This window comes from Streptomyces sp. NPDC041205, from assembly GCF_055591765.1.
Genome location: NZ_JBVIZH010000009.1, coordinates 57,672 through 115,342 on the forward strand (window position 1 = coordinate 57,672; position 57,671 = coordinate 115,342).

44 protein-coding genes (2 of these 44 cut by a window edge) are annotated in these 57,671 nt (G+C 72.8%); 22 read left to right on the forward strand and 22 right to left on the reverse strand.

Features of this window, described 5'->3' with window-relative positions:
• From ACZ6BG_RS31830 to ACZ6BG_RS31850, 5 genes are all read right to left on the reverse strand, one after another.
• A protein-coding gene (locus ACZ6BG_RS31830) for a metal ABC transporter permease (RefSeq protein WP_469008165.1) crosses the window boundary here: on the reverse strand, positions 1–792 show its 5' portion. Its footprint begins 93 nt before the window's first position; only the first 792 of its 885 coding nucleotides appear in the window; the start codon lies at positions 790–792; its stop codon lies off the left edge, out of view.
• 451 nt (positions 793–1,243) lie between these two features.
• Positions 1,244–1,882, reverse strand: a complete 639-nt coding sequence (locus tag ACZ6BG_RS31835) for a metal ABC transporter ATP-binding protein (RefSeq protein WP_469007716.1) — start codon at positions 1,880–1,882, stop codon at positions 1,244–1,246.
• A gap of 147 nt (positions 1,883–2,029) precedes the next feature.
• Positions 2,030–2,599 (reverse strand): copper chaperone PCu(A)C, encoded by a 570-nt coding sequence (locus ACZ6BG_RS31840; protein WP_469007717.1) that lies wholly within the window; start codon positions 2,597–2,599, stop codon positions 2,030–2,032.
• Positions 2,596–4,935: a heavy metal translocating P-type ATPase gene (locus ACZ6BG_RS31845; protein WP_469008167.1), complete on the reverse strand. Its 2,340-nt coding sequence runs from the start codon at positions 4,933–4,935 to the stop codon at positions 2,596–2,598. The genes ACZ6BG_RS31840 and ACZ6BG_RS31845 overlap by 4 nt, the downstream gene beginning before the upstream one ends.
• A gap of 98 nt (positions 4,936–5,033) precedes the next feature.
• Positions 5,034–5,318, reverse strand: coding sequence for a hypothetical protein (locus tag ACZ6BG_RS31850; RefSeq protein WP_469007718.1), 285 nt, complete (start codon positions 5,316–5,318; stop codon positions 5,034–5,036).
• A gap of 196 nt (positions 5,319–5,514) precedes the next feature.
• On the opposite strand from ACZ6BG_RS31850, the gene ACZ6BG_RS31855 reads away from it, so the two are divergent.
• The 4 genes from ACZ6BG_RS31855 (at position 5,515) to ACZ6BG_RS31870 (ending at position 8,497) form a co-directional block, all read left to right on the forward strand.
• On the forward strand, positions 5,515–5,898 hold the full coding sequence (locus ACZ6BG_RS31855) for a cell division protein SepF (protein WP_468456088.1): 384 nt from the start codon (positions 5,515–5,517) through the stop codon (positions 5,896–5,898).
• Between the two features lie 212 nt (positions 5,899–6,110).
• Entirely contained in the window at positions 6,111–7,382 is a 1,272-nt protein-coding gene (locus ACZ6BG_RS31860; RefSeq protein ID WP_469007719.1) for an AAA family ATPase, read from the forward strand.
• A gap of 12 nt (positions 7,383–7,394) precedes the next feature.
• Entirely contained in the window at positions 7,395–7,718 is a 324-nt protein-coding gene (locus ACZ6BG_RS31865) for a nucleotide pyrophosphohydrolase (protein ID WP_468456084.1), read from the forward strand.
• Between the two features lie 257 nt (positions 7,719–7,975).
• Positions 7,976–8,497 (forward strand): DUF6099 family protein, encoded by a 522-nt coding sequence (locus tag ACZ6BG_RS31870; RefSeq protein ID WP_469007720.1) that lies wholly within the window; start codon positions 7,976–7,978, stop codon positions 8,495–8,497.
• 276 nt (positions 8,498–8,773) lie between these two features.
• On the opposite strand, the gene ACZ6BG_RS31875 is transcribed toward ACZ6BG_RS31870, so the two are convergent.
• Positions 8,774–9,022 (reverse strand): hypothetical protein, encoded by a 249-nt coding sequence (locus ACZ6BG_RS31875; protein ID WP_469007721.1) that lies wholly within the window; start codon positions 9,020–9,022, stop codon positions 8,774–8,776.
• Positions 9,023–9,288: 266 nt separating this feature from the next.
• Here ACZ6BG_RS31875 and ACZ6BG_RS31880 point away from each other — a divergent pair, with 266 nt between their 5' ends.
• Positions 9,289–10,212, forward strand: a complete 924-nt coding sequence (locus ACZ6BG_RS31880; RefSeq protein WP_469007722.1) for an LLM class F420-dependent oxidoreductase — start codon at positions 9,289–9,291, stop codon at positions 10,210–10,212.
• Between the two features lie 68 nt (positions 10,213–10,280).
• Here the strand turns inward: ACZ6BG_RS31880 and ACZ6BG_RS31885 are convergent, their stop codons facing one another.
• The gene (locus ACZ6BG_RS31885) at positions 10,281–10,586 is read right to left on the reverse strand and encodes a hypothetical protein (protein WP_469007723.1); all 306 of its coding nucleotides are present in this window, start codon (positions 10,584–10,586) and stop codon (positions 10,281–10,283) included.
• A gap of 161 nt (positions 10,587–10,747) precedes the next feature.
• Here ACZ6BG_RS31885 and ACZ6BG_RS31890 point away from each other — a divergent pair, with 161 nt between their 5' ends.
• A complete protein-coding gene (locus ACZ6BG_RS31890) occupies positions 10,748–11,422 on the forward strand; it encodes a response regulator (RefSeq protein WP_469007724.1) in 675 nt (224 codons plus the stop codon).
• Positions 11,423–11,433: 11 nt separating this feature from the next.
• Here the strand turns inward: ACZ6BG_RS31890 and ACZ6BG_RS31895 are convergent, their stop codons facing one another.
• Positions 11,434–12,666 (reverse strand): sensor histidine kinase, encoded by a 1,233-nt coding sequence (locus tag ACZ6BG_RS31895; protein ID WP_469007725.1) that lies wholly within the window; start codon positions 12,664–12,666, stop codon positions 11,434–11,436.
• Positions 12,667–12,982: 316 nt separating this feature from the next.
• On the opposite strand from ACZ6BG_RS31895, the gene ACZ6BG_RS31900 reads away from it, so the two are divergent.
• From ACZ6BG_RS31900 to argF, 6 genes are all read left to right on the forward strand, one after another.
• Positions 12,983–15,298, forward strand: a complete 2,316-nt coding sequence (locus tag ACZ6BG_RS31900; RefSeq protein WP_469008170.1) for an MMPL family transporter — start codon at positions 12,983–12,985, stop codon at positions 15,296–15,298.
• A 261-nt stretch (positions 15,299–15,559) separates the two neighbouring features.
• The gene (locus ACZ6BG_RS31905) at positions 15,560–16,564 is read left to right on the forward strand and encodes a 2-dehydropantoate 2-reductase (protein WP_469007726.1); all 1,005 of its coding nucleotides are present in this window, start codon (positions 15,560–15,562) and stop codon (positions 16,562–16,564) included.
• Between the two features lie 370 nt (positions 16,565–16,934).
• A complete protein-coding gene (locus ACZ6BG_RS31910; protein WP_469007727.1) occupies positions 16,935–18,467 on the forward strand; it encodes a 3' terminal RNA ribose 2'-O-methyltransferase Hen1 in 1,533 nt (510 codons plus the stop codon).
• A complete protein-coding gene (locus ACZ6BG_RS31915) occupies positions 18,464–21,094 on the forward strand; it encodes a polynucleotide kinase-phosphatase (protein WP_469007728.1) in 2,631 nt (876 codons plus the stop codon). The genes ACZ6BG_RS31910 and ACZ6BG_RS31915 overlap by 4 nt, the downstream gene beginning before the upstream one ends.
• 102 nt (positions 21,095–21,196) lie before the next feature.
• The gene (locus tag ACZ6BG_RS31920; protein WP_469007729.1) at positions 21,197–22,423 is read left to right on the forward strand and encodes an arginine deiminase; all 1,227 of its coding nucleotides are present in this window, start codon (positions 21,197–21,199) and stop codon (positions 22,421–22,423) included.
• A gap of 121 nt (positions 22,424–22,544) precedes the next feature.
• Positions 22,545–23,555 carry an ornithine carbamoyltransferase gene (gene argF / locus ACZ6BG_RS31925; RefSeq protein ID WP_469007730.1) on the forward strand — a complete coding sequence of 337 codons (1,011 nt, stop codon included), beginning with the start codon at positions 22,545–22,547 and terminating at the stop codon, positions 23,553–23,555.
• Between the two features lie 19 nt (positions 23,556–23,574).
• Here argF and ACZ6BG_RS31930 read toward each other — a convergent pair whose 3' ends face one another.
• Positions 23,575–24,003 (reverse strand): ATP-binding protein, encoded by a 429-nt coding sequence (locus tag ACZ6BG_RS31930; RefSeq protein WP_469007731.1) that lies wholly within the window; start codon positions 24,001–24,003, stop codon positions 23,575–23,577.
• Between the two features lie 435 nt (positions 24,004–24,438).
• Between ACZ6BG_RS31930 and ACZ6BG_RS31935 the strand changes: the two genes are divergently transcribed.
• Positions 24,439–25,266 (forward strand): enoyl-CoA hydratase family protein, encoded by an 828-nt coding sequence (locus tag ACZ6BG_RS31935; protein ID WP_469007732.1) that lies wholly within the window; start codon positions 24,439–24,441, stop codon positions 25,264–25,266.
• Entirely contained in the window at positions 25,263–27,758 is a 2,496-nt protein-coding gene (locus ACZ6BG_RS31940) for a bifunctional salicylyl-CoA 5-hydroxylase/oxidoreductase (RefSeq protein ID WP_469008172.1), read from the forward strand. Before ACZ6BG_RS31935 ends, ACZ6BG_RS31940 begins: the two co-directional genes overlap by 4 nt.
• Before the next feature lie 233 nt (positions 27,759–27,991).
• On the opposite strand, the gene ACZ6BG_RS31945 is transcribed toward ACZ6BG_RS31940, so the two are convergent.
• Positions 27,992–28,810, reverse strand: coding sequence for a PaaX family transcriptional regulator (locus ACZ6BG_RS31945; protein ID WP_469007733.1), 819 nt, complete (start codon positions 28,808–28,810; stop codon positions 27,992–27,994).
• A 9-nt stretch (positions 28,811–28,819) separates the two neighbouring features.
• Complete coding sequence (locus tag ACZ6BG_RS31950) at positions 28,820–30,511, reverse strand: AMP-binding protein (RefSeq protein ID WP_469007734.1); 1,692 nt, start codon at positions 30,509–30,511, stop codon at positions 28,820–28,822.
• A 126-nt stretch (positions 30,512–30,637) separates the two neighbouring features.
• Here ACZ6BG_RS31950 and ACZ6BG_RS31955 point away from each other — a divergent pair, with 126 nt between their 5' ends.
• Positions 30,638–31,864: an acyl-CoA dehydrogenase family protein gene (locus tag ACZ6BG_RS31955; RefSeq protein ID WP_469007735.1), complete on the forward strand. Its 1,227-nt coding sequence runs from the start codon at positions 30,638–30,640 to the stop codon at positions 31,862–31,864.
• Complete coding sequence (locus ACZ6BG_RS31960; protein ID WP_469007736.1) at positions 31,861–32,259, forward strand: RidA family protein; 399 nt, start codon at positions 31,861–31,863, stop codon at positions 32,257–32,259. The genes ACZ6BG_RS31955 and ACZ6BG_RS31960 overlap by 4 nt, the downstream gene beginning before the upstream one ends.
• 100 nt (positions 32,260–32,359) lie before the next feature.
• Here the strand turns inward: ACZ6BG_RS31960 and ACZ6BG_RS31965 are convergent, their stop codons facing one another.
• The 3 genes from ACZ6BG_RS31965 to ACZ6BG_RS31975 form a co-directional block, all read right to left on the reverse strand.
• Positions 32,360–33,820 carry a hypothetical protein gene (locus ACZ6BG_RS31965; RefSeq protein WP_469007737.1) on the reverse strand — a complete coding sequence of 487 codons (1,461 nt, stop codon included), beginning with the start codon at positions 33,818–33,820 and terminating at the stop codon, positions 32,360–32,362.
• 68 nt (positions 33,821–33,888) lie between these two features.
• Complete coding sequence (locus ACZ6BG_RS31970; protein ID WP_469007738.1) at positions 33,889–35,418, reverse strand: UDP-N-acetylglucosamine 1-carboxyvinyltransferase; 1,530 nt, start codon at positions 35,416–35,418, stop codon at positions 33,889–33,891.
• 226 nt (positions 35,419–35,644) lie between these two features.
• The gene (locus ACZ6BG_RS31975; protein ID WP_469007739.1) at positions 35,645–37,573 is read right to left on the reverse strand and encodes an amidohydrolase; all 1,929 of its coding nucleotides are present in this window, start codon (positions 37,571–37,573) and stop codon (positions 35,645–35,647) included.
• A 156-nt stretch (positions 37,574–37,729) separates the two neighbouring features.
• On the opposite strand from ACZ6BG_RS31975, the gene ACZ6BG_RS31980 reads away from it, so the two are divergent.
• Positions 37,730–38,782, forward strand: coding sequence for a LacI family DNA-binding transcriptional regulator (locus ACZ6BG_RS31980; RefSeq protein ID WP_469007740.1), 1,053 nt, complete (start codon positions 37,730–37,732; stop codon positions 38,780–38,782).
• 162 nt (positions 38,783–38,944) lie between these two features.
• Positions 38,945–41,659, forward strand: a complete 2,715-nt coding sequence (gene acnA / locus ACZ6BG_RS31985; protein ID WP_469007741.1) for an aconitate hydratase AcnA — start codon at positions 38,945–38,947, stop codon at positions 41,657–41,659.
• A 74-nt stretch (positions 41,660–41,733) separates the two neighbouring features.
• On the opposite strand, the gene ACZ6BG_RS31990 is transcribed toward acnA, so the two are convergent.
• On the reverse strand, positions 41,734–41,880 hold the full coding sequence (locus ACZ6BG_RS31990) for a hypothetical protein (RefSeq protein ID WP_469007742.1): 147 nt from the start codon (positions 41,878–41,880) through the stop codon (positions 41,734–41,736).
• 91 nt (positions 41,881–41,971) lie between these two features.
• Between ACZ6BG_RS31990 and ACZ6BG_RS31995 the strand changes: the two genes are divergently transcribed.
• Positions 41,972–42,586, forward strand: coding sequence for a MerR family transcriptional regulator (locus ACZ6BG_RS31995; RefSeq protein WP_469007743.1), 615 nt, complete (start codon positions 41,972–41,974; stop codon positions 42,584–42,586).
• Between the two features lie 62 nt (positions 42,587–42,648).
• Here the strand turns inward: ACZ6BG_RS31995 and ACZ6BG_RS32000 are convergent, their stop codons facing one another.
• Both ACZ6BG_RS32000 and ACZ6BG_RS32005 read right to left on the reverse strand, forming a co-directional pair.
• On the reverse strand, positions 42,649–43,041 hold the full coding sequence (locus ACZ6BG_RS32000) for a VOC family protein (RefSeq protein WP_469007744.1): 393 nt from the start codon (positions 43,039–43,041) through the stop codon (positions 42,649–42,651).
• Between the two features lie 114 nt (positions 43,042–43,155).
• Positions 43,156–43,494 carry an ArsR/SmtB family transcription factor gene (locus ACZ6BG_RS32005; protein ID WP_469007745.1) on the reverse strand — a complete coding sequence of 113 codons (339 nt, stop codon included), beginning with the start codon at positions 43,492–43,494 and terminating at the stop codon, positions 43,156–43,158.
• A 131-nt stretch (positions 43,495–43,625) separates the two neighbouring features.
• Here ACZ6BG_RS32005 and ACZ6BG_RS32010 point away from each other — a divergent pair, with 131 nt between their 5' ends.
• Positions 43,626–45,131: an MFS transporter gene (locus ACZ6BG_RS32010; protein WP_469007746.1), complete on the forward strand. Its 1,506-nt coding sequence runs from the start codon at positions 43,626–43,628 to the stop codon at positions 45,129–45,131.
• A 38-nt stretch (positions 45,132–45,169) separates the two neighbouring features.
• Here ACZ6BG_RS32010 and ACZ6BG_RS32015 read toward each other — a convergent pair whose 3' ends face one another.
• The 5 genes from ACZ6BG_RS32015 to ACZ6BG_RS32035 form a co-directional block, all read right to left on the reverse strand.
• Positions 45,170–47,224, reverse strand: coding sequence for a HEAT repeat domain-containing protein (locus ACZ6BG_RS32015; RefSeq protein WP_469007747.1), 2,055 nt, complete (start codon positions 47,222–47,224; stop codon positions 45,170–45,172).
• Positions 47,225–47,944, reverse strand: a complete 720-nt coding sequence (locus ACZ6BG_RS32020) for a DUF7019 family protein (RefSeq protein WP_469007748.1) — start codon at positions 47,942–47,944, stop codon at positions 47,225–47,227. It abuts the gene before it with no gap.
• 119 nt (positions 47,945–48,063) lie between these two features.
• On the reverse strand, positions 48,064–51,960 hold the full coding sequence (locus tag ACZ6BG_RS32025) for a GH92 family glycosyl hydrolase (protein WP_469007749.1): 3,897 nt from the start codon (positions 51,958–51,960) through the stop codon (positions 48,064–48,066).
• Positions 51,961–52,085: 125 nt separating this feature from the next.
• Positions 52,086–53,897 carry an Hsp70 family protein gene (locus ACZ6BG_RS32030; protein ID WP_469007750.1) on the reverse strand — a complete coding sequence of 604 codons (1,812 nt, stop codon included), beginning with the start codon at positions 53,895–53,897 and terminating at the stop codon, positions 52,086–52,088.
• Positions 53,887–55,224, reverse strand: coding sequence for a KAP family P-loop NTPase fold protein (locus ACZ6BG_RS32035; protein ID WP_469007751.1), 1,338 nt, complete (start codon positions 55,222–55,224; stop codon positions 53,887–53,889). Before ACZ6BG_RS32035 ends, ACZ6BG_RS32030 begins: the two co-directional genes overlap by 11 nt.
• 551 nt (positions 55,225–55,775) lie before the next feature.
• Between ACZ6BG_RS32035 and ngcE the strand changes: the two genes are divergently transcribed.
• Positions 55,776–57,224 carry an N-acetylglucosamine/diacetylchitobiose ABC transporter substrate-binding protein gene (ngcE, locus tag ACZ6BG_RS32040; RefSeq protein ID WP_469007752.1) on the forward strand — a complete coding sequence of 483 codons (1,449 nt, stop codon included), beginning with the start codon at positions 55,776–55,778 and terminating at the stop codon, positions 57,222–57,224.
• A gap of 118 nt (positions 57,225–57,342) precedes the next feature.
• Positions 57,343–57,671 carry the start of a carbohydrate ABC transporter permease gene (locus ACZ6BG_RS32045; RefSeq protein WP_468456020.1) on the forward strand. The gene runs 601 nt beyond the window's last position, so the window shows 329 of its 930 coding nt (coding positions 1–329); the start codon lies at positions 57,343–57,345; its stop codon lies beyond the right edge, outside the window.

Sequence of the window (57,671 nt, forward strand, 5' to 3'; positions counted from 1 at the left end):
GAGGACGACGGCCCCCGCGGTCAGGACGAGGACGGGCCCTGGCGGCCAGTCCAGCCAGAGGGCGATGAGGAAGCCCGTGACGTTGACGGCGAGGCCGATGGCCACGGCCCACAGCGCGATGGTGGTGAGCCGCTTGCCGAGACGGCGTGCGGCGAGGGCGGGCAGCAGGGTGAGGGCGTCCACGAGCAGCGCCCCGGTCAGCTTGATCGCGCCCGCCACGGCGACGGCGACGAGGACGAGCAGGACGACGGTGAGGGGGCCGACGCGTACGCCCGAGCACTGGGCGAGCTCGCGGTCGTACAGGAGCAGCGCCAGGTCGCGGCGCCGCCACCAGAACAGCGCCGGTACGACGACGGCGAGCACCCCGACCACGACGATGTCCGCGCTGCCGACGGACAGGATCGACCCCCACAGCAGCGCGAACGCGCCGGAGGCGTTGACCCCGGACACGGAGAGCACGAGGAGCGCCGCCGCGATGGCCATGCTCATCAGGAGCCCCATCGCCCCGGAAAGACCGGCCGGCGTCCGGGCCAGCGGCGCGACTCCCGCACCCGCGAGCGCACACGCCACCAGGGCACACAGCATCGGGTCGAGCCCCGTGAGCAGCCCGACGGCAATACCGAGCAGCGCGACATGCATCATCGCGAACCGCACCGGCATGATGTCGAGCCCGACGATCACAACCCCGACGATCGGCAGCCCCACAGCGGCAAGCAGCAACGCGAACCCGGCCCGCTGCACGGGCACGAGTTCGAGCATCAGCCCAAGGTCGGCGGTGGCGAGCCCGATCATCGCCACACCCCCGACACCCCGAACCGGCTCTGCCTGTCCCACCCGGATCTGTCCCGCCCAGCTCCGTCCCACCCGGCACTGTCCCGCCCACCGGCGACGCGCACCCCGCCCGGGGCTCCCGCTCTGCCGGGTCGCGCCCCCCAGCCGGTCCGGCGTTCGAGAACGAGCCCCCAAGCGGCGGTCGACGAGCCCTTGTCCCGCCCAAGCCCGTCCTGCCCACCGGGGGCGCGCACTCCGCCCGGTCGAACCCCCCAGCCGGTCCGGCGCTTGAGGACGAGCCGCGGAGCGGCGATCAGCGGGGGTCTGTCCCACCCGCCCGGGACCCCCACCCCACCCCGTCGCACTTCAGCCCGTCCGGCGTTTGAGGACGAGGCGCGGAGCGCCGATACGGGGTCCGGGGCGGAGCCCCGGGTTCGGGAAGGGGCGGGATGGGGGAGCCCCCGGCAAGGCCTCACCGCCCCACCTCCCGCAGCCGCCCGGCCGCCATGTCCAACACGCGATCGCAACGCTCGGCGAGCGCACGGTCGTGGGTGACGACGACGAGCGTGACCGGCAGAGCCATGAGCGCCTCGGCAGCCTCCTCCTGCCCCGCGAAGTCCAGCGCGGCGGTGGGCTCATCGGCCAGCAGCACCCCGGCCCCGGCGGCCACACACCCGATGGCCCGCGCCAGATACATCCGCTGCAACTGCCCCCCGGACAAGGTGTCCAGAGGCTGCCGCCGCAACGTCCCCACGCCCAGCGCACGAGCTGCATCAGCCGCCTCGCAGGGCGCCCCACCGGAGTCCAGCAACTCCCCCGCGAGCAGCGGAAACCGTCCGGCCGCGGGCTTCTGCGGCACCCACGCGCAGGCCTGCCGCCGCCACGCCCGATCCGCCGCGGAAGCGGCACCGCGGCCACCGACGAGGATGCTGCCCGCAGCAGGCCGGTGCAGGCCGAGGACGGCCCGCAGCAGCGTGGACTTGCCGGAGCCGTTCGTCCCGGTGAGCGCCACCCGCTCCCCTGCTGCGACCTCCAGATGCACGTCGTCGACGGCGACCACGCGCCCATGCCCGCAGGTCACACCCCGCATACGTATGTCCAGACCACCCATCGGTCGCCCGCGCCCCTCTCCCGGCCCTGCTCCAGGGCCTGTTCTGTCCCGCGTCGGCCTGTCTCGGCACGTCCCGGCCGCCATCCCGGGGCAGTAGTCGGACGGAGGGGTCGGGGAGTTCCCGTACGCGGCCGACGGATCCGCGGCTCAACTGCCGGGCCTGACCACCACGGCCCGCACGGTCACCTCCCCGCTGTGCCGGAAGCGCAGCACGAAGGGCACCCGGTCACCGAGCCGCAGCGCCTTGGCGGGCCGCAGCATCACGTCCAGGCCCTCGGGCGTCATCCGCACCACGGACCGCCCGGGCACGGCCGCCGAGTCCACCATCCGCATCGACTCCACGTTCCCGGGCCGCTCCACGGTCCGGCTGAGCATGACGTCGTCGGCCGCGGGCGAACGGACGGACAGCAACGCGTCCCCGGACTCCCCGCTGTTGGTGATCCGGAAGAACGCGGCGGTCTCCTCCTTGCCGCCGTACGGCAGGAACACCCGCCCGTCGTCGACCGTCACGCGCGCGGGGCTGCCCGCGGCCCCGACGGCGACCCACGCGGAGAGCCCGCACAGCGCGAGCGCGCAGGCGAGGACGGGGGCGAGGACACCGGGAAGGGCGGACCGCAGACGGGCGTACGCCTCGCCGGAGGCACCGGGGTTGTCGGCGGCGCTAGTGGCGCCGGGCGCGCCGGTGGCCCACCGTCGGGCATGCGTACGGCCCTTCACCGAAGGCTCCTTCCCCGTGCGACCCGCTGCCGCCGCGCCTGCTGTGGCCGCGCCCGCTCCCGCCCCGCGCCCGCTCGCCCCGCGGACTCCCGCCCGGCACTCCGCGGCACCGGCTCCCACGTACGCAGCCGCAGGCTGTTCGCGACCACGAGCAGAGAGCTGGCCGACATCGCGAGGGCGGCTGTCATCGGGCCGAGGCGGCCGACGGCGGCGAGCGGTACGGCGAGGGCGTTGTAGCCGAACGCCCAGACCAGGTTGGCGCGGATGGTGGCGAGGGTGCGGCGGGCGAGGCGCACCGCGACGGCCGCCGCGCCGATGTCACCGGCGGCCAGCGTCACGTCGGCCGCGCCGATCGCCGCGTCGCTGCCGCACCCCATGGCGATGCCGAGGTCGGCGCGGGCGAGCGCCGCCGCGTCGTTCACGCCGTCGCCGAGCACCGCGACCCGGCGCCCGGCCGCCCGCAGCCGACCGACCAGTTCCGCCTTGTCCTCGGGCGTGCAGCGCGCGTGCACTTCGCCGATCCCCAGCTCGGCGGCCACGGCCTGCGCGGTCGCCGCCCGGTCCCCGGTGGCGAGGACCGGCTCCACGCCGAGCCGCCGCAGCCGGTCCACCGCGCGGTAACTCCCGGCCCGCAGCACGTCTCCCACGGCCACGACCGCCTCGACGACACCGTCCACCCGCACCAGGACCACGGTCCGCGCGGCGGCCTCGGCGTCGGCGAGAGCACGGGCGAGGACCTCGGGGAGGGCGTGGACGCCGTCGCCGGGCGCCCCTTCCGGCCCCGCCTCCGCCCCCGGTGAGCACACCTCCACGACCCGCTCCTCCACGACCCCGCGCACACCCCAACCGGGCCGCGCCCGGAACCCCGTGACCTCGGGCAGCTCCCGCTCGGCCGACTCCTGTCGGGCGTACGACGTGATCGCCCGCCCCAGCGGATGCTCCGAGCCCCGCTCCACCGCCCCGGCGAGCCGCAGCGCCGCGTCCCGGCCCAGGCCGTCCGGCGCGGCGGTGACCTGGGTGACGGTCATGTGGCCCGTCGTCAGCGTGCCGGTCTTGTCGAGCACGATCGTGTCGACGTGGCGCAGCGTCTCCAGGGCGCGCGGTCCGCTGACGAGGACGCCGAGTTGGGCGCCGCGCCCGGTGGCGGCGAGCAGCGCGGTGGGCGTGGCGAGGCCGAGGGCGCACGGGCAGGCGACGACGAGGACGGCCACGGACGCGGTGACGGCGGCCTGCGGGTCGGCCCCGGCGCCGAGCCAGAACCCGAGGACGGTGACGGCGAGCGTCAGGACGACGGGGACGAACACGCCCGCCGCGGCGTCCGCGAGGCGCTGGGCGCGCGCCTTCCCGGCCTGTGCCTCCGTCACCATCCGTGTGATGCGCGCGAGTTGGGTGTCGGCGCCCACGGCCGTGGCCCGCACCACGAGCAGTCCGCTCTCGTTGACGGCGGCCCCGACGACGTCCTGCCCGGGGGCGACCTCCACCGGCTCACTCTCGCCGGTCACCAGCGACAGGTCGAGCGCGGAGTGCCCGGACACCACCACACCGTCGGTGGCCACCCGTTCCCCGGGCCGGACCACGAACTCCTGCCCCACCCGCAACTCCCCGGCGGGCACCCGCCGTTCCCGGCCGCCCGGGTCCCGTACCGCGACGTCCTTGACGGCGAGCGAGGCCAGCGACCGCAGCGCCGCCCCGGTGCCGTGCCGGGCCCGCGCCTCCAGGAAGCGCCCCGCGAGCACCGAGAGCGGCACGCCGACCGCCGCCTCCAGATAGACGTGCGCGCCACCGCCCGCCGACGGAAGCACCTCGAACGGCATCCGCATCCCCGGCTCGCCCGCCCCGCCGAGGAACAGCGCGTACGCCGACCAGGAGAAGGAGGCGGCGACACCGAGCGACACCAGCGTGTCCATGGTCGCGGCGGCGTGCCGCAGGCCGCGTACCGCCCGCAGGTGGAAGGGCCACGCGCCCCACACCGCGACCGGCGCGGTGAGCATGAAGCACAGCCACTGCCAGTTGCGGAACTGCCAGGCGGGCACCATCGACAGGACGAGCACGGGCAGTGAGAGCAGCGCGGTGACCAGCAGCCGCTGCCGCTCGGCCCGCGCCTCGTCGTCGCCCGCCGCCGCGGGTTCCGTCTCCGACGGCGCGGGCGGTGCGGGCGGCGGGGGCGGTTCGGCGGTGTATCCGGCGCGTACGACGACGGCGACGAGCTCGTCCGTGCCCGTGCCGACCGGGTGGCGCACCCGGGCCCGGCCGGTGGCGAGGTTGACGGTCGCGCTGACGCCCGCCAGCTTGCCGAGCTTCTTCTCGACGCGGTTCACGCAGGCGGCACAGGTCATCCCGCCGACGATCAGGTCGGTGGTGACGGTGGCCTCGCAGGTCCCGGTGGCCTCGGAGGTCCCGAGGGCTTCGGGGGCGGCAGCCGTGGGCTCGGGAGTCACTGGCCGTGGCCCCCGTGCCCGCCGCCGTGGCCCCCGCCCGAGCCGCCGTCCTTGTCGTCGCCCGCACCGCCGCCCGGCGTCGAGGACCGCATCCCCGGCGCCACCGGCCCCACGGACGAGCCGACTTGATACGCGACGGCGAACACGACGACGAGCAGGACGAGGAACCCCAGCAGCGCGGGTGGCGGCCGCCACACCCCGGACGCTCCCGGCGTACGTGCACTGCTTGACGTACGCGAACTCGGCGACGTACCCGAAAGGGACGAACGCTCGTCTGCCATCGACGCTCCCGTGGCTGATCCGGCGGCGCGGGCAGCGGACGCCCGGCACCGGACAGGTGGTCGCGCGCCGCCGCCGGTGGGTTCCCGGAAGGTGTGACACGTGCCATGCGGACGTGTCGCAGTTGGGCCGAACGGGTGAGTTGCGCAAGAATTGCCTGGTGCAGACGTTGAGGACGAGCCAGGACGGGGTTGCTCTGTGACCAGCCACGAAGCCACCGACGAACAGTGGGAAGGGCTCGCCCAGGTCGTACCGCTGCGCGGCCGCAACGAATGGCCGTCGTGGCCGGGGCACCGGGCGCTGCCCGACGCGGAGACGGAGGCGCGCCGACGCTTCGTCGTGACACGTGTGAACATCTTCGCGGACGCCCGCGAGGTCGCCGAGAACCTGATGTCGCAGACGCCGGTCCTGCTCGACCTGTCCGGCGCCGAGACCGAAGTCGCCAAGCGGGTCCTCGACTTCAGCAGCGGCGTGGTCTTCGGCCTCGGCTGCGGGATGCACCGCGTGGAGAAGAACGTCTTCCTGCTGTCCCCGGCGGACACGGAGGTGCAGGGCCTGGTGGAGGCGGCGACCGGCATATAGCCGGAAGGGGGAGCGAGGGCCGGGTCCCGGTGGTGATCCGGTCCCGGTGCTGACCCGTTTCGGGTGCGGATCCGGTCCCGATGGTGACCTGTCCCAGGTGATCTAGCCCAACTCGCCGTCCCCCGTGGGGCTTCGGCCGCCGATCCCTCGATCGTGCGAAGGTCGCTTGGGCAAAACGGTTCGGCTTGTCCCCCGGCCCGTAGCTTCCGTTCATGACTGTGCACTCCCGCCGGGCGCTCGCGCAGGATCCGTCGGCCCGGGCCAAGCCACGCGTCACCGAACTGCGGCTCTCCGCCTTCGCGGGCCACCGCGGCGCCGCGTTCCCGCTCGGTCCGCTCACGCTCTTCGCGGGCCCGAGCGGCAGCGGCAAGACGAGCGCGCTGCGGGCGTACGAGGCGCTCGCGCTGCTCGGCGCCGGAGTCGAGCTGATCGACGTCTTCCCCGAGCCCACCCGCTGCGTGCCCGAGCGCGCGCGAGCCGACGGCCAGGCCCGCCGCGGCTTCCGCATCGGCTGTACGGTCGACGGCCCCGCCGGACCCGTCCGGCTCGACGTCGCCGTCCAGGCCGAGCCGGAACTGCGCATCGCGGGCGAGCGGTTGACGCGCGACGGGCTCACGCTCCTGGAGACCGCGCTGCGCGACCCCGGCCGCCGCGCCGTCCAGGCCGCCTGGCACACCGCGGGCGCCGCGCCCGTGACCCGCGCGCCGCTGCCCGACGACCGGCTCGGCACGGCCCTGCTGCCGCTGCGCGTCGCGGGCAAGACCGACGGCCAGCGCCTGGTGCTCGCCGCGGCCGAACAGGTCGTCGTGGCGCTGCGCTCGGTGTTCACCTGCGATCCGCGGCCCGGCCGGATGCGGGAGCCCGTGCCGCCCGGACTCGTCGGCGCGGGCCGGCTGCTCGGCGGCTGCGACAACCTCGCGGAGGTCCTGTGGCGCACCCGCTCCGAGTGCGGCAACCGGCACGCCCAACTCGTGGCGGCGCTGCGCTCCGGCTGCGCGGGGCCGGTCGCCGACGTCCTCGCCGAGGAGACCCGCGACGGCGCGCTGCGGGCCCTGCTCGACCGCGGCGACGGCGTCCGCACCTGCGTGGGACGGCTCGGCGACGGCGAACTGCGCTATCTCGCCCTCGCCCTGGTGCTGCTCACCGGCCCGCGCGTCCTTGAGGTCGACCCGGTGGCGGAGGTCCCGGAGGCCTACCAGAGCCTCACCGTCCTCGCCGACGGCTTCGACCGCTGCCTGGACCAGCGCCAGAAGCGGGCCCTCGCGGACCTCGCGGCCCGCATGTGCGGCCGCGGGCACCTGCGCCTGATCGGCGCCGTGGCCGACGCGACATGGGCCGCGACGGCGGACGGGGTGACGGTGGTGGACCTGGGGCGGGCCGGGGACGGGGGCGGTGCGCGGGCCGGGAGCGGTGCTGCCGGAGCGGAAAGCGTGCCGGTCGCACGCCGCGCGCGGGTGCCGAGATCGCGGACGCCCGGGATGTAGTTGACTTGAGCCGTGACAGACCAAGACGTAGCGGGATTGCAGCGCAGACTGGCCGAGTTCGCGGCCGCGCGGCACTGGGAGCCCTACCACACGCCCAAGAACCTGGCCGCCGCGCTCAGCGTGGAGGCCTCCGAACTCGTGGAGATCTTCCAGTGGCTGACGCCGGAGGAGTCGGCGCGGGTGATGGCCGACCCGGAATCGGCGCACCGCGTCACGGACGAGGTCGCCGACGTCCTCGCCTATCTCCTCCAGTTCTGCGAAGTGCTCGGCATCGACCCGCTGCGGGCGCTCGCGGCGAAGATCGAGCGGAACGAGCACCGCTTCCCGGCGCCGTAGCGCCCGCGTACGCCGGGGGTCTTGGCCCATCCGCCCCTTGATCCCCGGCCGTCACCGCCCCTCGGACATGCCGAAAGCCCCCCAAAGACACCTCGTCGTCACTCTCCGGAGTGGATGCATTGTCCACAGTCGATTTTTTGTCCACAGATTTCAGGCTTCCTCTGGCTTTTCGTCCTGAAGGCGCTCACTGTGGGTAGTGGATAGGGGAGTTCGGATGTACGTGCTGTGAGTGGGCGCGCGATGAATGGGGACGGCGCATGGATGCGATGCGGCTCATCGAGGCGAGCAGGTGCGCCCTGGCGCGGAGTCAGGAGTCCGCAGCCATCGTGGCGGAGGTGTGGCAGTCCCAGGCCCTGGCCCAGGCGATCGGCAGCCGCCTTGCGGTCGCGGGCCCGCCGGAGTTACGGGGCGAGGCGCTGGGCCTGAGCGAGCTCAGCGGCAGAGGCTGCGCGGTCCTGGACCTACGCCAGTCCGGGACACAGGAGATACGCGCGGCGGGCCTGACGGAGATAGGGGACGCCCACGACACCCTCCTCGTCCTCGGCGCCCTCCTGGGCGAAGTGGGCATCGCCCTGGTCACGGTGGCCATGGGCGCCGAGGACGAGGGGGTCTACTGGCAGTGCATGGAAGCCATCGACGCCGCCGACGAGTCCCGCGACCGGGTCCTCGAAATGCTCCGCAGACTCGCGGCCCGCGAGCGCAACGCGGTGGCTGGCGGGGGCGCCTTGGGCCGGGGGAGGGGAGACAGGGTGGCGGAGGGAAAGTCGCCCTTGTGCTGAGGGCGTGAGGGCGGGAAATGGGTCGGCCGGCGGGTGGAAGCCCGTCCGGCGATTGAGGGCGAGCGCGCAGCGCGATCGGGGGCGGCGCGGGGAGGGGTGAGATGAACGCGCCGTCGTGAGGACGAGCGGGGGAGTGGGTGTTGGCCGGGGCACCGGGCGGGCCGTGGCCCCGCGGCCGACGGGCGGGCCTCGGCACCGGTGGACCCGGCTGACGGTGGGCCCGGCCGCCGGGTGGGTTGCGGCGGCCGGGGGTGCCCGTTGCGGCGACGGCGCCCGTCAGACGCGGTCCTGCTCCTCCCCGGCAGGGGGGCGAGCGGTCGTGGACTGCTGGAGGTCGGCGTCCAGTTGGGTCAGATCCGCGTTGAGCGCGGCCATGAGCTCCTCCATCTGCTGCAGCAGGCCCTTGGGCGCACCCTGCTGCCCGGCCGGTGCCTGCGCGCGAGCCTGCTCCGGCACCACCTCGTCGCGGGGCTGCTCCGGCGCGAACGGGTCGTGCGCCTGCTCGGGCACGGCTTCCTGGGACATGACGGCCTCCTCGGCCCGCGCCCCGCCGGGTGCCGGGGGCGCGCCCCGGCCGGGCAAGGCAGTTGGTGCGGGGGACGCGTCGGCAGCGACCGCCGGCGCGGGTGCCGGGCGGTCCGGCTCCGCCGAGCCAACGATCACCCGTGCGGCGCGGTCACTGCGGCGGACCCGCCCCGGTCGCCGGGTTGACGGATTTCACCCGACCGGGGCGGCGGTGGACCGGTGGGACAGGAGAGGTTGACGGGCGTTCGACCGTGCAGGATGGAGGTATGGATCTTCGCATCTTCACCGAGCCCCAGCAGGGGGCCACCTACGACACGCTGCTCGCCGTCGCCAAGGCGACCGAGGACCTGGGCTTCGACGCGTTCTTCCGCTCCGACCACTATCTGCGCATGGGTGCGGTCGACGGCCTGCCCGGACCCACGGACGCGTGGATCACGCTGGCGGGGCTCGCCCGTGAGACCAAGCGCATCCGGCTCGGCACGCTGATGACGGCGGGCACGTTCCGGCTGCCGGGTGTGCTCGCGATCCAGGTGGCGCAGGTCGACCAGATGTCGGGCGGCCGGGTCGAGCTGGGGCTGGGCGCGGGCTGGTTCGAGGAGGAGCACAAGGCGTACGGCATCCCGTTCCCGAAGGAGAAGTTCGCGCGCCTCGAGGAGCAGCTCGCGATCGTCACCGGGCTGTGGGGGACGGCGCCGGGAGACAAGTTCTCGTACGAGGGCACGCACTACCGGCTGACGGACTCGCCCGCGCTGCCCAAGCCCGCGCAGGCCAAGGTGCCGGTCCTGATCGGCGGTCACGGCGCGAAGCGCACGCCGCGCCTGGCCGCGCGGTACGCGGACGAGTTCAACATCCCGTTCGCCTCGGTGGAGGACAGCGAGCGGCAGTTCGGCCGGGTGCGGGCCGCCGCCGAGGAGGCCGGTCGCGAGGCCGACGACCTGGTGTACTCGAACGCCCTGGTGGCGTGCGTGGGCAAGGACGACGCCGAGGTGGCCCGGCGCGCGGCCGTCATCGGGCGTGAGGTGGAGGAGCTGAAGGCCAACGGGCTCGCGGGTTCCCCCGCCGAGGTCGTCGACAAGATCGGCCGGTACGCGGAGATCGGCGCGAGCCGTGTCTACCTCCAGTGCCTCGACCTGTCCGACCTGGACCACCTGGAGCTGATCTCGGCACAGGTGCAGTCGCAACTGTCGTAGCGAGCGACGAGGGCCCGCCGACGGGTCGGCGGGCCCTCGTGTCAGCTGCCGCCGAGCACTGCTCGGTGCTAGCCGCGGCCCTGGGTGGTGTGGGCGACGATGAAGTACCTGCCGCAGTCGCCGCCGAACCGCCACTGGCCGCGGCCCACCCACTTGCCGTAGATGGTCTTGCCGTTGCTGCAGTCGGTGACCGCGCGGGCCTGGCCGCTCTTCACGGTGCAGGAGGCGGTCCAGGTGTTGACCTTCATCTTCCAGTTGCCGCAGCTGTAGTTGCCGCCGGCGGCGGAGGCGGGCGCGGCGGTGGCGAGGCCGCCGACGAGGAACGCGGCCGCGATGGACGTGGTCACGGCACGGCGCGACACAGTGAGCTTCAAGGAAGTCTCCCCCAGAGATGCCCTGTCGGGCGAACGGTACGTTTGCGAACACGGCGAGGCGTGCTCATGATCATTCTAAGGGTGGGGGCCGGGCCCCTCCGAGGCCGGGGCGGGGGCGTGCGGCGGGCTGAGGCCATGGATCGCTGTGGTAGGAACGGACGGTGGCCGAGACACGGATCGATGTGGTGATCGCCGACGATCAGGAGCTGGTGCGGACCGGATTCAGCCTGATTCTCGGGGCGCGGCCGGGCATCACCGTGGTCGGTGCGGCGGCCGACGGGGTGGAGTGCATCGACATGGCGCGTCGGCTGCGCCCGGATGTCGTGCTCGCCGACATCCGCATGCCGCGCCTCGACGGCCTTGAGGTGGTGCGGCAGTTGGCCGGGCCGGGCGTGGCCGATCCGCTGAACGTCGTGCTGATCACCACGTTCGACCAGGACGACTACGTGCGGACCGGGCTGCGGAACGGGGCGTGCGGGTTCCTGCTGAAGGACGCGTCGCCGGGGCTGCTCGTGGAGGCGGTGCAGGCCGCGTCCCGTGGGGATGCCCTGGTGTCACCGGCGGTGACGGTGCGCCTGCTGCGGCGACTTGAGGAGTCGGAGCGGGGCCCGGCGGCCGGCAACGCGGGGGCCGCCGGACTCAGTGAGCGGGAGCTGGACATCGTGCGGCTGGTCGCGGTGGGGCGTACGAATCAGGAGATCTGCGGCGAGCTGTTCCTGTCGTTGTCGACGGTGAAGACGTATCTGGCGCGGATCCAGGCCAAGCTCGCGGCCCGCAACCGGGTGGAGGTCGCGGCGTGGGCCTGGGAACACGGTGTCGCGCACCCGGCGCGTTGACTCCCGGCCCGTCAGCGTCCCGGCCCGTGGTCCTGGAGGACGTCGGCGGCGGACGTCGCCAGCGGGAAGGCGGCCTCGACCTGCCAGCCGCCCTGGGGGAGCGAGCCGGTGCGCAGCGTCCCGTCCAAGGCCTCGACGCGTTCGCGCAGCCCGAGCAGGCCGAAGCCGCCGCGCCCGCCCGCCGGCGCGGTGGCCCGGTGCGGGGCCGCGGTGTTGGTGACCGTCACCCGTAGCCAGGCCGGGTCCGCGTCCAGGCGGACCGTGGCGCGGGCGCCGGGGGCGTGCCTGCGGACGTTGGTGAGGGCCTCCTGCACCAGCCGCTGCACGGAGATCTCGACTTCGGGGCTGAGGCGGGCGGTGCGGGCGGCCGCCGTGACGTCGAGGCGGGCGGGTGTGTCGTCGTCGGCGGTGGCGTGGGCGCAGTGGGCGGAGACGAGGTCGGCCAGTTCGGTGAGCAGGTCGCCGGGGCGCAGCGCGGCGTGGTTGTCCTCCCGCAGGACGCCCACCAGGCGGCGCATCGACTCCAGCGTCTCGGTGCCGGACCGGGCGATGTTGCGCAGCAGGGGGTCCACCTGGTCGGGCGCGGTGCCCTGGATGGTCACGGCGGCGTTGGCCTGGACGATGATGCCCGTCATGTGGTGGGCGATCAGGTCGTGCAGGTCCCGGGCGAGGGCGAGGCGTTCCGCCTGGCGCACGTCGTGCACGGCCCGTTGCCTGCGGAGTTCCATCGCGCGCAGGGCGCAGCCGGTGGCGACGCAGATCGCCAGGGCCACGGTCAGGATGTAGCCGCCCGCGACGAAGACGGACCAGGAGCCGCTGCGCAGCGGCAGCATCAGGACGGCGACGCACAGGGCGACGGTGGCCGCGGTCGCGCGCGCCGGACGCCAGGCGTGGGCCGTGGTGCGGATGGTGAGGAACAGCAGGCCGCAGGTCTCCAGGGCTCCCCACCACTGGAGGCCGGCGGAGTCGACCAGGGTCCACACGGTCAGGGCGAGGGAGACCGTCACGGCGCCGATGACGCGTCGCCCCAGGGCGAACGAGCGCGGCAGACCGAGGACGGCGAGGCCGACCAGCGGGCCGGTGACGACCACGGGCAGCCATGCCGTCGGCGCCTGGAACGGATCGGGGTCGGCGATGCGCACGGCGGCGAAGTCCCCGACCAGGATCAGTGTGAACGCGGTCAGGGTGCTGATCCTGAGGAGCCTGCCGTCGGCGGCCGGGTTGAGGGGGAGTTTCCAGTCCACGCCGATCAGCGTAGGAGCGGAAGCGGAGGCCCGTGTCGGCCGAATGGCCGACAGGCCGGTGCGCGAAGGGTACGCACGGCCGACGGAACGGGCCCCCGCCGGGCGGAACCCTGGTGCCACGGCGGCCGGTGACCTTCCCCCGGGGCCCGGCCGCCGCCCGCACGTCCCGGGACCGGGGGCACCGCGCGGCCCGATGTGACCCAGCAGCCGGGCCAAGCCCGACCGCACCCGTGGCCGGGTCCAGCCCGGCAGCATCCGCACCCGTGGCCGGGCCCCTCCTGCTCGCACCGACAGACAGAGAGTGATCGCACCCCCCATGGCCACCTTCCTGCACCGCATCGGCCGGACCGCCTTCAGGCGACGCTGGCTGGTCGTCCTCCTCTGGGCGCTCGTCCTGGGTGCCGTGGGCGTCGGCGCCGCCAACGGCTCGGGCCCGCAGACGTCCAACGTCACGCTCCCCGGCACGGAGGCACAGCGCGCCAACGACCTGCTGGAGAAGCAGTTCCCCGCCGCCAACGCGGACGGCGCCAACGCCCGCGTCGTCCTGCGGGCCCCCGGCGGGGAGAAGATCGGCAGCGCCGACAACCGAGCGGCTCTCAAGGCGACCCTGGCCGAGGTGAAGAAGTCCTCCGCGCACATCGCCGAGGTCAGCGACCCCTTCGCGGCGAAGGCGGTCAGCGCGAACGGCACCACCGCCTACTCCCAGGTGACGTACAGCGTGCCGGACACGGACCTGACGGACCGTGACCACACCGGTCTCGACAAGGCCCTGGAGTCGGGCCGCGACCGGGGGCTGACGGTGGAGGCGTCCGGGAACGCGCTGCAGCCTCCCGAGGAGGGCCACATGGCGGAGGCCATCGGCTTCGCCCTGGCCGCCGTGATCCTCCTCATCACCTTCGGCTCCCTGGTCACCGCGGGTCTGCCGCTGGTGACCGCGCTGGTCGGGGTGGCCGTGAGCATGACCGCCATCACGGCTCTCAGCGGGCCGTTCGAGCTCAACAGCAACGCCTCGGTCCTCGCCACGATGCTGGGGATCGCCGTCGGCATCGACTACGCCCTGTTCATCGTGTCCCGCTACCGCTCCGAACGCGCCGCCGGGCACGACGCCGAGGAAGCCGCCGCCCGCGCCAACGGCACCGCCGGATCGGCCGTCGTCTTCGCCGGACTGACGGTCGTGATCGCCCTCGCGGGCCTCGCCGTGGTGAACCTGTCCATCCTGACCGCGATGGGCCTGGCCGCCGCCGGGGCGGTCGCCGTCGCCGTGCTCGTCGCCGTCACGCTGATGCCCGCGCTGCTCGGCTTCGCCGGTGAACGGGTGGTCGGCAGGGGCGGCGGGCGTGTCGTCCGCCGACTTCTCCCGGGCCGCGCGGCAGCGTCCGGCACCAGTGCCGCCGAGACGTCCGCCACCAGTCCCTCCGAGACGTCCGCCACCGGCCCCGCCCCGGCTGCGCCCGCCAGGACCGGCCTGGCCCAGCGCTGGATCGCGTACGTCCTCCGCAAGCCCGCGAAGGTCCTGGTCCTGGCCGTGCTCGCCCTCGGCGTGATCGCCCTGCCCGCCACCCGGCTCGAACTCGGGCTGCCGGACGACGGCTCCAAGGCCGCCTCCTCCACACAGCGCAAGGCGTACGACATGCTGTCGCAGTCGTTCGGCCCCGGCTTCAACGGACCGCTCACGGTGACCATCGACAACGAGGACCCGGCCGTCGCCCGTACCGGAGCCGTGACGTTGGGCAAGTCCCTCGAGGACCTGCGCGACGTGGCCGCCGTGACTCCGGCCGTCTTCAACAAGGCGGGCGACACCGCCCTGATCACGGTCGTCCCCAAGAGCGCGCCGGGCAGTGACGCCACGAAGGAACTCGTCGGCGACATCCGCTCTTTGGCCGACCGCACCGGGGCGGACTCGGGCGCCCGCGCCCTGGTGACCGGCACGACGGCTCTCAACATCGACGTCTCCGACAAGTTCAGCAAGGCGATCGTGCCCTATCTGGCGCTCGTCGTCGGTCTCGCGGTCCTCGTACTGATCCTGGTGTTCCGTTCGATCCTGGTGCCCGTCAAGGCCGCCCTCGGGTTCCTGCTCTCCGTGCTGGCCTCGCTCGGCGCGATCGTCGCGGTCTTCCAGTGGGGCTGGCTGAAGGACCTGATCGGCCTGGAGCAGACCGGTCCCCTCATGAGCCTGATGCCCATCCTGATGGTCGGCATCGTCTTCGGCCTGGCCATGGACTACCAGGTGTTCCTGGTGACCCGCATGCGGGAGGCGTACGTCCATGGCGCCGACGCGCGGACGGCGGTGGAGGCGGGGTTCCGGCACAGCGCGACCGTCGTCACCGTCGCGGCCCTCATCATGATCACGGTCTTCGCCGGGTTCATCGGCTCCGAGGACGCCATGATCAAGGCACTCGGCTTCGGGCTCGCGGTCGCCGTCGCCTTCGACGCGTTCGTCGTCCGCATGACGATCGTGCCCGCCGCCCTCGCCCTCCTCGGCAAGCGGGCCTGGTCCCTGCCCGGTTGGCTCGACCGGATCCTGCCCCACGTCGACATCGAGGGGGAGAAACTGGCGCGCGCCGAGCCCGCGCCGCCGCTGCCGGAGCAGCCGGGCCGCCGGCCCGACCACGACTACAGCGGACGGAGCTGAGCGGCAGGGGGTGGTGCCCGCTCCGGTACCACCCCCGGGCCGGGGCGGGTGAGGCGAGTGGTGTCCGGCTCGGTACCACCCCGGGCCGGGGCGGGCGAGGCGACTGGCTCGGAACCACCCCCGCGCCGGGGCGACGCATGCGTGAACGGCAGGATCCCGGGGCTGGTCACCCCGTACGTCCCTGGTCCAGGCTGTCCCTGCCCGACCCGATGCCCGCCCGCCGCGCCGCCGCCGCGTCTCACCCCGCCCCAGGAGCCGCCCATGCCCAGGCCCCGCTTCGCCGTCCTCGGTGCCGGCAGCATCGGCTGTCACCTCGGTGGCCACCTCGCCGCCGCCGGGCACGACGTGACCTTCATCGGCCGGTCCGCGGCCATGGAAACCCTGGCCGAGCGGGGACTCGTCCTCACCAGCTCCACCCGCCCGCCCGTGCGCCTCGCGCCGGACCGGCTGACGCTGGCCACCGGGCCCGAGGCGGCGGCGGGAGCCGACCAGGTGCTGGTCACCGTGAAGAGCGCCGACACCGAGGCCGCCGCCGTGGGCCTGGCCGCCCATCTCGCCCCGGACGCCGTCGTGGTGAGCTTCCAGAACGGGCTGCGCAACCCCGCCGTCCTGCGCGCCGCTCTCCCCGGCCACACCGTGCTCGCCGGGATGGTGCCGTACAACGTGATGCGGTCCGAGCCGGGCACCGTGCACCAGGGCATGCCGGGCCGCCTCATGGCCGAGCCCGACGACGTGCTCCTGGCCGCCTGCCAGGAGGCGGGCCTGGACATCGAGGCCCGCACCGACATGTCCGAAGTGCTGCACTCCAAGCTCCTGATGAACCTCAACAACGCGGTCAACGCCCTGTCGGGCCTTCCGCTGCGCGACCAGCTCGGCCTGCGGGCCTACCGCGGCTGCCTCGCCCTGTGCCAGCGCGAGGCACTCGCCGCCTACCGCGCCGCCGGGGTCGCGCCCGCCCGCCTCGGCCCCATCGCCCCCGGCGCCATCCCGTTCGTCCTGGGGCTCCCCGACGCCGTCTTCCGGCGGGTGGCGGCCGCGTCCCTGCGGACCGACGCCCACGCGCGTTCCTCGATGTGGGAGGACCTGCGCTGCGGCCGCCCCACGGAGGTCGACTCCCTGCAGGGCGAGATCGTCGACCTCGCCGCCGCGCACGGCCTGCGCGCCCCCGTGAACGCGCGCCTGGTCGCCCTCGTGCACGAGGCGGAGTCCGCGCCGCGCACCTGGACGGGCCCTGAGCTGTACGCCGAGCTGCGCGCGGCACGCTGAACCGCGGGACGTCGAACCAGGGGCGGCGGAGCGGAAATTCACGCGTGCGTCCGGGGGCTTCGCTGTACGTTTGTGCAGGTGCGCCGGGAAGAGGGCGGTGCGCGGCGAGAGGTCCGCGCCGCGGCGCACACGACAGATACGGGGGGTTGAGGAGCAGGCCGGGGCGGCGCCGCGAGACGCGCGCCCGGCCCGCAGGGGCATGATCTGCCACCCCTCCGCGCCCGCGCGGTCGGCCGACGCGACGACGGTCGGGCCGACGCGCCGTGCGCCAGACAGCCCAGCACGTCACCACGGCTCGGACGGCCCGTCGAGTTCCACGGCTCGCACGGCCCGTCGGGTCCACGGCCCAGATTGCTATCGAGGCATACCCATGTTCTTGACGATCAGCACCACCGGCACTCCGGAACGCCCCGCGACCGACCTCGGGTTCCTGCTGCACAAGCATCCCGGCAAGTCGCAGGCGTTCTCCACGTCCTACGGGCAGGCGCATGTCTTCTACCCCGAGGCGACGGCGGAGCGCTGCACGGCCGCGCTCCTCCTTGAAGTGGACCCGGTGGCGCTCGCGCGGCGCGTCAGGGGCGCCACGAAGGGCCGGGGCGGCGCCGCGGACGCGGCCCTCGCGCAGTACGTGAACGACCGCCCGTACGCCGCCTCCTCGCTGTTCGCCGTCGCCCTGAGCACGGTGTTCTCCAGCGCCGTACGCGGCGCCTGCAAGTCCCTGCCCGAGCGGGCGGCAGCGCCCCTGCCGCTGCGCGCCGAGGTGCCCGCGCTGCCCGCGCGCGGCGGGGCACGCCTGGTCCGGGCGCTGTTCGAGCCGCTGGGCTGGACGGTGAGCGCCGAGCCGGTGCCGCTGGACGAGCGATTCCCGGAGTGGGGCGACTCTCGGTACGTACGCCTCGTACTGGAAGTGCCGGACGGCAGGCTGACCCTCAGTGAGGCGCTGCGCCACCTGTACGTCCTGCTTCCGGTGCTCGACGACGCCAAGCACTACTGGGTCTCGGCCGACGAGGTCGACAAGCTGCTGCGCGCGGGGGAGGGCTGGCTCGCCGGCCACCCCGAGCAGAAGCTGATCACCAACCGCTATCTGGCGCGGCGCTGGTCGCTGACGCGCGCGGCCATGGAGCGGCTCGAACTGGCGCGGCTCGCCGACGCCGACGACACGGCCGTCGAGGAGATCGACAACGCCGTCGCGGCGGACGAGGGGCCGGACGCGGAGGACAGGCCCGCGCCGCTCGCCGAGCAGCGCAGGGACGCGATCCTCGCCGCACTCGGCGCGGCGGGCGCCGCCCGCGTCCTCGACCTCGGCTGCGGCCAGGGCGAGTTGATCAAGGCGCTGCTCAAGGACACTCGGTACACGGAGATCGTGGGCGTCGACGTGTCGATGCGCGCGCTGACCGTCGCGTCGCGGCGGCTGAAGCTGGACCGCATGGGCGAGCGCCAGGCGGAGCGCGTGACGCTCCTCCAGGGCTCGCTCGCGTACACCGACAAGCGCCTCAAGGGATACGACGCGGCGGTGCTCTGCGAGGTCGTGGAGCACGTCGACCCGGAGCGGCTTTCCGCCCTCGAGTACGCGGTGTTCGGCTCGGCGCGGCCCCGCACCGTGCTCGTGACCACGCCGAACGTCGAGTACAACGTCCGCTGGGAGTCCCTCCCCGCCGGTCACTTCCGGCACGGCGACCACCGCTTCGAGTGGACCCGCGCGGAGTTCCGGGCCTGGGCCGAGAGAGTCGCCCACCAGCACGGGTACACCGTCGAGTTCGTGCCCGTCGGCCCCGACGACCCCGAGGTGGGACCGCCGACCCAGATGGCGGTGTTCACCCAGACCCAGACCCAGCCCCAGAACGACCGGAACACCCGGAACAGCCAGAACACCCAGCACTCGAAGGAGGCGAAGGCAGCATGACCGACAACACCACCGGCACCAGCACCGACAACACCACCGGCACCAGCAGCACCACCCCCGGCGGCCGCCTCCTCCCCATCACCGACCTCTCCCTCGTCGTCCTCATCGGCGCCTCCGGCGCGGGCAAGTCCACCTTCGCGCGGCGGCACTTCAAGCCGACCGAAGTGCTGTCCAGCGACTTCTGCCGGGGGCTCGTCGCCGACGACGAGAACGACCAGGGCGCGAGCGGCGACGCCTTCGACGTCCTGCAGTACATCGCGGGCAAGCGGCTCGCCGCCGGGCGTCGTACCGTCGTGGACGCGACGAGCGTGCAGTCCGACAGCCGCAAGCAGTTGGTCGAGCTGGCCAGACGGCACGACGTGCTGCCCATCGCCGTGGTCCTCGACGTGCCCGAGGAGGTCTGCGCCGAGCGGAACGCCGCGCGGGCCGACCGGGCCGGGATGCCGCGCCGGGTCATCCAGCGCCACCAGCGCGAACTGCGGCGCTCGCTCCGGCACCTGGAGCGCGAGGGCTTCCGGAAGGTGCACGTCCTGCGGGGCGTGGCGGAGGTCGAGGGTGCCGAAATCGTCACGGAGCGGCGCTTCAACGACCTCACCCACCTCACGGGACCGTTCGACATCATCGGTGACATCCACGGCTGCGCGAGCGAGCTGGAGACGCTGCTCGGCAGGCTCGGATACGTCGACGGGGCGCACCCCGAAGGCCGCACCGCCGTGTTCGTCGGCGACCTCGTCGACCGCGGCCCGGACAGCCCCGGCGTGCTGCGCCGCGTCATGGGCATGGTCGCCGACGGCACCGCCCTGTGCGTACCGGGCAACCACGAGAACAAGCTCGGCCGCTATCTGAAGGGCCGCGGCGTCCAGCACACCCACGGCCTCGCCGAGACCATCGCGCAGCTGGAGGCGGAGGACGCGAAGGACCCGGACTTCCGGGCCCGGGTGCGGGAGTTCGTGGACGGCCTCGTCAGCCACTACGTCCTCGACGGCGGCCGCCTCGTGGTGTGCCACGCGGGCCTGCCGGAGAAGTACCACGGCCGCACCTCGGGCCGGGTGCGCTCGCACGCCCTGTACGGCGACACCACCGGCGAGACCGACGAGTTCGGCCTGCCCGTGCGCTACCCGTGGGCGGAGGACTACCGCGGCAAGGCGGCCGTGGTCTACGGCCACACCCCGGTGCCGACGGCGACCTGGTTGAACAACACCATCTGCCTGGACACCGGCGCGGTGTTCGGCGGCAAGCTGACGGCGCTGCGCTGGCCGGAGCGCGAGCTGGTCGACGTCCCCGCGGAACGGGTCTGGTACGAGCCGGCGCGACCGCTGCGCACCGACGCGCCCGGCGGCCACGACGGCCGCCCGCTCGACCTCGGCGACGTGCACGGCCGCCGGGCCGTGGAGACCCGGTACGCCGGGCGCGTCACCGTGCGCGAGGAGAACGCCGCCGCCGCGCTCGAAGTGATGAGCCGCTTCGCCGTCGACCCGCGCCTGCTCCCGTACCTGCCGCCGACGATGGCGCCCTCGGCCACCTCCCGGCGCGAGGGCTACCTGGAGCACCCGGAGGACGCGTTCGCGCAGTACGCGGCCGACGGCGTCGCCCGGGTCGTGTGCGAGGAGAAGCACATGGGCTCCCGCGCGGTGGTCCTGGTGTGCCGGGACGCGGACGTGGCGCGCGAGCGGTTCGGCGGAGGGGGTACCTCCCACGCCGTTTCGGGCAGTGGGGGAGGGCCGACGGGTGCCCTCGTCACCCGCACCGGTCGCCCGTTCCTCGGCGACCCCGACCGCACCGAGCAGGTGCTCGGCCGGGTGCGGGACGCCGCCGACGCGGCCGGGCTCTGGGCGGACCTGGAGACGGACTGGCTGCTGCTCGACGCGGAGCTGATGCCGTGGTCGCTGAAGGCGTCGGGGCTGCTGCGCACGCAGTACGCGGCCGTGGGCGCCGCGTCCGGCGCGGTCTTCCCCGGTGCGCTCGCCGCCCTGGAGGCGGCCGTCGCCCGCGGTGTGGACGTCCAGGGCCTGCTCGGCAAGCAGCGCGAACGCGCCGCGGACGCGACCGCGTTCACCGACGCCTACCGCCGCTACTGCTGGCCGACGGACGGTCTGGACGGCGTGCGGCTCGCGCCGTTCCAGATCCTCGCCGTCCAGGGCCGCAGCCTCGCCGCAATGCCCCACGACCGGCAACTGGCCCTGATCGACCGGATGGTGGAGCACGACACCACGGGTCTGCTGCGCACCACGCGGCGCCTGTACGTCGACACCGGCGACGCGGAGTCGGTGCGCGCGGGCGTCGACTGGTGGCTGGAGATGACCGGGCGGGGTGGCGAGGGCATGGTCGTCAAGCCGGTCGGCGCGCTGGTGCGCGACGGCAAGGGCCGCCTGGTGCAGCCCGGCATCAAGTGCCGGGGCCGGGAGTACCTGCGGATCGTCTACGGCCCGGAGTACACCCGGCCGGAGAACCTGGAGAAGCTGCGCGGCCGCACGCTCGGCCACAAGCGCTCCCTGGCGATCCGGGAGTACGCGCTCGGCCTGGAGGCGCTCGACCGGCTCGCGGAGGGCGAGCCGCTGTGGCGGGTCCACGAGGCGGTGTTCGCGGTGCTCGCACTGGAATCGGAACCCGTGGATCCGCGGCTCTGAGGTGTGTATGGCGCGTTTTGGGCGTTCGTGTCCTGCCTGGCGGGACGTCCAAAACGCGCCGTCGGGCGCGTGACGCGGCCCCGGTGGGGTCAGGATGGGGGCATGGGATTCCATGTCGACTCCGAGGCCGGGCGCCTGCGCAGCGTGATCCTGCACCGTCCGGACCTGGAGCTGAAGCGCCTCACGCCGACCAACAAGGACGCGTTGCTGTTCGACGACGTGCTGTGGGTGCGGCGGGCAAGACAAGAACACGACGGCTTCGCCGACGTGCTGCGCGACCGGGGAGTGACGGTCCACCTCTTCGGTGATCTGCTCACCGAGGCGCTGGACGTGCCGGCCGCGCGGCTGCTCGTCCTGGACCGCGTCTTCGACGAGAAGGAGTACGGCCCGCTCGCCACCGACCACCTGCGGGCGAGCTTCGAGTCGCTGCCGTCCGCGGAGCTCGCCGAGTTCCTGATCGGCGGCATGACCAAGCGGGAGTACCTGGAGCGGCACCCGGAGCCGACGTCCGTGCGCTTCCACTGCATGGACATGGACGACTTCCTGCTCGGCCCGCTGCCCAACCACCTGTTCACCCGCGACACCTCCGCCTGGATCTACGACGGCGTGTCCATCAACGCGATGCGCTGGCCCGCCCGGCAGCGCGAGACGGTCCACTTCGAGGCGATCTACCAGCACCACCCGCTCTTCCACCACCAGGGCTTCCACCTCTGGTCGCAGGGCCAGTCCGACTACCCGTCCACCATCGAGGGCGGCGACGTCCTGGTCCTCGGCAACGGCGCCGTGCTCATCGGCATGAGCGAGCGCACCAAGCCGCAGGCCGTCGAGATGCTCGCGCACAAGCTGTTCGCCGCCGGTTCCGCGACCTCGATCGTGGCCCTCGACATGCCCAAGCGCCGCGCCTTCATGCACCTGGACACGGTCATGACGATGGTCGACGGCGATACGTTCACGCAGTACGCGGGCCTCGGCATGCTCCGCTCGTACACCATCGAACCGGGCGTCGACGAGCGCGAGTTGAAGGTCACCGACCACCCGCCGGAGCACATGCACCGCGCCATCGCCGCCTCGCTCGGCCTCGGCGGCATCCGGGTCCTCACGGCCACCCAGGACGTGCACGCCGCCGAGCGGGAGCAGTGGGACGACGGCTGCAACGTGCTCGCGGTCGAGCCGGGCGTCGTCGTGGCGTACGAGCGGAACGCGACCACCAACACGTATCTGCGCAAGCAGGGCATCGAGGTGATAGAGATCCCGGGCAGCGAGCTGGGCCGGGGCCGGGGCGGGCCGCGCTGCATGAGCTGTCCGATCGAGCGGGATCCGGTCCGCTAGGGGCACCCTGGAGCGAGCGGGGCGGGGCGGGCGCGGGGGCCTGCATATAAATGTGAAAGGTCGTATAGACTTTCAAAGGTTCCCTGCCCGCCTCGACGCACGCGTACCTCAGGAGCGCCCCATGGCGACGACAGCCACGACCGACCTCACCGGCCGCCACTTCCTCAAGGAGCTGGACTTCACCGCCGCCGAGTTCCGCGGCCTGCTCGCCCTGGCCGCGGAGCTGAAGGCCGCCAAGCGGGCGGGCACCGAGACCCGGCGCCTGACCGGCAGGAACATCGCGCTGATCTTCGAGAAGGCGTCCACGAGGACCCGCTGCTCCTTCGAGGTGGCCGCCGCCGACCAGGGCGCCGCCACGACGTACATCGACCCCTCCGGGGCGCACATCGGCAAGAAGGAGTCCGTCAAGGACACCGCCCGTGTCCTCGGCCGGATGTTCGACGCCATCCAGTTCCGCGGCGACGCCCAGGAGACCGTCGAGACCCTCGCCGCACACGCGGGCGTGCCCGTCTACAACGGCCTGACCGACGCCTGGCACCCCACGCAGATGCTCGCCGACGTCCTGACGATGACCGAGCACTGCGCCAAGCCGCTGGACCGGATCACCCTCGCCTACCTCGGCGACGCCCGCCTGAACATGGGCAACTCCTACCTGGTCACCGGCGCCCTGCTCGGCATGGACGTCCGGATCGTGGCGCCCCGGGCGTACTGGCCCGCGGCGGACGTCGTCGCCCGCGCGCGGGAGCTCGCCGCGTCCACCGGCGCGCGGATCGCGCTCACCGAGGACGTCGCCGAGGGCGTCGCGGGCGCCGACTTCGTCGCCACCGACGTATGGGTGTCGATGGGGGAGCCCGCCGAGGTCTGGGACGAGCGCATCACCGCCCTCGGTCCGTACGCGGTCACGATGGACGTCCTGCGCGCCACCGGCAACGCCGACGTGAAGTTCCTGCACTGCCTGCCCGCCTTCCACGACCTGGCCACGCAGGTCGGGCGCGAGGTGGCCGAGCGGCACGGGCGTGACTCGCTGGAGGTCACGGACGAGGTCTTCGAGTCGGCGCACTCGGTCGTCTTCGACGAGGCGGAGAACCGCATGCACACGATCAAGGCGGTCCTGGTGGCGACGCTCGCCTGAGGCGGCCGGTAGCCAGGACCTAGTGGTCGGCCGGTGCCCGCAGCGTGAACCACACGGCCTTGCCGGACTCCGTGGGCCGGTGGCCGCAGGACGAGCTGAGGGTGCGGATGAGGAGCAGGCCGCGGCCGTGCTCCTGCCAGGGGTCGGGCTCGTCGTCCGACGACGGGTCGGTGAGGTCGCCCGGCGGGATCGGGCTTGAGTCGCGCACCTCGACCTGGCAGCTGGTCGGCAGCAGCTCGATGACCAGCTCTATCGGGTCGTGCCCCGGGGCGTGCTCCACGGCGTTGGCGACCAGCTCGGCGGTCAGCAGCTCCGCGGTGTCGGTGTCCGCGGTGGAGCCGATGTCGACCAGGGCCGTGCGGACCAGGGCGCGCGCGATCGGCACGGCTGCCGTGGTGTGCGGCAGTCCGATGCGCCAGGAGGCGGCGGGGGCGTGCGGTTCGGGCAAGGCGGGTCCGTTCGGCGAGCAGGTGGTCCCGAGCAGGGGGGCCTGTGCGGTCCTGCTGTCAACCGTACGAATCCTAAGCCGAGTGGCGGCAGGGGCGACCGTCGGCCGGTTTGCGGCCCGATGCCAGGACATTGCGGGACTTACGCCTCTGCGGTCGGGGTCGAACGCCCCTGAGGCTGCCGTCGGCCGCCCCCGGAGCCGAGGCGCACCGCCCCCGGAGCCGAGGCGCACCGCCCCCGGAGGCCGGGGCGGGCGACCCCGAAGCGCTCCCGACGCACGCGCCCCCATCCCCTCGTATCGCGTACTCGTGACGACAGTCAGGGACGAGTGATAACTTCGAGAGGGAGCGAGACCGCGCCCCGGCGCGTCCGACCCCGCCCCGGCCAAGGCCCGCGCACCGGCCCCCGCCGCCCCCGACCGAGGAGGCCGCACCTCATGAGTCCCTTCACCGGTTCCACCGCCCGCACCCCCGAGTGGGAGCATCTGCGCCTCACCGTCGACGACGGCGTCGCCACCGTCACGCTCGCCCGCCCCGAGAAGCTCAACGCCCTCACCTTCGGCGCCTACGCCGACCTGCGCGACCTGCTCGCCGAGCTGTCCCGGGAGCGGTCCGTGCGGGCCCTCGTCCTCGGCGGCGAGGGCCGCGGCTTCTGCTCCGGCGGCGACGTGGACGAGATCATCGGCGCGACGCTCGCCATGGACACCGCGCAGCTCCTCGACTTCAACCGCATGACGGGCCAGGTCGTGCGGGCCCTGCGCGAATGCCCGTTCCCGGTGGTCGCCGCGGTGCACGGGGTGGCCGCGGGCGCGGGCGCGGTGCTCGCGCTCGCCGCGGACTTCCGGGTCGCCGACCCGTCGGCGCGGTTCGCGTTCCTGTTCACCAAGGTGGGGCTCTCCGGCGGCGACATGGGCGCGGCGTACCTGCTGCCGCGCGTCGTCGGCCTCGGCCACGCCACGCGCCTGCTGATGCTGGGGGAGCCGGTGCGCGCCCCCGAGGCCGAGCGCATCGGCCTCATCAGCGAACTGACGGACGAGGGCAAGGCCGCGGAGGCCGCCGCGGCCCTCGCCCGCCGCCTGGCCGAGGGCCCCGCCCTCGCGTACGCCCAGACGAAGGCCCTGCTCACCGCGGAGCTGGACATGCCCCTCGCGGCCGCCGTCGAGATGGACGCGGCGACCCAGGCCCTGCTGATGAACGGCGAGGACTACGCCGAGTTCCACGCGGCCTTCACGGAGAAGCGGGCGCCGAAGTGGCAGGGCCGATGACGGCGCCGGGCTCGGGGGAAGCGCCCGTCCGGCGGTTGAGGACGAGCGCGCGGCGCGATCAGCGGAGGCCCGTCCCGCCCGAGGGGCAACCCCCGGCCCCGGAACAGGGGACACCCCCGGCCCCGGAAGAGCCGCCGAGGCCCGCCGGGGAGCCCGCGCCCGCCACCGCGCCGGTGGCCGCCCCCGTACCCGCGGCCGGTGAGGCCCACCGGATCGCCGTCATCGGCGGCGGTCCCGGCGGGCTCTACGCCGCCGCCCTCCTCAAGCGGCTCGACCCCGACCGCGAGGTCACCGTCTGGGAACGCAACGCCCCCGACGACACCTTCGGTTTCGGCGTGGTCCTCTCCGACGAGACGCTCGGCGGCATCGAGCACGCCGACCCGGTCGTCTACGCGGCGCTGCAGGAGGAGTTCGTCCGCTGGGACGACATCGACATCGTGCGCGGCGACACCCGCCACACCTCCGGCGGCCACGGCTTCGCCGCGCTCGGGCGGCGCGCGCTGCTCGCGATCCTGCACGAGCGCTGCCGCGACCTCGGCGTGGACCTCCGCTTTCGTACGGAAGCCCCGCCCGCCGCCGAACTCGCCACCGCGTACGACCTGGTGATCGCCGCGGACGGCGTGCACAGTCTCACCCGTGAGGCACACCCCGAGGCCTTCCGACCCACCCTCACCAGCCACCGCTGCCGCTACATCTGGCTCGCCGCCGACTTCGCCTTCGACGCGTTCCGCTTCGAGATCGCCGAGACCGAGCACGGCGTGATGCAGCTCCACGGCTACCCCTACGAGGCCGCGACGGCCACGAGCCCCGGCGCGTCCACCGTCATCGTCGAGATGCGCGAAGAGGTGTGGGAGGCCGCCGGGTTCGCCGACCTCGACGCCGCCGCGTCCGTCGAACGCTGCGCCAAGCTCTTCGCGGACGCGCTCGGCGGCCGCCCCCTGCGCTCCAACAACTCCTCCTGGCTCACCTTCCGCACCGTCGTCAACGCCCACTGGTCGCACGGCAACACCGTCCTGCTCGGCGACGCCGCCCACACCGCGCACTTCTCCATCGGCTCCGGCACCAAGCTCGCCGTCGAGGACGCCCTCGCCCTCGCCGCGAACCTCCAGGAGCAGCCCGACATCCCCGCCGCCCTCGCCGCGTACGAGACCGAGCGCCGCCCCGTCGTCGAGTCCACGCAGCGCGCCGCCCGCGCCAGCCTGCAGTGGTTCGAGGAACTGCCGACGTATCTCGGCCAGCCGCCGCGGCAGTTCGCGTTCAACCTGCTCACCCGCAGCCGCCGCGTCACGCACGACAACCTGCGGCTGCGCGACGCCCGCTTCACGGAGGCCGTCGAGCGGGACTTCGGCTGCCCGCCCGGCACGCCGCCCATGTTCACGCCGTTCCGCCTGCGCGACCTGGAGCTCCGCAACCGCGTCGTCGTGTCCCCCATGGACATGTACTCCGCCGAAGACGGCGTGCCCGGCGACTTCCACCTCGTCCACCTCGGCGCGCGGGCGCTCGGCGGGGCGGGCCTCGTCATGACCGAGATGGTGTGCGTGAGCGAGCGGGGCCGCATCACGCCGGGCTGCGCCGGGCTCTACACCGACGAACAGGCCGCAGCCTGGGCCCGGATCGTCGGCTTCGCCCACACCCAGGCGCCCGGCACCGCGCTCGGCGTCCAGCTCGGGCACTCCGGCCGCAAGGGCTCCACGAAGCTGATGTGGGACGGCATCGACGAGCCCCTGCCGACCGGCAACTGGCCGCTCGTCGCTCCCTCCCCCCTCCCGTACACCCCCGCGAACCAGACCCCGCGCGCCCTGTCCGCAGCCGAACTGCCCGCCATCCGCGAGGAGTTCGTCGCCGCCGCCCGGCGCGCCGCCACCGCGGGCTTCGACCTCCTCGAACTCCACTGCGCCCACGGCTACCTGCTCTCCAGCTTCCTCTCCCCCCTCACCAACCACCGCACCGACGCCTACGGCGGCTCCCTCGAAGCCCGGCTCCGCTTCCCCCTCGAAGTCTTCGACGCCGTCCGCGACGTGTGGCCCGCCGACCGGCCCATGACCGTCCGCATCTCCGCCACCGACTGGGCCGACGGCGGCAACACCGCCGACGACGCCGTCGTCGTCGCCCGCGCCTTCGCCGCCCACGGCGCCGACGCCATCGATGTCTCCACCGGCCAGGTCGTCTCCGACGAACGCCCCGCCTACGGCCGCTCCTACCAGACACCCTTCGCCGACCGCATCCGCAACGAAACCGGCATCCCCGTCGTCGCCGTCGGCGCCATCTCCTCCTGGGCCGACGTCAACTCCCTCCTCCTCGCGGGCCGCACCGACCTCTGCGCCCTGGCCCGCCCCCACCTCTACGACCCCCACTGGACCCTGCACGCCGCCGCCGAACAGAACTACTCCGGCCCCGGCGCCCCCTGGCCCGCCCCCTACCGCGCGGGCAGCCGCCGCCCCCAGACGGGCCGCACGGACGCCCCGAAGCCGCGGTTGTCGCTGGGGGGTTGAGGGCGGGGCCTTGCCGGGGGCTCCCCAACCCCACCCCTTCCCGAACCCGGGGGCTGCCGCCCCCGGACCCCCGCTGATCGGCGCTTCGCGCCTCGTCCTCAATCGCCGGACGGGCTGGATATGGCTGCTGTTGTATTTCAGCCCCTCCGGCGTTTGAGGAGCGGGGTCTGGGGCGGAGCCCCAGGATCGGGAAGGGGCGGGGTTGGGGAGCCCCCGGCAAGGCACCCCGCCCCTCAGCCCACCCCCGCCACAAACCCCCGCCCCGCCTCCCTGAGGCGTTCGTCCAGGGCCCGGAAGACCTCCGCCGAGCGCGTCCCGGGCCAGTCGGCCGGCAGGAGGTGCGGGGGGAGGCCGGGGTCGGCGTAGGGGAGGTGGCGCCAGGAGTCGAGGGCGAGGAGGTGGTCGCGGTAGGCCTGTTCGGGGGGCGTGTCCGCGCGGGACTGCCAGGCGCGCAGGACGGGTTCGTGACGGTCGAGGAACGCCTCGTGCTGCTTGGCGAGGGCCGTCAGATCCCACCAGCGCCCCACGGCCTCCACGGTCGGCGTGAAGCCGAGGTGCTCCCCGCGGAACAGGTCGACGTACGGGGCGAGGTGGAGGCGTTCGAGGGTGTGCCGGGTCTCCTCGTGGAGGTGGGCGGGGGCGATCCACACACCGGGCGCGGCGCTGCCGAAGCCGAGCCCCGCGAGCCGTGAGCGCAGCACGTGCCGCTTGTTGCGCTCGGCCTCGGGGACGGAGAACACGGCGAGCACCCAGCCCCCGTGGTCCGCGCGCCGCTCGGCCCACGGCCAGTAGATGCGGCGGTCCCCGTCCTCCAGGAGCTGACGCGCGTCGGGAGAGAGCGCGTACCCCGCGCCCCCGGCGTCCGTGCGCGCGGCCACCAGCAGCCCGCGCCGCTTCAGGCGGGACACGGAGGAGCGCACGGACGGCGCGTCCACGCCCACGGGCGCGAGGAGCCGGACCAGTTCGGCCACGGCCACGGGGCCGGGCGCGGCCCGGCCGTGCGCCCCGTAGAACGTGACGATCAGGGACCTGGGAGTGTGCTGCTCGGACACGTGATCACTCTAGGCCCCGGGCGCGGGCCCGGGCTCGCGGAGCCGGAAGCGCTGGAGCTTTCCGGTCGCCGTGCGCGGCAGGGCCTCCAGGAACACCAGCTCCCGCGGGCACTTGTACGGCACCAGCTCCGCCTTCACGAACTCCCGCAGCCGCTCCGCGTCCGCCACCGCCCCCGCGCGCAGCACCACGTACGCCACGACCACCTGCCCGCGCCGCTCGTCGGGACGGCCCACGACCGCGGTCTCCACCACGTCCGGGTGGCGCAGCAGCGCCTCCTCGACCTCCGGGCCCGCGATGTTGAACCCGGCCGAAATGATCATGTCGTCCGCGCGCGCGACGTACCGGAAGTAGCCGTCGCTGTCCCGGATGTAGGTGTCGCCGGTGACGTTCCAGCCATGGCGTACGTACTCCCGCTGCCGGGGGTCGGCCAGATAGCGGCAGCCGACCGGGCCGCGCACCGCGAGGAGCCCCGGTTCGCCGTCCGGCACGGGCACGCCCGCCTCGTCGACCACGCGCGCGTGCCACCCGGGCACGGGCAGGCCTGTGGTGCCGGGGCGGATCGCCTCGTCTGCGGCGGAGATGAAGATGTGCAGGAGTTCCGTCGCGCCTATGCCGTTGATGATGCGCAGGCCCGTGCGTTCGTACCAGGCCTGCCAGGTCGCGGCCGGCAGGTTCTCGCCCGCGGACACGCAGCGGCGCAGGGAGGCGAGGGGGGCGGGAGGGGCGGGAGGGGCAGGGAGGGTGGGGGAGGTGGTGCTCCCCGGGGGTGGCTCCGGTCCGTCCGATGAGGGCGCGGGCAGTTCGTCCAGCATCGCCCGGTACGCCGTCGGCGCCGTGAACAGCACGCTCACCCCGTGTTCCGCGATCGCGGGCAGGAGTTGGCGCGGGCCCGCCTGTTCGAGGAGCAGGGACGAGGCGCCGACGCGCAGCGGGAAGACGACCAGGCCGCCGAGGCCGAAGGTGAAGCCCAGCGGAGGGCTGCCCGCGAACACGTCGTCGGGGCGGGCCTTGAGGACGTGGCGCGCGAAGGTGTCCGCGATGGCGAGCACGTCCCGGTGGAAGTGCATACAGCCCTTGGGGCGCCCCGTGGTGCCCGAGGTGAAGGCGATCAGGGCCACGTCGTCGGCGGCGGTGTCCACGGCGTCGTACGCGGCCTGGGGGCGGGCCGCCGCGCGGGCGACGAGGTCGTCGGGGCCCTCGCCGCCGTACGTCGTCACGGTGAGGCCCGGCACCCCGGCCTTCGTCAGGTCGTCGACCGCGCGGACGTCGCACAGCGCGTGCGTGACCCGCGCGATCTCGCAGATCGTGGCCAGCTCCTGGGTGCGCTGCTGGGCGAGGACGGTCACCGCGACCCCGCCCGCCTTCATCACCGCGAGCCAGCACGCGGCGAGCCACGGCGTGGTGGCGCCGCGCAGCAGCACGCGGTTGCCTGGGACCACGCCGAGCTCGTCGGTGAGGACGTGCGCGATCCGGTCGACCTGCTCCTGGAGCCGTCCGTACGTCCAGACGGCGCCGTCGGCCGTGCGGAACGCGGGACGGTCCGTGCCGTGTCGCTCGGCCGAGCGGTCGAGCAGTTCCGTGCCGCAGTTGAGGCGGTCCGGATAGTGCAGCTCGGGCCGGTCGCGGACCAGCGCGGGCCACTGCTCGCGGGGCGGGAGGTGGTCCCGCGCGAAAGTGTCGACGTGGCCGGATGTCTCCATGGTGCCTCGCCCCTTTGCCGGTCGGGCGTAGTGGTGCGCCAGCCAGACGAGCGTATCGTGATGGTGACGACAGTCAACGGTGCGCGATAAACGCGATGGAGCGGCGCGCGAGGGGAGAGGACCGGGATGACCGTATTCTCGCTCAATCCGGAAGAGATCGCCCGGTGCGAACGGCTGCGGGAGCTGACCGCCGAGCGGCTGCTCCCCCTCGCCGACAAGGGGGAGCCGGGCCGGGTGAACCGCCCCCTGGTCCAGGAGCTGGGCGAACTGGGGCTCCTGGACGCCCTGTTCGACTCCGGCGCGCTCGACCTGTGCCTGCTGCGCGAGTCCCTCGCCCGCGGCTGCACGGAGGCCGAGACCGCCCTCGCCCTGCAGGGCCTCGGCGCCCACCCCGTGCACGCCCACGGCTCCCCGGCGCAGCGCGAGCGCTGGCTGCCGCCCGTGCGCGCGGGCCGTGCCGTCGCCGCCTTCGCCCTCTCCGAGCCCGGCGCGGGCTCCGACGCGGCCGCCCTCGCCCTGGCCGCCGAACCCGACGGCTCCGGCGCCTGGCGCCTGACCGGCGAGAAGTCCTGGATCTCGAACGCGCCCGAGGCCGACTTCTACACCGTCTTCGCCCGGACGACCCCGGACGCGGGCGCCCGCGGCGTCACCGCCTTCCTCGTCCCCGCCGACCGCGCGGGCCTGACCGGCACCCCCCTCGCGATGCTCTCGCCGCACCCCATCGGCACGCTCTCCTTCGACGGCGTCCGCGTCGGCGCCGACGACGCCCTCGGAGAGCGCGACCGCGGCTTCCGCGTCGCCATGACCACCCTCAACCGCTTCCGCCCCAGTGTCGGCGCCTTCGCCGTCGGCATGGCCCAGGCCGCCCTGGACGCGACGCTCGCGCACACCGCGGCGCGGGACGCGTTCGGCGGCAAGCTGAAGGACCTGCAGGCGGTGTCCCACCAGGTGGCCGAGATGGCGACGCGCACGGAGGCGGCGCGCCTTCTCGTGTACGCGGCCGCGGCGGCGTACGACCGCGACGAGCCGGACATCGCGGGGCGCGCGGCGATGGCGAAGCTGTTCGCCACGGAGACCGCCCAGTTCGTCGTCGACACCGCCGTCCAACTGCACGGCGCCCGCGCCCTACGCCACGGCCACCTTCTGGAGCACCTGTACCGGGAGGTGCGGGCCCCGCGCATCTACGAGGGCGCCAGCGAGGTCCAACGGGCCGTCATCGCCAAGGAGTTGTACGGGCTGGAGGCGGCGGGCCCGGGGCGCGCCGCTCCGGCGGAGACGGCAGCGGTAGCGTCTGCGGGCGCGGCAACGGCAACCTCGGCGCACGCGACCACGAAGGAGCGCGACCCCGCATGAGCCTCGACCGACTCAACCCCGCCGACCTCTCCCCGCCCACCGGCTTCTCGCACGCCGTCGTCGCCACCGGCGGCCGCCTCGTCTTCCTCGCCGGGCAGACCGCCCTCGACACCGACGGCAAGCCCGTCGGCGGGAGCCTGCCCGAGCAGTTCGAGCTCGCCCTCGCCAACCTCCTGGCCGCCCTGCGCGCGGCGGGCGGCACCCCGGCCGACCTCGCCCGCGTCACGGTGTACGCCACCGACGTCGCCGACTACCGCGCCCACGCCCCCGAACTCGGCCGGATCTGGAAGAAGTTGGCAGGCCGTGACTACCCCGCGATGGCGGTGATCGGCGCGGTGCGGCTGTGGGACGAGGAGTGCCTGGTGGAGCTGGACGGGATCGCGGTGCTCGACTGATGCCGCGGGCCGAACTCGGCGTGGGCCCCGTCGCGTACGAGGACAGTGGCGGGAACGGCGTGCCCGTCGTCCTTGTGCACGGGCCCGCCCAGGCCCGCCCTCACCCCCGCCGCGCGAACCTCCGCGACGAGAACGCCGCGGCGTCCTTCGCGCTCACGCCCTCCGTGACCCACCAGTGCGTCGGCGTCGCGCCGTAGGTGTCGTACAGCTTCGTCGATGTCCAGGAGAGGACGACCTCGTCCTTGCCGTCGCCGTCGAAGTCGGCGGCGGTGTGCACCTGCTTCGAGCCGTTGGTGGCGGGGACGCGGGTGCCGTCGACGCGGGCGGGTGGCTTGCGGGTCAGTTGTCCGACGCGACGGTCGCCGTCGATGAGGACCGGGGTCCGGGGATCGCCGCGCAGGAGCGCGTCGCGGCCGTCGCCGTCGGGGTCGACGGCCGTGTACGTGCCCTGGCGGGCGCCCTCGGGCGGCAGGTAGGTGCGTACGGCGCCGTCGCCGCCTGGATAGACGGCGTAGCTGCCGTGGACGTCGGCCGACTCCTTCGAGGCGCCGGGTTCGTCGTTGCGGCCGCCGTCGTCGCCGACGGCGAGGTCACGGGTGCCGTCGCCGTCGAAGTCGCCGAACGCGTGACCGTTCCCCTTGCGCACGGTACGGCTGGTGGCGGCGAGGCCGCCGCCGGGGCGGGCGGCGAAGTACTCGCCCGCGGACTGCTCGCCGTCGTTGCCGTAGTGCACGAACACGGCGGTGCTGCGCGGCTTGCCCGTGGCGGGCAGCTCGTCCGCGTGAAGAGTGCCGTACGACGTCGGGCCCGACCGGGCCAGGGGCCGCCGCTCCGTGCGCGCCGCCGTGCCCGCGCGCGTGAACGGGCCGAACAGCAGCACCACGGCCGTGCCGTCCGCCCTCAGCCCCGCCAGGTCGTGGCGCCCGTCGCCGTCGAAGTCGCCGCGCACCGTCTCCTCGTAGCCCTCCGCCGCGTCCTGCGCGGGCAGCCGGAGCCGGGTCGCCGTCGCGGTGCGCCGGGGTCCGTTCGGGCCGCCCCACGTCACGTACTCGACCCGGCGCTGCGCCGATCCGGTGGGGCCGCGCTCGTCTTCGGGGATCTCCTCGCCGCCGGTGCTGAGGAAGTCAGGGAAGCCGTCGTCGTCCAGGTCGGCGGTCGTCTCCGGGAGCACCGCTCCGGTCGCCGGGGGCTCGACGGCGGGCAGCCCGAGCTCGCGCGACGAGTACACGCTGCGGATCGTCGGGTCGGGACCGTGCCCGGTGCCGAAGACCACGGCGACGTGGGACGCCGCGCCGCCGCGGCTTCTCGGGTCGGGCCCCGACACCTGCATGAGCAGGTCGCGGTGACCGTCGCCGTTGATGTCGTCCGGGTCGCCGGAGCCCCGGCCGGGCGCGGGCGCGCGGCTCTCGGTCGGTACGACGTCCGGGGCGCGCGAAGCGGACGCGTCCCGGCCGGACTTGCCGGACCCGTCGCCACCGGAGCCACCGGATCCGCCGCACCCCACGAGCAGGGCGAGCGCGGCACAGACGGCGAACGGGCGGGTCACGGCGGCAGAAGGCATGGGGCACACCTTCACACCGGGACCCGCCCGGACTCCAGCGCTGACCGGCAACTACCGGCCCGGACGCCTCAGATGTCCCGGAACGTCTCGATCTGCGCGCCGACCGAGTTCAGCCGCTCCGCCAGGTCCTCGTACCCGCGGTTGATCACGTACACATTGCGGAGCACCGACGTGCCCTCGGCCGCCATCATCGCGAGCAGCACCACCACGGCGGGCCGCAGCGCGGGCGGGCACATCATCTCGGCGGCGCGCCAGCGCGTCGGGCCCTCGACGAGCACCCGGTGCGGGTCGAGGAGCTGGAGGCGGCCGCCGAGGCGGTTGAGGTCCGTGAGGTAGATCGCGCGGTTGTCGTAGACCCAGTCGTGGATGAGGGTCTTGCCCTGGGCCGCCGCCGCGATGGCCGCGAAGAAGGGGACGTTGTCGATGTTGAGCCCGGGGAAGGGCATCGGGTGGATCTTGTCGATGGGCGCCTCCAGCTTGGAGGGGCGCACGGTGAGGTCGATGAGGCGGGTGCGGCCGTTGTCCGCCGCGTACTCCGGCGACCGGTCGTGGTCGAGGCCCATCTCCTCCAGGACCGCGAGCTCGATCTCCAGGAACTCGATCGGCACCCGCTTGACGGTCAGTTCGGACTCGGTGACGACGGCGGCGGCCAGCAGGCTCATCGCCTCGACAGGGTCCTCGGACGGCGAGTAGTCCACGTCGACGTCGATGGTGGGGACGCCGTGCACGGTCAGCGTCGTCGTGCCGATGCCCTCGACCTTGACGCCGAGCGCCTCCAGGAAGAAGCACAGGTCCTGGACCATGTAGTTGGAGGAGGCGTTGCGGATGACCGTCGTGCCGTCGCTGCGGGCGGCGGCGAGCAGCGCGTTCTCCGTCACCGTGTCGCCGCGCTCGGTCAGGACGATCGGGCGGTCGGGCGTGACGTCGCGGGCGACCTCCGCGTGGTAGAGACCCTCGGTCGCGGCGATGTCCAGGCCGAAGCGGCGCAGCGCGATCATGTGTGGCTCGATCGTGCGGGTGCCCAGGTCGCAGCCGCCCGCGTAGGGCAGCTTGAAGTGGTCCATGCGGTGCAGCAGCGGACCCAGGAACATGATGATCGAGCGGGTGCGGCGGGCGGCCTCCGCGTCGATGGCGTCCATGTCGAGCCGCGCGGGCGGCACGATCTCCAGGTCGACGCCGTCGTTGATCCAACGGGTGCGCACGCCGATGGAGTTGAGGACTTCGAGGAGGCGGTAGACCTCCTCGATGCGGGCGACGCGGCGCAGCACCGTGCGGCCCTTGTTGAGCAGCGACGCGCACAGCAGGGCGACACAGGCGTTCTTGCTCGTCTTGACGTCGATGGAGCCCGAGAGGCGACGGCCGCCGACGACCCGCAGATGCATCGGACCGGCGTAGCCGAGCGAGACGATCTCGCTGTCGAGCGCCTCGCCGATACGGGCGATCATCTCAAGGCTGATGTTCTGGTTGCCGCGCTCGATGCGGTTGACGGCGCTCTGACTGGTGTTGAGCGCCTCGGCCAACTGCGCCTGAGTCCAGCCACGGTGCTGCCGGGCGTCACGAATGAGCTTGCCGATGCGTACGAGGTAGTCGTCTGCCATGGGTGCAGGCTATCTCAGATATGAGATGGCGTACGCGTTGGGGTGGGCCATTGGTGGAGTGACCGGTTCCGAGCGGGGCGCACGGCCCCGCTCGCGCCCGCGGGAGCCGCCCGGCGCCCGGGAGTTGAGTCGGGCCGCACCAGCGGCCCGACCCGTCACCCGCCGCGACCGGCGACCGCCCGGCCGAAACCGTCGGCCGTCACCCGCAACCGCAGGTCACCCGCGCTCAGCCGCAGCCGCACGACACCCGGGGCCGGCCCGCCGCCCGCGTCACCCGGGCGGCGGCCGCGCGCCCCGACCGCGACTCGCCGTCGTGCACCACTGTGCCTCCGCTCAGCGTGAGACGCACCTCGGCGCCGCTGATCTCGGCCACCGGACACCGCGTCACATCACGGTCGAGCAGCGCCAGATCCGCCTGCTTGCCGCACTCGACGGTCCCGGTGAGATGCGCCATGCGGAGCTGCCGCGCGCTGCCGAGGGTGTGCGTGAGCAGTGACGACGTACGGCTGATGCCTTCCTTGGCGCGGTAGAGGTCGCCCTCTCCTTCGGCGTCCGTGCCGCGTCGGTCGACGGCGGTGCGGACCTGGTTCCACACCTGGAGCGGGTCGACCGGCCAGTCGGAGCCACCCGAGAGCCGCGCGCCGTGCGACTGCAGGCTGCGCGCCGGGTACAGCCAGCGGTGCCGCGCCGCGCCGAGGTGGGGGAGCAGCGCGTCCACCGTCCAGGCGTTCCGTGTCGCCCATTGCAGCTGCATACAGGCGACGACGCCGAGTTCGGCGAACCGGGGCAGATCGGCCGGGTCGACGAGCTGGAGGTGCGCGATGGTGTTGCGGACGTCACGGCGGCCGGTGCGGCGCAGGGCGTGGGCGTAGCCGTCGAGGGCGGTGCGCACGGCCCGGTCGCCGATGGCGTGCGCGTGCAGCTGCCAGCCCTCGGTGTTGAAGGCGGCGGTGAGCCGTCCGAAGTCCGGGGCCGACACATACAGGTCACCCCGGTGGTCGGTGGGCTTGCCGTCTTTGTCCAGATATGGCTTGAGGAGTGCGGCGGTCTGCGCCGGATACTCGATGACGCCGTCGAGGAACACCTTGACCGTCCCGAACCGGAGCCCGCGCACACCGTCGAAGTCGGCGCGCAGCTTCTTCGCGTACGCGACCGAGGCGCGCGGGTCCTTGGCCTGCTCGGAGGTGAGCCGGAGCGCGGGCACGATCCGCTGGGGCAGCTTGCCCGCGGCGGCGAGCGCCCGGTACAGGGCCAGCTCGTCCTCGCCCGTCACCGCCTCCATGAACGTGGTGATCCCCGACGCCGCCGCCTCGGCGAACACCTTCGCGGCCGCGGCCACGAGCGCGGCCTCGTCGGGCTCGGGGATGTGCCGGGACACCAGGAGCTGCGCGTCGTCCTTGAGCACGCCCGTCGGCTTGCCGTCGGCCCCCTTCACGATCTTCCCGCCGACGGGGTCCGGCGTATCGGCGGTGACCTTCGCGATGTCCAGCGCGCGCTGATTGACCCACATGTTGTGGCCGTCGGCGCCGCGCAGGGCCAGGGGGCGGCGGGTGGGCAGGGCGTCGAGCATGGAGTGGTGCGGGGCGGTGCCGCGCGGAAGGAGCCCCACGGGGTTCCAGTCCTCCACGACGAGCCATCCGTCGGGCTCGCCGCCCGCGCCCTCGTCCGAGGTCTCCTTCAGGAACCCGGTGAGGGTCTTCCGCAACTCCTCCACGGTCTGCTCGGCTCCGTCGAGCGAGGGCCGGAGCGAGCGCGCGGCCGCGTCCGTCGGATGGGCGTGCCCGTCGTGGATCCCGCTGAGCAGGCTGCCGCCGCGCCCGTCGACGACCTGGGTGTCCCGCCCGGCGAACCGCCGCACCTCCGCGTCCGGCCCGACGGCGAGGATCCGCCCGTCCCGCCCGACGGCGACCGCCCGCGCGGGCCCGGAGCCGCGCACGCCGGTGAACACGCGGGCGTTGTGCACGACGAGCGCGGCGCCGCGGCGGGGCCCGCGCGCGGGCGAGGCGACGGCGGGGGCGCCGGTCGCGCCGACGAGCCCGGCGGCGCCGACGGCACCGGCGGCGGCGAGCAGGCTCCGTCGCGCGACGGACGAGGACGGCGCCTTCGGCGCGGGCGGTGCGGACGGCTCGGCGGACTCGGCGGACTCGGCAGGCATGGCCACTCCAAGGCGATACGTCGACTGGGCAGTGACCGCACGCTCCGTGAGTAACCCGTTAACCAGAACCCACCCCGCACAACGAAATCCGCACGCGCGCCGCCGCGAAGCCCGTGCGCCTCCTCCAGCCCCGGGCGCTCTCCGTACGATGGCCGCGTGCCGGACAGCGGACCGACTCTCGCCGACATCGCGCGCGCCGCCGAGGTGTCGACCGCGACCGTCTCGCACGCGCTCAACGGAACGGGCCGTCTGTCCGAGGCGACCCGGCGTCGGGTCCGCGCGACCGCGACCGCCCTCGGCTACGGCGCCCCGCGCACGGGCCCGCGCACCCGCACCCTCGGCATCGCCGTCACCACGTTCCCCGGCCCCTGGAACTACGCCGAGATCGCCTACTTCGCACGTGCCGTCACCGCGGCCACCGCCGCCGCGCACGCGCACGGCTACGCCCTCACCACGCTGCCCGCCGACCGCCTCGCCGACGCGGCCTGGCACACGCTCGCCGTCGACGGCATGCTCATCGCGGACAGTCCGCCGGGCGACCCGATGGCGCGGGCGCTGCGTGCCCGTGGCATCCCGGTCGTCTTCGACGGTGTCCCCGGCGACGTGCGCGAGGGCGACCACTGGATCGACAACGACCACACTGCCACCACCCGCGAGGTCCTCGACCACCTCACGGACGCGGGTGCCCGCCGCGTCGCCCTGCAGTCGGGCAGCGGCGCCGAGACGTACGCGCGCGTGGTGACGGAGACGTACGAGGAGTGGTGCGCGGAGCGCGGCGTCCCGGCGCGCGCCGTGCGGTTCGACGCGGCCGACACCGAGGGCCGGACCTTCGACGGACTGCTCACCGGACCCGACCGCGCCGACGCCGTGTACGCCGCGTACGACCCGGGCGGCCGCCAGCTCCTCGCGGCCGCGCGCCGCCACGGCCTGCGGATCCCCGAGGACCTGCTGCTCGTGTGCGCCAGCGAGGACCCCGGATACGCGCAGACCGCACCGCCCGTCAGCACGGTGAGCCTGAACCCCGAACTCATGGCCCGCGCGGCCGTGGCCCACCTGGTCGCCCTGATCGAGGGCGCCCACCCACCGACCCCCGGCCCGACCGTGGTCCCGGCGGCGCTGCACGCGCGGGCCTCGTCCCGGGGCATGCCGGACGGCCGCTGTGACAGGACAGCGGGGCGCGCCTCGTCGCCACGGCGGGTGATGTATTAGAGTTATCTCGACATCGAGATATCTGCCGAGGCGCGCCGCAGCCGCACGCCTTCGCCGCCGCTGGCGGTAAGGGTTACCTAACTAAGCCTTACCTTAGCTGATCGGCGAGAAGTTGTGACGGCAGGATGCGGTGGACTGCGCACATATATGAAGGAGACTGTCGTGTCGGCGAACAGCTTCGACGCCCGCGCCACGCTGCGCGTGGGCGACGAGTCGTACGAGATCTTCAAGCTGGACAAGGTCGAGGGCTCCGCACGCCTTCCCTACAGCCTGAAGGTTCTCCTGGAGAACCTGCTCCGCACCGAGGACGGCGCGAACATCACCGCCGACCACATCCGCGCGCTCGGCTCCTGGGACTCCCAGGCGCAGCCGAGCCAGGAGATCCAGTTCACGCCGGCCCGCGTGATCATGCAGGACTTCACCGGCGTGCCGTGTGTCGTGGACCTCGCCACGATGCGTGAGGCCGTGAAGGAGCTGGGCGGCGACCCGGCCCAGATCAACCCGCTGGCCCCGGCCGAGCTGGTCATCGACCACTCCGTCATCGCCGACAAGTTCGGCACCGCCGACGCCTTCGGCCAGAACGTCGAGCTGGAGTACGGCCGCAACAAGGAGCGCTACCAGTTCCTGCGCTGGGGCCAGACCGCGTTCGACGAGTTCAAGGTCGTCCCGCCGGGCACCGGCATCGTCCACCAGGTCAACATCGAGAAGCTGGCGCGTACGGTCATGGTCCGGGGTGGCCAGGCCTACCCCGACACCCTGGTCGGCACCGACTCGCACACCACGATGGTCAACGGTCTGGGCGTCCTCGGCTGGGGCGTCGGCGGCATCGAGGCCGAGGCCGCGATGCTCGGCCAGCCGGTCTCGATGCTCATCCCGCGCGTCGTCGGCTTCAAGCTGACCGGTGAGCTGCCCGCCGGCACCACCGCCACCGACCTGGTGCTCACGATCACCGAGATGCTGCGCAAGCACGGCGTCGTCGGCAAGTTCGTCGAGTTCTACGGCGAGGGCGTCGCCGCCACGTCGCTGGCCAACCGCGCCACGATCGGCAACATGTCGCCGGAGTTCGGCTCCACCGCCGCGATCTTCCCGATCGACGACGAGACGCTGAAGTACCTGCGCCTGACCGGCCGCGACGAGCAGCAGGTCGCGCTCGTCGAGGCGTACGCCAAGGAGCAGGGCCTCTGGCTGGACCCGGCCGCCGAGCCGGACTTCTCCGAGAAGCTGGAGCTGGACCTCTCCACGGTCGTCCCGTCGATCGCCGGTCCGAAGCGTCCGCAGGACCGCATCGTCCTTGCCAACGCCGCGCAGCAGTTCGCGCTCGACGTGCGCAACTACGTCTCCACCGCCGACGAGGCGGGCGAGGAGTCCTTCCCGGCCTCCGACGCCCCGGCCACCACCAACGGCGTTCCGTCGAGCCCGACCACGGTCACGGCCCCCGACGGCTCGACCTACGAGATCGACCACGGTGCGGTGACGGTCGCGGCCATCACCTCCTGCACCAACACCTCGAACCCGTACGTGATGGTCGCTGCCGCGCTCGTCGCGAAGAAGGCCGTCGAGAAGGGCCTGACCCGCAAGCCGTGGGTCAAGACCACCCTCGCCCCGGGCTCGAAGGTCGTCACCGACTACTTCGACAAGGCGGGCCTCACCCCGTACCTGGACAAGGTCGGCTTCAACCTCGTCGGCTACGGCTGCACCACCTGCATCGGCAACTCGGGCCCGCTGCCCGAGGAGGTCTCGAAGGCCGTCAACGACCACGACCTGGCCGTGACGTCCGTCCTCTCCGGCAACCGGAACTTCGAGGGCCGCATCAACCCCGACGTCAAGATGAACTACCTGGCGTCGCCGCCGCTGGTCGTCGCGTACGCCATCGCGGGTTCGATGAAGGTGGACATCACCAAGGACGCGCTCGGCACGGACCAGGACGGCAAGCCCGTCTTCCTCGCCGACATCTGGCCGACCGAGGCCGAGGTCAACGACGTCGTCGCCAACTCCATCGGCGAGGACATGTTCAACAAGTCCTACTCCGACGTGTTCGCGGGCGACGCCCAGTGGCAGGCGCTGTCGATCCCGACCGGCAACACCTTCGAGTGGGACACCGAGTCCACCTACGTCCGCAAGCCCCCGTACTTCGAGGGCATGCAGATGGACCCGGCCCCGGTCAAGGACATCTCCGGCGCCCGCGTCCTCGCCAAGCTGGGCGACTCGGTCACCACCGACCACATCTCCCCGGCCGGCGCCATCAAGGCCGACACCCCGGCCGGTCAGTACCTCACGGAGCACGGCGTGCAGCGCCGTGACTTCAACAGCTACGGCTCGCGCCGCGGCAACCACGAGGTCATGATCCGCGGCACGTTCGCCAACATCCGCCTGCGCAACCAGCTCGCGCCGGGCACCGAGGGCGGCTACACCCGCGACTTCACGAAGGAAGACGCCCCCGTCTCCTTCATCTACGACGCCTCGCGCAACTACATCGAGCAGGGCACCCCGCTGGTCATCCTGGGCGGCAAGGAGTACGGCTCCGGCTCGTCCCGCGACTGGGCCGCCAAGGGCACCGCGCTCCTCGGCGTCAAGGCCGTCATCACCGAGTCGTACGAGCGCATCCACCGCTCGAACCTCATCGGCATGGGCGTGCTGCCGCTCCAGTTCCCGGAGGGCCAGTCCGCCGACTCCCTGGGCCTCACCGGCGAGGAGACCTTCTCCTTCACCGGCGTCGAGGAGCTGAACAACGGCACCACCCCGCGCACGGTCAAGGTCAGCACCGACACCGGCGTGGAGTTCGACGCGGTCGTCCGCATCGACACCCCCGGCGAGGCGGACTACTACCGCAACGGCGGCATCATGCAGTACGTGCTGCGCAGCCTGATCCGCAAGTAAGCGGCCAAGGCGGGCAGTCGAGGGCCGTACCTCCCGGGCGTCGTCCGGGGGGTACGGCCCTTTCGCGCGTGTCCCTACGCGGTGACGAGGGGCACCGGTGCGCCGGAGCGCATCACGTGGTCGACGTGGATCAGGCGGGCGATGAACCGGCCGTTGTCCACGTTCGCGGCGATGCCCACGGTCTCCGCGTACGCGTACTCGACATGCTCGTCTGCTGCCATGAGGGAACCCTTCCGCCGCGAGGACGCGGCTGCTGAGGCTTGCCTGAGTGAGACCTTGTCTTCTCAAGTCGCCTTGGCGTCAACTGGGTTCATGGCGCCACGAAGTGTGGTCCTCATCGGTGAGGCGGCGGCTCTGTACGGCCTCGCGCCGTCCGCGGTGCGGTGGTGGGAGCAGCGGGGGGTGCTCGACCCGCCTGCCCGTGAAGGCGGCAAGCGGCTCTACGACGACATAGACCTGCGCCGCATCGGCCTCGCCTATCTGTGCTGTGTGGTCGGGCGGATGCCGCTGGACCAGGCCGCCGTCGTCACCTCCGGGACGGCCGCGCGCGACGCCTGGCGGCACGCCGTCGACGCCCAGCTCGCGCAAGTCGAGCGGCAGATCGCGCAGTTGGAGGCGGCCCGGGGGTACCTCCGCCATGCGCTGGGCTGCACGGACGACGACATCGCGGGGAGCTGCCCCGTCCTGGACGCCGAACTGTCCGCGCACGCACCGCGCGGGCGCTTCCCGGGCTCCGACCTCGTCACCGCCGCCCGCACGGCCCGCGGCGGGGCGGAGGGCGGGCCCCCGCGTGAGGAGAACGCGGGGGCCCGCCCTCCGTGTGACGAAAGTCCGGTGCGCTGCCCCGGCTGCCGGGGGCCGGTCACGCGGTCATCGCGCGGACGGCCCCGGACGTACTCCTCACGCGCCTGCCAGCAACGCGCCTAACGCGCGCGTCGTCACGAGTGATCAGGTCGGGGAGAAGTCCTCGACGGCCGGGACCGTGCCGCTCAGTCCGTCGGTCGGCCCCCGTACGGGACCGTGATCAGTTCCAGGGCGTGGCCCGCGGGATCCAGGAAGTACACGCCCTTGCCGCCGTCGTTGTGGTTGATCTCGCCGGGGCGCTGCTGCTGCGGATCGGCCCAGTGCCGCAGGCCGCGCGCCTGGATCTTCGCGTACGCGGAGTCGAATTCCGCCTCCGGGACCAGGAACGCGTAGTGCTGCGGAGTGATCTTGTCCGCGGGGATGGTGGCGAAGTCGAGCGTGACGTCATTGCTCAGGGCCACCGCGATGAACGGGCCCCATTCGCCTGCGATGTCGAGGTCCAGCAACTCCGCGAAGAACTCGGCGGACTCCCGGTTGTCACGGGCGTGGACGATCGTGTGATTGAGCTGAACTGCCAAGGAATGCCTCCGTGGGCATCTCCCGCACCTCCATGCCTCACCCAGGCGGTGACCGGCACGCGATGCTGGCGTGGATCTTAAGCGGGCTCCACGCGCGCTGTCGAGCGGATGCGGTCAGTCCTGTGCGGGCTCTCGGTCCTGCGCGGGCTCGGCGCCCACCAGGCCGAGCAGGCCGGGGAAGCGGTCGTCCAGGTCCTCGCGGCGCAGGACGGCCGTGCGGCTGTTGCCGTGGTCGACCATGCGGAGCAGGCCCGCCTCGCGCATCACCTTGAAGTGGTGCGACGTCGTCGACTTCGACACCGGCAACTGGAAGGACGCGCAGGTGCGTTCGGTGCCGTCGGGCTCGCGCAGGAACGCGGCGATGACGCCGAAGCGCAGGGGGTCCGCGAGGGCGTGCAGGACCGTGCGCAGGTCCATCTCCGCGGGCAGCGGGTGGCCTTCTTCGTCCGGCACGGCGGCGCTCCTCCCGTAGGTTCGACTTGCATCGTACCTCGGGTGCGTGCCAGGGTCAGGTCAGGTTCGATTCGAGTCGAACCTGATCGTGCCGCTCCACAGCCTGTCTCCTCCCTGGGGGTTCCTTCGTCATGCCCGAATCGTCGAAGAGCGCGGCGGCGACGCTGCCCGCGTCCACCGCACCGGACCCCGCGGCGGCCGCCGCGCCGAAGTCGCCGAAACCGCCGGTCGCGCCGCTCGCCGCGATCCTGCTCGCCGTCTTCGTCGTCCCGATGTCCATCTCCGGGACGGCGGTCGCCCTGTCCGGCATCGGCGCCGACACCCATGCCGGAGCGGCCCCGCTCCAGTGGGTGGTGAACGCCTTCAACGTGGCCTTCGCCTGCTTCACCCTCGTCTGGGGCTCGGTCGCCGACGTCGTCGGCCGGGTCAGGGCCTTCGCCGCCGGGGCCGCCGTCTACGCGGTCGCCTCGCTCGCCAGCGCGCTGGCCTCCGGCGTGCTCCTGCTCGACGCGGCCCGCGCCCTCGCGGGCATCGGCGGCGCGGCGATCTTCTCGTGCGGGGCCGCCATCCTGTCGACGGTGTACGAGGGTCCGGCGCGGGCCAAGGCGTTCGCGCTCTTCGGCACCGTGGCGGGCGTGGGCATCGCGGTCGGGCCCTCGCTCTCCGGGGTGCTGCTGCAGACGGTGAGCTGGCGCTGGGTGTTCGCGCTGCACGCCGTGGCGCTCGCCGTCGTCCTGCTCGCGGTGCCGGTGATCGCGCGGGCGGTGCCGCCGACGCCCCGTACCGGCGCGAAGGTCGACGTGCCCGGCGGCGCGGTCTTCGTCGTCGCCATGGTGCTGCTCACCACGGCCATCGTGCAGGGTTCCCAGTGGGGTTGGGGGAGCGCGGGCGTGCTCGGGCTCTTCGCGGGCGCGGTCGTGGCCCTCGCGGCCTTCGGCTCCGTCGAGAAGCGGCGCGCACACCCCCTCCTCGACCTGGGCCTGTTGCGCAACCGGCGCTTCCTCGCGCTGTGCCTGGTCCCGGTCGCCGGATCGTTCGGCTTCGTCACGATGCTCACGTACCTGCCGACCTATCTGACGGAGGTGACCGGGCGCGGCACCGGCGCGGCGGGCCTGATCATGGTCCTGCTCACCGCGCCGATGCTCGTCTTCCCGCTGCTCGCCGCCAAGTTGGTGGCCCGTGGCGTCTCCGCGCTCACCCTCATCTACGTCAGCCTCGCCGCCCTCGTCGTCGGTGACGCCGCCCTCACGGTCTTCGGGCCCGACGTGTCCGTCGCCGTCGTCGCCCTGCCGATGATCGTCACCGGCGCGGGCATGGCGCTCGCCGCGGGACTGGTCGACGGCCAGGCCCTGGCCCTGGTCGACCCCGCGAAGGCGGGCATGGCGGCGGGCTTCCTCAACACGCTGCGGCTCGGCAGCGAGGCGGTCGCGGTGGCGCTGTACGGCTCGGTGCTCACGACGCTCACCGCGTCACGGTCGTACGACTCCGCGTTCCATCTCGTCCTCTGGGGGCTCGCGGCGATCTGCCTGGTCCTTGGCCTTGTCGTCTTCGCGCTGATGGGCGGGCGCGGCGCCGCCGAGCCGGGCGCCGATCCGCAGGAGGGCCTGGACCAGGGGGGCGTGGGGCGCGGCCGGTGAGGCGACCCGCGGATCCTCGGCCCCGGTGCGGGATCGGCCTACGGCCCGAGGCGGATCCCCCGGGCCTCCGCTATGGCGTTCACCGCTGCGACGTGCCAGTCGTAGAAGTGCTCCCTGCGGCGGCAGTACGCCAGCACGTGCTCGTGCGCCTCGTCGGTGCCGATCTCCAACAAGGCACGTACGGCGGCCTCTTGGGCCCTGAACCAGGCGTCGGGGCCGAGGAGCGACGTCAGGGGCGCGAGGCAGTCGGGTGTGCCGCGCACGGTCAGCGCGAGGGACGCGGCCTCCTGCGCCGGGCGCGACGGGGCGAGCCGTCCCGCGTTCACCGCGACGTGCCGTGCCGCCTCCGGCGGGGGCGGAGCCGCGGCGATCCTGGCCAGGACGGCGGTCGCCTCGGCTTCGGGGCGGGCGGCGAGCGCCGCGACGAGCAGGTCGGCCAGGTTCTCGCCCAGGTCGTCCACGCCGTCGGCGAGGGCGACGAGGACGGGCAGGGCGGGGGCGCCGATCCGGCCCAGGGCTCGCAGCGCGGCGCGGGCGACATCGGGGTCGTGCGGCCCGGCGGGGGCGGTGTCGTGCGGTGCCATGCCGTACGCGACGAACTCCCCCAGCGCCCGCACGGCCTCCGCGACGGGGAACGCGCCCAGGGCCGCCACCGCCCGCGCCCGCACCGCCTCGTGCGGCGAGCGCGCGCAGGTCAGCACGACCGGCAGGGTGTGCGGCGCGCCGATCAGGCCGAGGGCCCGCACGGCGCGGGCGCGCAGGGTGCCGGGTTCCTCCTCGTCCTCGGCCAGGGCCGTGAGGGGCGCGGCGGCCTCCGGGGGGCGTAGGGCGCCGAGCGCGTCCGCGGCGGCGGCGCGCACCGCCGTCGGGGCCGCGTCGTCCGTCAGGGCGGCCAGGAGCGCCGGCGCGGCCGCCGTGTGCCCGGCGGCGCCCAACGCCCGTGCTGCGCCGCGGCGTTGGGCCACTGTCCGGTCCTTGTCGGTGAGCAGTTCCAGGAGTTCCCGGAGCGGTGGCTTGGGGAGACGGGCGACGACGTCCGCCACGTCGTCGCTGATGCGCGCGTCTCCCAGCGCCTCCAGCAGGGCCTCGCCCGCCTCGGTGCGCGCGTACGCGGTGAGGGCCCGGGCGGCGGCCTTGCGCACGGTCGGCGCCGCCGAATCGCGCAGGTGGTGCCGGAGCAGGGCGTGGTACTCGCCCGGGTCCGGCACGCCGAAGAGGCCGGGCCGTTCCGCTACGCGAGCGCAGACTGCGGCCACGGCGTGGGGCGGGCAGTCGGGGTGGTGCGGGTCGTGTGTCGCTGTGCGGAGCACGTCCCACAGGTGGTCGCGGCCGTCCTGGGTTCTGGAGAGCAGGACGGTCGCGAGGCGGGCCGTTTCGGGGTCCGGGTCGCGTTGCGGGGTGTGGAGGAGCTGTTCGGCGGACGGGTACCTGCGCGCGGACGGCCAGGGGGCGTCGGGCAGCGCGTGGAGCGCCGTGACCGAGGCCCGGCGCAGAGGGGTGTCCGAGGCGGGGGAGTGCGCGAGGACGAGGAGGGCGGAGGTCGCGCGCGGGTCGCCGATCGCGCCGAGCGTCCGCACCACGTGGAGCGCGTGATCGGGCAGGTAGTGCCAGAGCGAGGCGAGGAGCCGGGGCACCGCCTCGGGCGGGCGCAGCCGGGCCAGCGCGTCGAGCACGAGGACAGCCGTGTACCTGTGCCGGTCGGCCGCCACCTGGTCGAGCACGTCGAGGAGTCCGCCGACGGCCTCCGGTCCGCCGATGGCGGCCAGGGCGGCGCACGCGGGCCGGTCCAGTTGCGCGCGGCCGTTCCGCTCCTCGAACAGCAGCCGCAGCAGCTCGGGAACGGCGCGGCGCTCCCGCAGCCGCCCCAGGGCCATGGCGGCCTGCCACCGCAGCCCGGGGTACGGCTCGTCCCGCCGCCGCAGACAGGCGAACAGCGCCTCCACGGCCTCAGGCGGACCCGTGCTCCGGCCCAGGAAGACGGTGGCCTCCACGGACACGTCGTGGATCTCGGACCGCGTGGCCCGGCACAGCCCCGCGACATCGCCGTCCATGCGCATCCGCACCAGATCGGCGAGCGACGACGCCTGCTCCACTCAGACCTCCCCGTCCACGGGCACCCGGTCCGACATCGCCACGTACAGCGGTGTCCCGATGACGACCGTCAGCTCCCGCCCGTCCGCCCGCGTCACGGTGCCGCGCATCAACTGCCGCGCCAGGAACTCGCAGTACATGGGCGGCACCGTCAACGCCTCGGCGACGCGCAGCACATCGTCCGTCACGCTCTCCCGGCTCGGCATCCCGAACCGAGAGCGGACGTTGAACTGGCGCTCCCATTCGGGTGGGATGTCCTGAAGCAGCCGGAAGATCGACGGCAGCCCCGAGAAGCCGACCCGGTGCATGTCGGGCGCAGCCTGATAGCCGATCAGATGGTGCGCCGACCCGATGAGCGCGACGACCGTGTCACCGTCGCGCCCCGTCATCAGCGTCGGCTTGTCCGCCTCGCCGTACCCCGCGATCCGCAGCCCCAGGTCCCCCCGGAACCAGGCCGAGGGCTCCGACATCCAGCTGACGTCGAACTCCCGTTCCAGATAGGCCTCCACGAGGTCGAGCCGGTCGTACGCACTGGTCTCGGCGCGCGGCGACTGCACGGCCACGCTCACGACCTTGAGGTCGACCTTGGCCTCGACGGCGAGCCGCCGAAGGAGCTTCGGCGGGATCTGCTCGTACAACATGTCCACCTTGGCGGTGGAGACGTAGACGTAGTACCGCACGCGTTGTGTGTCCTCGGAGTTGAGGGCCTTTGCCCGCACCATCTCACACACGTGTCTCCGGCGGCTCACCTTTGACGGCGCAGGCCGGCCCCGGCTCGTCGACGGAGGGGTCGACGGGCCGGGGCCGGGGTCTGTGGGGTGCGGATTCGCTCAGGTCGGGGTCAGCGGAGCAGTTCCACCTCCGAGAGGGTGCCCCGGCCCCCGGTGAAGACGAGGCGGTACTTCACGTACGACCCGGGGGCGCTCACCGTGAACGGGCGGGTCTGCCGGTCCCAGGCGAAGGACTGGCCGGACCGCTTGTCGACGGTCTTCCACTTCTCGCCGTCCGGGGAGCCCTGAAGGACCCAGCCGCGCGGGGCCTTGGCCTTGTCGGCCGAGGTGAGGGTGTACTGGACGGCCTTGGTGCGGCCCTGGACCGGCAGCACGACGGAGGCCGAATCGGCGTACGTGGTCGAGGAGTTGTCGAAGAGTTCGCCTTCGACCTTCAGGGCGTCCTTGCGCGGGGACGGCACCTTGTCGTCGTCCGTGACGGAGACCGGCTGGGCGTTCTTGCCGGTGCCCCACGCGGACGGCTTCGGGCCCATGTCGAACTCCAGGACCCCGCCGCGGGCGATGGCGGTGTGCGGCAGGGCGGTCGAGTTCCACTTCTTCCCGTTGACCTTGAGGCCCTGCACGTACACGTTCTTCGCGCTGTTCTTGGGGGCCTTGACCACCAGGTCCTTGCCGTTGTCCATGCGCACGGTCATCTTCGTGAACTGCGGCGAGCCGATGGCGTATTCACCGCTGCCCATGACCAGCGGATAGAAGCCGAGCGCCGAGAACAGATACCAGGCCGACTGCTCGCCGTTGTCCTCGTCGCCGTGGTAGCCCTGCCCGATCTCGCTGCCCGTGTACAGGCGGGACATGACCTCGCGGACCTTCTCCTGCGTCTTCGAGGGCTGCCCGGCCGCGTCGTACATGTACGCGGCGTGGTGCGCGACCTGGTTGGAGTGCCCGTACATGCCCATCCGCACGTCACGGGCCTCCGTCATCTCGTGGATGACGCCACCGTAGGAACCGGCGAACTCGGGCGAGGCCGTCTCCGGGGTGGCGAAGTACGTGTCGAGCTTCTTTGCCAGGCCGCCCCGGCCGCCGTACAGGTTGGCGAGGCCGCGCGAGTCCTGCGGGGCGGTGAAGGCGTAGCCCCACGCGTTGGTCTCGGTGTAGTCGTGGCCCCAGACGCGCGGGTCGAACTTGTCGGACGGGACGCGCCAGTCGCCCTTCTTGTTCTTGCCCTGGAAGAAACCGGCCTTGGAGTCGAAGAGGTTCACGTAGTCGCGGGCGCGGTTGAGGAAGTACGCGGACTCCTCCTTGTAGCGCTTCTCGCCCGTCTTCTTGTAGAGCGCCCGGCCCATCTTCGCGATGCCGTAGTCGTTGACGTATCCCTCAAGGGCCCACGACAGGCCCTCATGGGTCTCGGACGGGGTGTAGCCGAGGAACGGCGACGTGGTCATGCCCTTGCGGCCGTAGCCCGACTTGTCCGGCGCGACCGTCGCGTTCTTCACCGCCGCGTCGTACGCCGCCTTCGCGTCGAAGCCGCCCACGCCCTTCACGTACGCGTCGGCGAACGCCACGTCGGAGGACGTGCCGGTCATCAGGTCCGCGTAGCCGGGCGAGGACCAGCGCGACGTCCAGCCGCCGTCCTTGTAGTGCTGCACGAAGCCGTCGACCAGCTCGCCCGCCTTCTTCGGCGTGAAGAGGGAGTAGGCGGGCCACGTCGTGCGATACGTGTCCCAGAAGCCGTTGTTGACGTACGGCTTGCCCTCGACGATCTTCGCGCCGGTGTGGGTGGGCGTGTCCGGGCCGGTCTGCGGCGAGAACGGGGACGCGTACTTGTGCTTCGAACCGACCTTCTCGAAACCGGAGTTGGGGTACAGGTAGAGGCGGTACAGGCTGGAGTACAGGGACGTCTTCTGGCCTTCGCTCGCGCCCTCCACCTCGACGCGGCCGAGGAGGTCGTCCCACTTGTCCTGCGCCCGCTCCTTGACGCGGCCGAACGACGTGCCCGCCGGGATCTCCTCGTTCAGGTTGGCCTTCGCCTGGTCGACGCTGATCAGCGAGGTCGCCAGGCGCAGCGAGACACTGCGGTCCTTGCCGGGCTTGAAGCGGAAGTAGCCGGTGGCGTCCGTGGTGCCGCCGCCCGTCAGCTTGCCGCTGTCCGTGACCGGACTGTCGAAGGTGCCGTACACGAACATGCGCGTGGCGCCTGTCGACAGGCCCGACTTCACATCGGAGTAGCCCGTGACGATGCCCTTCTCCTTGTCGAGGGTCAGGCCGACGTTGTGCTTGGTGTCGCCCGTCTTCTCGATGTTGTCGAAGACGATGCTCGCGTCATCACCGGGATAGGTGAACTTGAACATGGCCGCGTGGTCCGTCGGCGTCATCTCGGCCTTCAGGCCGTTCTCGAACGTCACGCCGTAGTAGTGCGGCTTCGCCGTCTCCTTCTCGTGCCGGAACGGCAGTGCCCGCTTGGCGCGGTCCGCCTCCGGGGTGCCCTTCGCCACCGACGGCATCACCTGGAAGGTCTGCCGGTCGCCCATCCACGGGCTCGGCTCATGGCTCGCGCTGAACGCCTGCACGGTCGGCAGGTTGTCGTCGTTGTTGCCGCGGGCGTAGTCGTACAGCCAGCTTATGGAGCCCGCGTTGGTCACCGGCGTCCAGAAGTTGAAGCCGTGCGGGACGGCCGTCGCCGGGAAGGTGTTGCCGCGCGAGAAGCCGCCGCTGGAGTTCGTGCCGCGCGTGGTCGAGGCGTAGTCGGAGGGGCGCGCCTTGGGCTTCGCGGGCGGGGTCTCCTTCAGCGACACGTCGTCCAGCCAGCCCCGGAACTTCGCGGGACCCTTGGGGGAGTCGTAGCCGACGAGGATCCGGTCCACCGTCTTGCCTGCGGCGACCTCGCCGATCCGCCCGACGACGTCGTTCCACTGGTTGACGTAAAGCACCTTGGCATCGCCCTGCCCGCGCGGGGTCAGCGGGAAGCCGTGCTGGTCGGTGGCCTTCAGGTCGCTCAGATAGGTGCCGTCCGTGAAGGCCAGGTCGACCGCGACATTCGTGGCGTCGTAGTCCAGGTCGCCGTCCGCCATGGACGGGAAGACGCGGTACGACAGCTCCGTGTCGCGCCGCACGTCGACGTTCACGTCGAAGACCTTGTTGTACGAGAAGCCGCGCTGCTCGGCCGTGTGCGTGCCCGCGTACCGCAGCGCCTGCCTGCCGGTGAACCCGGCCCGCGCCTTGGCGGTCGGGGAACCCGCGGGGCCGCGGTCGATGAGGCTCAGCATGTCGTCGGGCGGGGCCGGGTTGTCGCTGCCGCCGACGGAGAGCTGCACGTCGGCGAGTTGCAGGGCGTCGCTCGCGCCGTTGTTGGCGGTGATGTCCAGGCGGTAGTGGGAGTACGCGACGGTGTTCTCGAAGTCGTACTTCTTCGTCGTGAAGGGGCTGGCGAACTTCTCGCCCTTGCGGGTGTCGAGGTCCTTCCAGTCCTTGCCGTCCGTCGAGCCCTGGAGCGTCCAGTCCTTCGGGTCGCGCTCCTGGTGGTCGTTGGCGGAGGTGAGCGCGTACGTCACCACCTTCGCGGGCTCGTCAAGATCGAACTCCACCCAGCCCGTGGGCTTGAAGGTCAGCCACTTCGTCGACTGCTCGCCGTCGACCAGCTTCTCCTTGGTCTCCCCGGCGCCCGCGTTCTCACCGCTCGCCCGCACGTCCACGACGTGGTCGTTCACGCTCCCCGGAATCCCGGAGCTGAAGCCGCCGTTGACCCCGCCGGCCTTCTTCTTGCCGTCGGCGCCCGTCTCGACCGTGTTCAGCCAGTCGGGCTGCGCGTCGTCCTTCTCGAACGAGGAGCTGAACTCCCTGTCCGCCCGCGGCGCCCGCTCCGGACCGGCCACGGCCGCGCCCTGCGAGGCGGCGAGCACCGCGAGCGCGGTGAGGCCGACGGCGGCGGTGGATCGGCGCCGGTGCCCCGCCGCGCCCGCGAGCGGGGCCGAGGCCCAGCGCGGTCTGTGTCCCCGAGGTCTGTGTCCCATCCCCTGAGTCCCCTCCAAGCAACTGTCCGGACAACGTTGTCAGTGGCTGCGCAGGGTCCAGTAGGGCGGTAAGTGGGCAGTGGTGTCAAGGGGGTTGAAGGGGGTTGTCGGGGGCTCTGTGGACGTCAGCGCAGGAAGCGCTCCACCTCCCGCGCGCGGTCGTCCATCTGCGCGCTGATCCGCTCGGCGACATCGGTGACCAGGCGCTCCACCTCGGTGGGGTCGAGCGTGGCGTTGCCCAGGGTGGTCTTGATGAGCTGCCGGGCGGCGAGTTCGGCGCCCTTCGGCAGTGCGACGATGACGGCCATCCCGGCGACCAGGGCGGCCATCTGTGCCGGTGTCGCCCCGGCGCGCAGCGCGCTCCGCAGCCGCATCAGACCGAGCTGCGGCGCCCTCGTGGCGACGTGCAGCGCCCCTTGGGAGTTGCGCAGCACCCGCCACAGGGCGCGGATGCGGCGGCTGATGGCCGTCCCGATGATCTCGGGGAGCGCGATGTCGAGCGTGAACTGGTCGTCGCGGATGCCGTACGAGCGGCAGATGTCGAGCACCAGCGGGATCAGCGCGGCCTCCAGCGTGACGCGCAGCTCGGCCAGGACGTCGTCCAGGCAGGTGAGTTCGCGGATCAGCGCGTCGAGGTCGCCCTCGCCGTCCGCGTTCAGGCGGTCCGCCCGGGCGAGGAGGCGGGTCAGGAGGGAGTTCTTGGCCTGGTCGAACGCGGCGAGCAGCCCGGCACGGATCGCCTCCTCGAACTCCGGGCGGTCCTTGAGTGCCTGGATGTCGCGGCGGAACCGGGTCACGTTGACGCTGTGCCGCCCGATGCTGGCGAGCCCCCGGGTCACCGAGAGGGAGGGCTCGGCGGCGTTCTCCACGGCGGCCTGTGGGAACGCGGCGGCGCACAGCTCGCGGACGACGGGCATGCGGGAGCCGCCGCCAGTGAGGACGACCAGCTCGGGGGCGACTCCGCCGAGCAGTCCGCGCACCTCCGTCAGCATGCCGGCGAAGCGGTCGGCCCAGCCGCCGGGGGCCCGGACGACGCGCTCGGGTATGTCGACCGACCGCAGCCGCTCCACGCTCAGGGTGACCAGGGAGACGAACTCGGGGGCGCAGCCGGACGACAGCTGCTGGACCCGGAAGTCCTTGCCGGTGAACTGGGCCTCCTTGGCGCGGCGGCAGACCAGCATCAGCATGTGGGAACCGCCGTCCCGGCCCAGCGCCTCGGTGAACTTCGCCGCGTCCTTGGAGTCCGCGCCCTCGAAGTCGGCGCGCACGATCCGGGCGACGGCGGCGTCGATCTCGCGGCAGCCCAGTTCGGCGCCCACGGGCAGGTTCCGCGGGCGCAGGTCCTCCACGACGGTGAAGTCGGTCGTGGAGGAGCCCACGTCGACGACGAGGACCCGGTCGAGCCCGCCGGGGCCCTCGCGCTCGGCCCGGCGGTCGCGGACGTGCACCAGGGCCGACTGGGACTCGGCCACCAGGCGCACCGGCACGTCCATGGCCCGGAGCTGGCGCAGGTAGGCCTTGACGGAGGGGCGGTCCCAGCCCGCGGGGTGGCCGACGTACACCACGCAGTCCGCGTGCACCTCGGGGTGCTTGGCGAAGAACTCCGCGAGGAACACCTGGGCGAACTGCACCGCTTGCAGGTCGGTGTGCCGGTGCCGGTTCTTGAAGTTCACGCTGAAGTGCACGCAGTTCCTGGCGAGCACGGCGTCCTCGCCGATGACGACCTGGTGGCCGAGGTCGGCGTCGGTGTCGGAGGCGTCGGCGGGAGCCAGGGGCACGCGCCCCAGGGCGGTGACGACGGCGGTGCCCTCGGTGCCGCGGACGTGCACCTTCGCCGGGTCCCGCGTGGTCGTGTCCAGCCAGCACAGGGAGCTCTCGCCGTCGCCGAGGTCCAGGCCGACCGCGTACCGGACGTCGTGTTCCCCGTCACGCGCCATGGAAAGGACCCTCTCCGGTTCCCCCGGCGGCGGAGGCCGTCGACGGGTCCGCCGCGCTGTTCGACAGGCCGCCGGTCACCGTCAGGACCTGGGTCAGGAGCCTGATCTCGGTGGGGGTCGGCGGGTCGGGGAACTCGTAGCCCTCGCGCCGGAACGACACCCTCGCGAGGAGCCGCCGCACCCCCGGGTTCATGTTGGAGAGCACCGCGTCCTGGCCGCTCAGGTCCGTCTTGAAGAACTCGTTGTCGTCGAAGCGCCGCCAGACGCCGGGGTCGGACTTGAGTGCCGCGAAGAAGCCGGGGTGCTTCATGTGCAGGGCGAGGAGGGTGCCCGCGTGCAGGAGCAGTCTGCGCGAGGGCGGGTCCGACGGGTTGAGGCGCAGGGTCATCGCCGTCAGGTTCAGGCCGTTGACGAAGCGGCGGACGCGGCGCGGGTTGGCCTCGAAGGCGACCTCGACCAGCTCCCACAGCTCCCGCGAGCCCGCGAGCTGCGTGTCGGCGATCTTGTCCTGGAGGTGCCGGACGATGGCCTCGAAGGAGACCCCCGGCAGGTGGTACGGGAAGTGGATGAGCTTTTCCAGATACTGCCGGCCCCGGGCCTCGTCCGGGTCCTCGCTGTGGAACCGCCGGGCGGCGGCCTCCGCGACGACCTGGTAGTCCATGGCGAGCACGAACACGCAGGACCCCTCACCGAGGAACAGCTTGAGGGAGTCCAGGACGGTGATCGCCGCGTCCGGGCTGCACCGGTCCAGGTCGTCGATGAACAGCACCAGACGCCCGCCGTCGGTGTAGGTGTGGACCACGTCCTTGAAGTCCTGCTCGAAGCGGTTGACGTGCAGATAGGTCTCCGTGCCCGGTTCGGTGAGCGCGGTCTGCGCGGCGTTCACGTCGTCGGCGGTGAGGGCGCCCGCGGTGAGCGGTCCCGCGGCGCGGCGGGCGAGGAGCCAGGCGGCGGCCTGGCTGAGCCGCCGGATGGTCTCCAGGGCGCCCGCCATCCGCTCGCGCAGGGCCAGGTCGCCCTTCAGCCGCCGCTCCTCCAGGTCCTGGGCGATCTCGGTGAGCACGCTCTGGATCAGGGCGTGCCAGATCTCGTCCTTCTGGTCGTACTTCCATGGGTTGAACCACACGGTCGGGATGTCGCGCTGGTCCAGCAGGTCCTGGCAGACCTTCATGAAGCTCGACTTGCCCATGCCCCAGGGGCCGAAGACCCCGACGGTCAGCGGCAGGTCCTCGGTGGCGGTGATCGCCGCGCAGAGCACGGCGGCGTGGGTCCGGAATCCGAAGTGGTCCCCGTCCGCGTTCGGGATCGGGTTGTCGGTCAGCAGCATGAGCCCCCCCATGCGCCGCGATGAATCAGCCACCGTGACTGATGGCCAGCGGCAGACCACTCATGGTGCCCGAATCGGCCCTTGTGTGAGCGAAGTTCGCCGAAGTGCCCACAAATGACGGGGCGCCGTTCCGGGGTCGAGGAGGGCGGGGAAATAGCCGGTGGGATTCCTCATTGGTACGGACTTTTATGGCGCGCGTGAGGCCGCCGCGCCGGACGCTCCACCGGCCCCCTGTGCCGTACCCGAATGCTTCCGACGGGCGGCGGGACAGGTGTATCCGAACCGGAGATGCGGCCGGTCTCCGCGAGGTCTCAACTCGGAAAAGCCTGCAGTCCAAACCTGCATTCGATCTTGCTTGGCCGACTGTAAGTGGACTATACCTGTCGGCGTCCGAGTTCCCTGGGCCGTCCCGGACCGACCTGTCGCGGCGGCCGTTTCCACCGGCGTCGGACACATCCCGCACCATCGCACAACCCCAGCTTCACAACTCCGCGGTGCCGGGGAGGATCCGGTTCACCGCCTGAGTCCTGGAAGAAGGCGAGGACTTGAGCATGGGATCCACCCCTGGGACCTCCGGCAGGCCCGGCAGCGACGGCGTCGGCCGACGCGATCTGATCAAGCGTGCGGCCGCGCTCGGCATCATCTCCGTCCCGACGATGGGCTTCCTGTCGGCCTGCGCGTCCGGCGGCGGCGGTGACAACGACAAGGCCAAGACCGTCAAGAAGACCAAGAGCAACCCCTTCGGCGTCGCCAAGGACAACGACCTCGACGTCTTCATCTTCAAGGGCGGCTACGGCGACGCCTACGCCAAGGCGTGGGAGGCCTCGTACGAGAAGAAGTACGGCGGCTCGGTCGCGCACAGCGGCGAGCAGGACGTCACCGGCAAGCTCCAGCCCCGCTTCAACAAGGGCAACCCGCCGGACGTCGTCGACGACTCCGGCTCCAAGAAGATGAAGCTGGACACCCTGCACAAGGAAGGTCACCTGACCGACCTCACGCAGCTGCTCGACGCGCCGTCCATCGACGACCCGAGCAAGAAGATCCGCGACATCATGCTGCCCGGCACCATCGAGCAGGGCACCTTCGGCGGCAAGTTCCACGCGCTGTTCTACGTGTACGCCACCTGGGGCCTCTGGTACTCCAACAAGCTGTTCAAGAAGCACGGTTGGAAGGTGCCCAAGACCTGGGACCAGATGCTCGACATCATGAAGGACGCCAAGTCCAAGGGCATCGGCGGCCTCGCCCACCAGGGCAAGTACCCGTACTACATGAACATCGTGATCATGGACCTGATCGCCAAGACCGGCGGCATGGACGCCGTGAAGGCGATCGACAACCTCGACAAGAAGGCCTTCGTCGGCAACCCGGCCGCCGAGCGCGCCATCGAGGCGGTGTACGAGATCGTGGAGAAGGGCCTGCTGATGCCGGGCACCAACTCCCTGGAGCACACCGAGGCCCAGACCAAGTGGAACGAGTACAAGGCCGTCTTCATCCCCTCGGGCTCCTGGCTGGAGAACGAGCAGGCCAAGCAGACGCCCGACGACTTCGAGATGACGTTCCTGCCGCTGCCCCTGCTGCCCGACTCCAAGATGAAGCTGCACGCCCTGCGCACCGGCGCGGACGAGCCCTTCATCGTGCCGTCCAAGGCGAAGAACGTCCCCGGCGGCCTTGAGTTCCTGCGCCGGATGCTCTCCAAGGAGGGCGCCACCGCCTTCGCCAAGGAGGCCAGTTCGCTGTCCGTGATCGGCCCCGAGTACGTCGACAAGAGCGTGCAGCTGCGCCCGGGCATCAAGACCGCGCTCGCCGCCGTCGACGCCTGTCCGGTCGACGAGCGCTTCAACTTCCGCTACTCGGAGTGGTACGGCGAGCTGGACGTCGCCATCCAGAACGCCACCGGCGAGCTGATGGCCAAGCGCATCACGCCCAAGAAGTGGCTCGAGCGCTGCCAGGCGGCGGTCGACAAGGAAGCAGAGAAGAACCCGGACACGAAGCGGAAGTAGTCGTCGTCAGCCGCCGGCCGGGGCCGGGCGGCACGGCCGGGCCCGGCGCCGCCCAAGGCCCGGCCGGGGGTGCGGCGTCGCCTCGGCACGGTCACGGCAAGGCCAGGAGCAGGGTGTTATGCATCGGAAAAAGTACCCGTTCATCGCGGGGTTCCTCATTCTTCCCGTCGGGCTCTATGTATTGCTGGTGATCTGGCCCTATCTCCAGACCATCAGTTACTCCTTCACCGACTGGAGCGGCGCCTCCCAGAACTTCAATTTCGTCGGCCTCGACAACTACAAGGACCTCGCGAACGACGACGTCTTCATCAAGGCGCTGCAGCACAATGCCCTGCTCCTTGTCCTGGTGCCGACCCTGACGATTCTGCTCTCGCTGTTCTTCGCCTTCATGGTGAATGTCGGCGGGCGCGGCGGAGCCGGCGGTGTGTCCGGTGTCAAGGGTTCCGC

Bases quoted from the DNA above. Each gene is read 5' to 3' on its own strand.
- ACZ6BG_RS31835 (WP_469007716.1), bottom strand. From the start codon at position 1,882: ATGGGTGGTCTGGACATACGTATGCGGGGTGTGACCTGCGGGCATGGG.
- ACZ6BG_RS31845 (WP_469008167.1), bottom strand. From the start codon at position 4,935: ATGACCTGTGCCGCCTGCGTGAACCGCGTCGAGAAGAAGCTCGGCAAG.
- ACZ6BG_RS31850 (WP_469007718.1), bottom strand. From the start codon at position 5,318: ATGGCAGACGAGCGTTCGTCCCTTTCGGGTACGTCGCCGAGTTCGCGT.
- ACZ6BG_RS31860 (WP_469007719.1), top strand. From the start codon at position 6,111: ATGACTGTGCACTCCCGCCGGGCGCTCGCGCAGGATCCGTCGGCCCGG.
- ACZ6BG_RS31870 (WP_469007720.1), top strand. From the start codon at position 7,976: ATGGATGCGATGCGGCTCATCGAGGCGAGCAGGTGCGCCCTGGCGCGG.
- ACZ6BG_RS31875 (WP_469007721.1), bottom strand. From the start codon at position 9,022: ATGTCCCAGGAAGCCGTGCCCGAGCAGGCGCACGACCCGTTCGCGCCG.
- ACZ6BG_RS31880 (WP_469007722.1), top strand. From the start codon at position 9,289: ATGGATCTTCGCATCTTCACCGAGCCCCAGCAGGGGGCCACCTACGAC.
- ACZ6BG_RS31900 (WP_469008170.1), top strand. From the start codon at position 12,983: ATGGCCACCTTCCTGCACCGCATCGGCCGGACCGCCTTCAGGCGACGC.
- ACZ6BG_RS31905 (WP_469007726.1), top strand. From the start codon at position 15,560: ATGCCCAGGCCCCGCTTCGCCGTCCTCGGTGCCGGCAGCATCGGCTGT.
- ACZ6BG_RS31910 (WP_469007727.1), top strand. From the start codon at position 16,935: ATGTTCTTGACGATCAGCACCACCGGCACTCCGGAACGCCCCGCGACC.
- ACZ6BG_RS31915 (WP_469007728.1), top strand. From the start codon at position 18,464: ATGACCGACAACACCACCGGCACCAGCACCGACAACACCACCGGCACC.
- ACZ6BG_RS31920 (WP_469007729.1), top strand. From the start codon at position 21,197: ATGGGATTCCATGTCGACTCCGAGGCCGGGCGCCTGCGCAGCGTGATC.
- argF (WP_469007730.1), top strand. From the start codon at position 22,545: ATGGCGACGACAGCCACGACCGACCTCACCGGCCGCCACTTCCTCAAG.
- ACZ6BG_RS31935 (WP_469007732.1), top strand. From the start codon at position 24,439: ATGAGTCCCTTCACCGGTTCCACCGCCCGCACCCCCGAGTGGGAGCAT.
- ACZ6BG_RS31940 (WP_469008172.1), top strand. From the start codon at position 25,263: ATGACGGCGCCGGGCTCGGGGGAAGCGCCCGTCCGGCGGTTGAGGACG.
- ACZ6BG_RS31950 (WP_469007734.1), bottom strand. From the start codon at position 30,511: ATGGAGACATCCGGCCACGTCGACACTTTCGCGCGGGACCACCTCCCG.
- ACZ6BG_RS31955 (WP_469007735.1), top strand. From the start codon at position 30,638: ATGACCGTATTCTCGCTCAATCCGGAAGAGATCGCCCGGTGCGAACGG.
- ACZ6BG_RS31960 (WP_469007736.1), top strand. From the start codon at position 31,861: ATGAGCCTCGACCGACTCAACCCCGCCGACCTCTCCCCGCCCACCGGC.
- ACZ6BG_RS31965 (WP_469007737.1), bottom strand. From the start codon at position 33,820: ATGCCTTCTGCCGCCGTGACCCGCCCGTTCGCCGTCTGTGCCGCGCTC.
- ACZ6BG_RS31970 (WP_469007738.1), bottom strand. From the start codon at position 35,418: ATGGCAGACGACTACCTCGTACGCATCGGCAAGCTCATTCGTGACGCC.
- ACZ6BG_RS31975 (WP_469007739.1), bottom strand. From the start codon at position 37,573: ATGCCTGCCGAGTCCGCCGAGTCCGCCGAGCCGTCCGCACCGCCCGCG.
- ACZ6BG_RS31990 (WP_469007742.1), bottom strand. From the start codon at position 41,880: ATGGCAGCAGACGAGCATGTCGAGTACGCGTACGCGGAGACCGTGGGC.
- ACZ6BG_RS31995 (WP_469007743.1), top strand. From the start codon at position 41,972: ATGGCGCCACGAAGTGTGGTCCTCATCGGTGAGGCGGCGGCTCTGTAC.
- ACZ6BG_RS32010 (WP_469007746.1), top strand. From the start codon at position 43,626: ATGCCCGAATCGTCGAAGAGCGCGGCGGCGACGCTGCCCGCGTCCACC.
- ACZ6BG_RS32020 (WP_469007748.1), bottom strand. From the start codon at position 47,944: ATGGTGCGGGCAAAGGCCCTCAACTCCGAGGACACACAACGCGTGCGG.
- ACZ6BG_RS32025 (WP_469007749.1), bottom strand. From the start codon at position 51,960: ATGGGACACAGACCTCGGGGACACAGACCGCGCTGGGCCTCGGCCCCG.
- ACZ6BG_RS32030 (WP_469007750.1), bottom strand. From the start codon at position 53,897: ATGGCGCGTGACGGGGAACACGACGTCCGGTACGCGGTCGGCCTGGAC.
- ACZ6BG_RS32035 (WP_469007751.1), bottom strand. From the start codon at position 55,224: ATGCTGCTGACCGACAACCCGATCCCGAACGCGGACGGGGACCACTTC.
- ngcE (WP_469007752.1), top strand. From the start codon at position 55,776: ATGGGATCCACCCCTGGGACCTCCGGCAGGCCCGGCAGCGACGGCGTC.